A 57,671-nucleotide genomic window follows, 5' to 3' on the forward strand; every position below is an offset into this window, starting at 1 on the left:
ATGGTAGTTGCGACCACGGACAGATCCACATTAAAATATACCACGCTTCAAGAACTCGAAACGAATTATAATCAGATAGGCCCAAATTATCCTCAAAACTATGGTTGGTACCAATGTCGCTGGCATATTGCCGCCGGAGAAATATATGACGCAGGGAGAACTCAGGGCCTTAAAAATTTATGGAGCACATTAAAGAGCCAAAGGGAGATTTTAACCGATCCTGAATTGGCGGGATTACTACATGATAAGATTCATAAAAGTGTCGCAGATGTACAGCTGAATTGGGATAAAACGTATTCGAAGCCTTAGATCAATTAAATAACAGACTTGTTTTGTTATCCTTACTGCTGATTGACCATCAGCAGTACATAGAAGTGGGGGACACTTGACATTCCCTCGAAGCAGGCACTTGCACCGTACAGACTAACTCCTCATTATAATTTCTGATATGAGATATTGCCGGATGGTTTCTTTCTAAGTTGCTTACTAGCCGCAGTTCATAATTTCAACCGTTCCTGCGTGTTTACACGTACACATAGGTCAGCTAGTTAGCTGCGGCTCGGTCCCAGAATTTATTATAAAGTTGAGTTTTGTAACTGCTTCGAAATGTATAAAAATTTGGTCGTTAAAATGAAATATTTAGAGGTTTACCGTTTTGTGGTGTTATGTGTGTCTGTAAGCTTCACGCTACACTTACGGTTCAATTAACTGCTCGAAAGACCTGTTAAACTGTACTTTCAGTATCTATTATTTTCCAATTTTCATGATATTTTTTGAACAGTGTTCAAAAAATATCATGAAAAAGTTTTTTTATTGAACACTGTTTAATAGATTTGCATATCGAATAAGATTATTATGTCAATTGCAAAGAGAAAAGAGCAGGAAAAAATAGAAATGCACAAACGCATACTGGATAGTGCCCGCAAGATTTTTCTTGAAAAGGGCTACGAGCAGACCAGTATTCGCAACATTGCCAGTGCGATCAATTACAGTCCGGGTTCAATCTATTTTTATTTTAAAGATAAAAGTGAGATTTTTCATGAGCTTCATAAGGAAGGGTTCCTGTTATTTTTAAGCCAGATGAAAGCTTTGGATAGCATTAACGATCCTTATGAGCGCTATAAAGCGCTGGGTTTAGTGTTTATCCGCTTCGCACAAAAACACACCGACTATTACAATCTGATGTTTCTAGTGAGTGAGACGGGTAAAGCCGAAGGGGAGGGGTTTCAGATTGCACAGGAAGCGATTGAGCATTTATCAGGTGTTATTCAGCAATGCCAGGACCGGGGAAGATTCCAGGGACTGCATAATAAGCATTTCACTTTTATGACATTATCTTTGGTACATGGGATTTGCTCACTTTACTGTAAAGACCGGATGTCTGGTTTTTTTGAGAAATCGAGTGAAGAGCTGATGCTGCATGGATATGAAACCTTTATCGCATTGATAGAGCAAAAGTAAGGTTAGGAGTATTTAAATTTTAGTCAAAAAGAGTACGCGTTATTTAAGGCCGGTCGTGACAGGATATTTTATATCCTGAGAGCATTGGCCTAGTCTTTTAATTCTCAATTAAACAGTGTTTAAAATTATTACAGTGAACAAGTTGCTAGAAAAATCAGGTGCTTGGAAGGCGGCGCTGTCGTTTCCATTGCTGGCCATGCTAGCTCACCCATCTCAGGGTCAGGACAGGCTTCATGATTACATCACCGAAGGGCTCAGCTCAAATCAGAGCATCAAACAGCAGAACTTCCTTTTGGAAAGGAACGTGCTGGCCCTGGCCGAAGCCAAAACCATATTTCTGCCCAGCGTGTCATTTTCTGCTACCTACAACAAGGCAAGCGGCGGACGAACGATCGATTTTCCGACCGGAGATCTGTTAAATGGTGTTTACTCTACGCTAAACCAGCTGACGAGCACCAACGCATTTCCTAATTTGCAAAACCAGAGTATCCAGCTTTTCCCCGACAATTTTTATGATGCAAAATTTCGGACCACGATGCCTTTGATCAATGCGGAACTGGTCTATAACAAGCGTATCAAAGGTCAGCAGGTATATCTGCAAAAAGCGGAAGTGCTGGTGTATAAGCGCGAACTGGTCAAAGAGATCAAAACTGCTTACTATCAGTATGCCAAGGCAACCAATGCCGTGCAGATTTATGAATCCTCACTAAGCTTGGTACAGGAGGGCAAGCGGATCAACCAGGTGCTTTTTGATAATGAGAAGGTGAACCGCACCGGGGTGATTCGAAGCGCCAATGAAGTAACCAAGATCAATGCATCGCTGACAGCGTCCAGAAAAGCGAAAGAGTCAGCGGGCTATTATTTTAATTTTCTGCTTAACCGGCCGCTGACCGATAGCGTCCAGGTTGACTCCATTACCAGTCTGCCCGAATTTAGTGCGCTGCTGGCTGGCGATGTCGCAGGAAGGGAGGAGCTTGAGAAACTAAGAATTTCACAAGTTATCAATAGCAATCTGACAAGCCTTGCTAAATCCTATATCATCCCAAGAGTTGGGACGTATATAGACCTGGGTTCGCAGGCATTCGAGTGGGAATTCAATAAAAAGAGCCGCTACTATTTCTGGGGCGTCTCGCTGGACTGGGACCTTTTTGCCTTTGGGAAGAATAATTATAAGATCAAAAAAGCGGCCGCTGAAGAAAAAAGCATTTCAGTACAGACTGACTACATTGCAAAGCAGCTGGAAACGGAGCTGAAAGTACGGCAGAACCAGATGCGGAGCGCGGTAGCCCAGTACCAATCTGCGCAGTCGCAGCTTAAAACTGCCCAAACCTACTACAACGATGAGCTGAAATTATACCGGGAAGGCGTGGCGATTTACATCGAGCTTCTAGATGCGCAAAACCAGCTGATCAATGCCCGTCTGGATGCCAATATTGCGCTGTTCGACATCTGGATTACCAAGGCTTCGATCGAGCGGGCCAATGCCAGTTTTACTTTTCAATAATTCAAAAAAACATAATATATGAAAACGATACCATTACTGATTTTGGGTGCTGCGGTCTTTCTGGGCTGCAAACAGAAACCCAAAGAAGAAGTTCATTTCAATGACAGGGAAGCTATTCCTGTGAAAGTCTCCGTGGTCAGCGCCCTTGATGTTTCAGGAAATATCACTGCCACAGGACTTGTAAGCACCGAACACGAAGCCAAGTATGGCTTTAAAATAGGCGGGGTGATCAGCCGCATTCTGGTCGAAGAAGGACAATCTTTCAAAAAAGGGCAATTGCTGGCCGTTTTAAATGCAACAGAAATTGCAGCGGGGTTGAGCCAGTCGAATCTGAATGTAGAAAAGGCGCAGCGCGACTATGACCGGGCGGTGAACCTTTACCGCGACAGTGTGTATACCAAAGAACAGTTACAGAATACCAAAACGCTGCTCGACATCGCCAAAAAAGGGGGTGAAACCGTTTCCTTCAACGAGCAGTATTCCAGGATTTACGCTGCCTCCGATGGTTTTGTAGCCCAGCGGGTGGCCTCCGAAGGAGAGGTGATCGCGCCGGGAAGCCCTGTGCTGGTTATCAATGAGACCAAACAGGATGAAAGCTTTCTTCTCAGGGTAGGGCTTACCGATAAGGAGTGGGCCGCTGTTGCTGCCGGACAAAAGGCAACGGTTATTCTGGACGGATATCCGGACAGACCGATTGATGCCTACGTACTGCGCAAGTCTCAAACCGCTGATGCGGCCGCAGCCTCTTTTCAGGTGGAATTAAAATTGAAATTAACTGACATTACACCTGCTGTGGGCATGTTTGGGAAGGCACAAATCGCTACTGGAAAAGCGCAGCACGTGATGAGCATTCCCTATGATGCGTTGGTGGAAGCGGACGGGCATACGGCTTATGCATTCATTTTAAACGGCCCTGGAAAAGTAAAGAAGGTACCAATTGATATTGCCAGTTTCGACAATAAAACAGTGTATCTGAAAAAGGGGGTGAAACCGACCGATCAGGTGGTCATTTCCAATAGCGCCTACTTGAACGAAGAATCTACAATTAAAGTAATACAGTAATCTCAAAGCAATGAAAATTACCAGTTTCGCTGTTAAAAATTATCAGTTTACCCTGATCATTTTCCTTCTGGTTGCTGTTGTGGGCGTGTTGACGCTGCTGACAATGCCACGCTCAGAAGACCCCACTACGCATCCGCCTCAATATCTGGTGACGGTAATCTACCCTGGCACAAGTCCGAAAGACATGGAAGAACAGGTTGTAAAACCCATAGAAAATAAAATTTACGGTCTGGAGAACATCGACAAGATTCTGACCACAGTGGAAGATGGCGTAGCTGCCATTCAGATCAAGTTTAAATATGGTGTCGACGTGGACAATAAGTATCAGGAAATTTCTACGGAAATAAACGCTTTGAAAAACAGCGAGCTTCCCAAAGAAATTTATCAGATCAAGACCGAAAAAATCGCATCCTCTGATGTGAAAATTATTCAGGTTGCGCTCATATCAACTACCGCATCGTCGAAAACACTTAGGGACAATGCCGACATCTTAAAAACCAAGCTGGAAAAGATAACCAACCTGCGGGAGGTGAAATATACTGGCATGCCAGAGCAGGAGATACGGATTGATTTGCAGCTGGACAAGCTCGCGCAGCTGAAAATACCGATGAACCTGGTCGCAGGCAGTCTGCAAAGTGAAGCGGCTGACATTCCCGGAGGAAGTATCCATATGGACAGCAAGGTTTTTAATGTCAAAACCAGCGGCAAGTTCAAAAATGCAGAAGATGTAGCAAATACGGTCATCTACAATGCCAACGGAAAAATCGTATACCTGAAAGATGTTGCCCGGGTGAGCTATAAAGACGGCACGGTTAGCCACATCACCCGCATCAACGGACAGCGCTGTATTTTGGTTACCGCTGCGATGAAAAACGATGTAGACATCAGTCAGGTGAAAACACAGTACACACCTGTCCTGGAAGAATTCAGCGGAACGTTGCCTGCAAATATCAAAATGGTCAAAAACTTTGATCAGGCCGATATGGTTTCCAAGCGGCTGGGTCACCTTGGCTTTGATTTCGGACTGGCCATCCTGCTTGTGATCGTTACACTGCTGCCTTTGGGTTTCAGGCCTTCGCTGATCGTGATGATATCGATACCGCTTTCTCTGGCCCTCGGCCTGATTGCAATGAATCTTCTAGGCTATTCGCTTAATCAGCTTAGTATCGTGGGGCTGGTGGTAGCGCTAGGCCTTTTGGTTGACGATAGCATTGTAGTGGTGGAAAATATTGAAAGGTGGCTTAGGGAAGGACATTCCAGAAAAGATGCCGTCTTAAAAGGTACCAGACAGATTGGGGCAGCCGTAGTAGGTTGTACCGCCACACTTGTCATTGCATTTTTACCACTGGCCTTTTTGCCTGATATGGCAGGAGAATTCATTCGCAGTCTTCCGATGGCGATCATTACCAGTGTACTCGCATCAATGATCGTCGCGCTGACGCTGGTACCTTTTATCGGAAGCAAGATCCTTAAAACCCACGAGCATGGAGAGGGCAATTATTTCCTTAGGAAATTGCAGGGATTTCTGAATTTTTCTTACCGGGGAATCATGCCCGTTGCCTTAAAGTGGCCTAAGGTAACGATTGGCATCTCGCTTGCATTGAGCGTACTGGCGTTTCTGCTTTTCCCGCTGGCAGGATTCAAGCTTTTCCCTACCTCAGAAAAACCGATGTTTCTGATCAATATCAAAATGCCCCTGCAAGCCAATATCCCCGAAAGCGACAGGGCGGCAAGGTTGGTGGAAACGGAGCTGAAAAAGCATGAAGAAATCGTTTATTACACCTCCAATGTAGGAAAAGGCAATCCGCAAATCTACTACAATGTCCACCAGCAGGATATTAAACCGGATTTTGCACAGATTTTTGTGCAGTTGGAAGAAGAAACAAGTCCGGACGCGAAAACAGAGTTGATCAAAAAACTAAGAGGTAAGTTCAGTGATTTTCCTTATGCGAAAATTGAGGTAAAAGATTTTGACCAGGGTACCCCAATTGAAGCCAATATCGTGGTGCGGATTTTTGGAGATAACCAGGATACGCTGCGCTCGCTAACCTTCAAAGTGGAAGAGATACTAAAAAAGCACCCGGGCACCTTTTTTATCAATAACGAGCTAAATACCTATAAGTCGGATGTAAAGATCAGCATCGACAAAGAAAAAGCCAGGACACTGGGCGTGATGACCAGCGACATCGACAAGGTGATCAGACTGGCGGTTGCAGGGCTCAATGTCGGAGATTACATTGATGACAGGGGCGATGCCAGGAATGTGGTCATTACCATCCCACGCGAAAAGTTTTCAAATCTGGATGCCTTAAAAAACCTTTATGTAAGTAACATCCAGGGGCAGCCTGTGCAGGTAGATCAGATTGCGACCATCGGCTTTGAGACCTCGCCAACGGCCATCAACCATTTCAACAAATCGCGGTTTGCAAAAGTTACTTCGCTGACAAAGGACAACATGCTGGCCAACGATATTTTGAAAGATGTTGTGCCGCAGCTTAACAAATTGAAAATGCCGAAGGGTAATTATTACAAATTGTCAGGAGAAGCCGAATCAGAAGGTGATGCGCTGGGCGGAAATTTTCTTTCGGTCATCATTTTAAGCACCTTTCTCTTTATTGGCGTGCTGCTTTTACAATTTAAAACCTTTAAGGGGATCATCATCGTTTTATCAATCATTCCGCTGGGCGTTTTGGGTGGGGTGGTATTCCTGCTAATGACGGGCAATCCGATGTCGCTTGTTTCGATTATTGGTTTTATCGGACTCTCAGGAATACAGGTCAAAAATTCGCTGCTGCTCGTCGATTTTACCAACCAGCTCAGAGCAGAGGGTAAAAGTATCGAGGAAGCGATCAGTATTGCCGGGGAGACAAGGTTTTTGCCTGTTGTGCTTACTTCGATAACGGCCATTTGCGGTCTGATCCCGATTGCAATGAACCCAAATCCACAGATCGCGCCGCTTGCCATAGTACTTATCGGAGGACTGATCAGCTCCACGATTCTATCTCGGATCGTTACCCCGGTGATGTACAAGCTGATTCCGCCAAGCATTGATAATGACATGGATAACGACTGACATAAAACGGTGCAACACCAGATGAATGCAAATGCAACAGTCTGTATTTCAAAACTTTGAAAGTTTCGATTAACGAATCTGATTAAGAAATATTTTAAATTTATAAAGATGAAAATTAAAAACGTCACCCTATTTGGATCAGGAGTGCTGGGTGCCCAGATTGCTTTTCATACTGCATATCACGGTTATGATGTTACATTATTCGATATCAGTGAAGCATTGCTGGAAAATGCGAAGCTGAAATTTGAGCAGTTTAAAGTGCTTTACCAGCAAGATATCAATGCGGACCCTGCCGATCTGGACGCTGCTGTATCACGAGTAAGTTTTACAACCGATCTGGCGGTATCGGTAAAAGATGCAGATCTGACCATTGAAGCAATTCCTGAAAACATTCAGATAAAAAGGATTTTTATACCAGGCTGGCTCTGCTGGCTCCGACAAAAACCATTTTCTGCACCAACTCATCCACGATGCTGCCAAGTCAGTTCGCTGAGCAGACCGGCAGGCCGGATCGGTTTCTGGCGCTGCACTTTGCTAATTATCTGTGGAAGAATAATGTGGCTGAAATTATGAGAAATGCCACAACAGCTCCTGAAATTTTTGAGCAGGTGGTTGCGTTCGCCAAAACAATTGGCATGCTGATTATACCGATCTATAAAGAACAGCCTGGTTATGTAATGAACTCACTTTTAGTGCCCTGGCTGATGGCAGGTCTGGATCTGTACCGGAACGGGTTGCGGGTGCCGCATCCATTGACAAAACCTGGATGAAAACAGTAGGAGCGGATCTTGGGCCTATGGCCATGGCAGACCTTGTAGGAATGAACACCGCCTATAATGTCACGACGTCCTATGCAGAATTGACCGGCGAGCAGGTGTGGAAAGACAGGAGGGATTTTCTGAGGGAAAACTTTATTGCTAAAAACGAGCTCGGTATTTCTACGGGGGAAGGTTTTTACTCGTACCCAAACCCGGGATATCAGAATGCGGATTTTTTGAAATAGTGCATAATTTGAAATGTATCCAATAGGATGAAATTCAATATTCAAATATTACTAACTTAAATTTTATTCAAAATGAAAGAATACATACTCCTTACCGGGGCATCATCTGGTATTGGCTATGAGATGGCCAATTTATTGGCTGCGAAAAAGTTGAACCTGATATTGGTCGCCCGTACCGAATCCAAATTGCAGAAGTTGCAAGCTGAGCTGACAGATGAATATGGCATTCAAGTTGAGTATTTTGCCGCGGACCTATCTGATGTAAATGCTGCGATAAGCCTGCATAAAGCGGTGAAGAAGGAAAATTTTATAGTAACCCACCTGGTCAACAATGCAGGTGTAGGCAACTACGGGCATTTTACAGATACCTCGCTGGAAGAAGAATTAAGCATGATTCATTTAAACATTTCCAGTCTGGTGGTACTGACCAAGCTTTTTGCACAAGATATGGTTAGCCGTAAATCTGGCAGAATTATGAACGTAGGCTCAGTGGTCTCATTTTTACCAATGCCTTATTTTTCTGTTTATTCTGCTACCAAAGCTTTTGTAAAGGCATTTAGTGAAACACTTGATGCCGAATTAGACAGCACTGGTGTTACCGTTATCTCTCTATATCCAGGCACGGTAAAAACTGGCTTTACGACATCCGAAATGCAATCTACAAATCTGCACAAAACCAAACCGATGCATCCTAAAGAAGTGGCAATACAAGGTGTAGACCATCTATTAAAAGGAACCGGAAATAAAGTAGTGGGTTTTCAAAACTGGTTTAATTCTAAACTCCCAAACTTTGTGCCTGATAGTATCATGATGAAGATTAAGAAAGGTTTGGCAAGTCAACGGTAAAATTAGTTTATAAAAATAGCCGGGCTGCAACTTTGGGGCTGGTGATTTTCCACATTAGGATCATCGTCAGCATTCTCTCCGCTTGCGATGACACTGGCGAGCGGACCGAGGTTTTTCCCGATACAGAATGTTCCGGATGTTCAATAGCAAGATTGCAGAACATGGGAGATTATTTGACCATACTCACCTATTACACTCAAAGAGGATTAACAGTGCAGAAAAACTGTCGTGCTGATAATTTGCTGGTTAAGCTCTCTTTCAAAAGGTCGCATGCATCCGTCATAATTAATATTCAGAATGGAAGTAACAGAACGTAAAGTAAGAAAGCATACCGCAACAAGAAAGTTGATTCTTGACACTGCCCTGGATTTATATTTACAGGAAGGCTAGGAGAACACAACGATTCGTAAAATTGCCCAAAAGATAGAATAAAGTCCCACTGCGATCTATCTTCATTATCAAAATAAAAATGCAATTCTCTATGACATGTAAAAAATCGCATTTGATATACTGTTTAAATATCTGAGCGAGAACCAGGCAGATGAAACTCAATATCTGAGGCTAAAAAATCTTGGGAAAGCATATTTTGATTTTGGTGTAAAGTATCCAAAATATTATGATCTGATGTTTATACTTCGTTCACCAATGGAAGCGGTTCAACGAGAGCAGCCTTTTAAGAATTTTCGAGAAACTTATCCGTTCATGCTGGGCATAATGACTGATTGTATATCAACAGATAAATTTAAATATACCGATCCGCAGACGGTCCTATTACAATACTAGGCCATTCTGCATGGTCTGACATCACTATATCTTAATAAACGGTTATCGATGATGGCTACTGATGAACGGCAGACCATTGATTTAATGCTCCAGGCATGGGAGGTTTATATAGGCAGTGTGCAAGTTTAACTATTTGGACATAAAGGACCTAGGCAGCTAATGCTTCCTAATTGGTAACCCGTTGATATCACGATAAATATCTACAACATGGTCGACAAACTCTTCCGGATAATTACCTGAGATAAGAATATCCAAACATTCATCACCATACGCAAGCATTTTGCTGACATTAACGCGTAGCTTGCGTTATTAATAACAATTAGAATATATATTAACGTCGGAATGCCCGTCAAGCCATGGGTGAAATGAATTTCTTCAACAGGAGAAGTCTTGCCTTTCAGCCGGCTTTCTGTTGCAAACTGGGTTTCCTTCCAACGCGTATTGAAAAGATTTTGTATCGACAGTCCAATCGCATATCGGGATTTGTTGTAATTGAGATGCAAATCGTTCACAAATTAGCCTTTGGCCACGGTGCTGTTATCCTCATTAGCGGGCATTGATCCCATGTAACGGTACCGCAGTAAATCGCTCCAGCGACCCGCATTCCGGCAGCTCAGACCTTTACAGTGTGTTACACTAGCTTCATCTATTGACAATAAATTGCTTAATTTTTTATTTTTTCGAGTAGTGCATTTTAGCTTTTTACAAAATAAAAAAATGCACCTATATAGGAGACGAAAGGCCTTTTGTCAAAGGTTATACCAGCCTTTCTTTAATCGCCAGGCTGACAGCCTCAGTTGCGCTATTTACGTATAGCTTGTCATAAATGTTCCGAATGTGATTGTTAACAGTGTTATAAGTGATACCACACGCTGATGCAATCAGCTTGTAGCTATAACCTTTTACCAGAAAGCCAAGGATATGCTTTTCGCGTTCGGTAAGATGATAGTCTTTTTTTGCCTGACTTTCAGCAGAGAAGTGCTTCAGAACCTTCGCTGCAATACTACCTGTTATTGGGGCACCGCCATCGAGCACCTCCCTTAAACTTTCGAGAAATCTTTCAGGGCTTGTTTTTTTTAGAATGTAGCCGTTTGCACCGGCTCTCAGGCTGCCAAAGATGCGCTCATCTTCTTCAAAGTTGGTCTGGATCAATACCGGCAAAGCGTCAAAATGTTTTCGTACAAGCTTGGTTGCGTCAATGCCGTTTAAACCGGGCATGTCAATGTCCATGAGCACAAGGTCCGGTTTAGAACTGCTGATATCAGCTACCAGGTTATTGGCATTGGGAAAAGTACCGTTACAGGTAAATCCAGCAGAAAGATTCAGCAACATTGCTACGCTGTTAAGCCTTTCCTGATTGTCGTCGAAAATTATAATCCTTGATCTCATCCCGTAAATTTAATTACTCTTACACAGGAATTAAATAGCAAATATTTGTTAGATCAGTTCTATCTTAAAAACCAGCGAAATGGTGGTGCCTCTGTCTTTTTCGGGCTGTATCATGAGCTTGCCTTTCATCTGGGCTGCGCGCTGCAGCATGTTTGTGATGCCGTTTCCCCGTTTGGCATTCGCAAGGTCAAATCCTTTACCATTGTCTATGATGATCATGTTGACTCCGCCATTTACGTAGTTAATATTGACCTGCAAAGTATTGCATTCGGCATACTTGGCGGCATTGTTGATCGCCTCCTTAAAGATCAGGTAAAGATTTTTGCGGGTCTGCATGTCGATCTTCCTATTTTCAAGCCTTGGGTCGGTTTTGAAACGGAATGAAATACCTTTGGACTCTGCAATACCGCTTCCGAAACGAAACATGCGGGCAAACACATCCTGTATATCGTCGCTGCCTGTTTTTACACTCCATACAATGTCACTGAGTCCTTCCTGGACCTGCTGGGCATTTTCTTTTATTTTTTGTACAACCTGCTTATGTTCGGCTTTATCCATTTGCATCAACAGTGCCTGGCTATAAAAAGTAATACTGCTCAGCGTGCTGCCAATTTCGTCGTGCATATCTGCACTGATGCCATTCCGTATTTGCTGGATATGCAAAACCTGAGCGAGCTGGTACCGGTAAAAAAGGTATATTAAAAAACCAATGGCCAGCGTGCTGAGTATAAAAAACCAGATAGATCTATACCACGGTGTAACTACTTTGATAAGGGCCTGCCATTCTTGTACTCCCCATTCCGCTCCTGCCACAGACACTTGTACCCGCAGCTTGTAATTGCCCGGCGGCAGACTGCTTAAAAGTAACTTGTTTCCATTTTCGAATATGTGCCAGCGGTCATCGTCCCATCCTTCCAGTTGATAGCGAAAACGGTTGAGTGAAGTATCGTGATAATCAGGACTCATAAAGGAAAAAGCAAAAAGTCGATCGTCCGGATAAAAAATGATCTGGTGATTCGACTGGTGGTTTGTGACTGTATCTATTCTATTTTGGGCCGCATCGTATTTGGAATAGGATATCAGTTGTAATCCGTGCTCTTTTTTTACGGTGGTATCAATCTGGGCAGGATCAAATGCAACTATTCCGTTCAAGCCGCCAAAATAAAGTGTGCCGTCCTGTGATTTGAGATAAGATCCATGGTTGAACTCCATATGCGGCAAACCGTCCAAAATACCATAGTTGTAAAATTTTTGAGTAAGGGTGTTGAAGCGGGATAAACCTTTGTTGGTGCTTAACCAAAGGTTTCCACGTTTATCAGGCAGGGAAGCATAAATGTTATTATCTGGCAGGCCATCCTCGGTGGTAAAAAGTTGAGCTTTTTTCAATGTAGTATCAATGCGTATCAATCCCTGCGCCGATCCGGCCCACAATGCATTGTTATGCCAGACACTATGAAATATTTGCAATGCAGGCAGCTTGATCTTATCTGTGGTACCCTGCCCGTAATGTTCTTTAATGGTTGCATCCTGATTCAGGATATACAAACCGTTTGTTGTGCTTACCAAAATTCGGTTATTCGGCCAGGGCATGAAGTGATTTACCCGTTCATTTTTTATATAACTGCCTGCTTTGTCGTTCAGCAAAACCGGCTTCAGGTTCCGGATATCAATCATGGCCATTCCGCCCCAGGTGCCCATCCAGAAGGTGTGATCATTCAACTTATAAAATGAAGTAAAGCCGCGACCACTGACAAAAGGAAATTCCACCGGGTAGTACTCTTCGGTCTCCGTTTTGATTCTAATAAATTGGGTACCATCCGTAATGGCATAAACCTGTTTTCCTGAAAACAATACCTTGTAAGGAATCACATGGTCACCCGGAATATTCTTTGGACGATGTAGTACCATATGCCTGTCTCTATTTTGCAACGGATCAATTTGGTGGAACATGTAGGCCATACTATCAGCGTGATAGCCATATGAGCACACCCAAATTCTTCCAGTGCTGTCCTCAGTAATGCCCCTGATGCTGCTGCCGATATCGCCGGGCTTTTCCAACGGAACACTCAGATATTTTCTAAAAACTTCTTGCGTCAGAGTGATTTTAAAGAGGCCGTCGACGCATGATATCCAAAAACTATTATCAGAACTCAGAAAGGTGGTAAAGAAAAAAATACTAGCGCCTGATTTTTGCTGCAACCGGTTCGTCAATGTGGTGAACTCGCCCGTTTTTTGATTTAAAAAGCCCACTTCTTCTTTCTCTTTATACCATGCATACCCTTTTGAATCCTGGTGAATAATGTCAGGAATGATCGGCGTGTCAACTTCCAGCAAAGGGCCAAAAGTCTGCTTTGCAAAGAAGTATTTACGCATCCGGCTTTTTGTGCTTTCCGGTTGTTTGTAATAAATGATTATACCTTCCGGGCCTGATTGTACAATGTTGGCAACCCTCCAATGCATACCAGGGTGCACCGCTTCCATCAAGTTGATCCGTCGAACCAGCGTTGCCTTTTCATTGATCACATCCAGGAAATTACTTTCATTATACGCAAACACGTTATTTTGGTCATCACAAAAAAGCTTGGTGACTACACTTTTTATTGTATTCCCGGAGTAGGCTGGGGGTGTATACAGGGCAATGGGAGCAGCATTTTTATCGATCTTCACCAGTCTGCCAGCGGATATAGATACCCAGGCATTTTGCTTTTTGTCAAAAAAAATATTAAGGTTTTGTTTGGTAACGACTTCTTTAATGTAACGCGAAGGGTCAACGGTTTTGCAGGTAAAATTGACTGGGTCGATAATGCTGACGCCATTGTTATGCGCCACCCAAAGATTGCCTCCGGCTCCGGTCCGTATCTGATTAATCAAAGTGCGGCTGCCAATCGAACTTGTTAGTATGCCCGTGAAGTTCTGAAATGTATATCCATCATACCGCCACAGGTCCAGGCCGGTACCAACCCACATAAATCCACGGCCATCCTGCGACAGACTGCGTGTATTTCGTGTGGGCAGTCCTTGTTCAGGCCCTAACAGCTGAATGTTTATACGAGTTTTGGGTGCTTGCGCGCTGCATGGAAATACATAAGTCTGGAATACAACAAGAAGAAATCCAAAGCTGTACAGTTTTATTGGTTGTCCTAAGTGCCGGAACCCTGGAAGTTTGCTTTGCATGCAATAATATATATCGTTGAAAGGGAACTCAAATATATACGCGTAAACTTGATAACTGCGGTAAAAATCAGATACTACTTATTAACCGGTAGGCACAAAAAGGTGTTTCGATTCAATATACTACGTGTATAGCAAGAATTTGCTATTGTGGTTTGTAACCTCGTTAGTTTCCTTTGTCACAAGAAAAATCTGCGTCTGTATATTTCCGGCAACTACACTGATTACTTCTGAAATATGTAGTTTTTAACATCTATCGATTTACTCAACATTCTTAAACTTTACTCGCAATGAAGAAGTTATACCTTTCCTACTTCAGTCCTCTCTCGGTTATCCTGCTGCTGTTTTTTACGACTCATTCACAGCTTTTCGGAGCGTTCTGCCGTGTTCAGCAAACTGTTAAGCCAACTATCCTAAAATCAATACTACGAAATTGCACCCATGCATTTTATGCGTGGCTGTTCCTGATCATCCGGCAGGGATTCAACAAATGTTCTTTTTTTCTCCTTTGCATTCAATTATTACCAAAACATAATATTCAAAGAAATGAAAACAATATTCTTTTTATTGTTCGTGCTTGTTCTTTCTGTTCCAAGTTGCATTGACCACATGGAACCGATTCCGGAAGCGAAATCATTCTCCTCTTCAACAATTGTAAGCGGATTAAAAGCACCAGTCGGAATCGCGGTTGACGACAAGGGAAATTTGTGGGTGACCGAAGCTGGGACGGGAAATAACAATGATGATGCAAGTCTGTCGATGATTACCCCGTCCGGTACTAAAACAACATATGTGGCAGGTCTTAAATCGGTTACCAACCAGGGTTCGATCGAAGGAATTAGTCATTTACTCTACCGTGAGGGGAAATTGTATTTTCTGCATGGTCTGAATGGCACGCTTTATACGGCCGATGTCTCGTCGTTCAAAACAGGCGATGCTGCTGTGAAACTTGTTGATATTCCATCTGAGGATGTGGGAAACTATGTTAGGAGCCTCGCATTGACAAATCCGTTGAATTCCAATGCATATGATCTTACGTTTGGACCAGATGGCCACTTGTTCATTGTGGACGCCGGTAGCAATGCAATGATTAAAAGAGATAAGGCTACGGGGAAATTAAGCCTCTTCGCCCACTTCCCCGACGTAGCACCGGGAGTAGATGCTGTACCAACCGGTATTGTTTACGACGGCAGTAGATTTCTTTTAAGTTCATTGACAGGTTTCCCTTTTACACCAGGAAGTGCAAAAATTTTCCAAGTTGACAATGATGGAATTGTTAGCATACACAAAGATAAGTTCACGACGCTGACCGGTATTGCACTTTCGGTCAATGGCAAACCTATTGTCATTCAGCATGGCATTTTCGGTGCAATGGGATTTGGAGCAAAGTCGGGCAAGGTGTTGGATGGGGAGGGGAATACACTCCTTGATAACATATCGAGGCCAACCGGCATCGTTCGTGCGGGTGACAGGGTTTTCTATCTGCTAAGCTACCTGGACGGCACAATAAGTAAGCTCACTTATTAATAAAATAAGGTTATAACTTCATTCCTTCTGAACATCAAAGTGAAAGCACTCAAAATCATCGGCAAAATACTAGCCGGACTCGCTGTTATCATTGGATTAGGCATCATTTATGTTAAAGCCGCCTTGCCCAAAACTGGGCCGGCACCGGATATAAAAATAGTTCGGACCGCGGCCCGTATCGAACGTGGTAAGTATCTGGCAAATCATGTAACAGTATGTATGGATTGCCACAGCACCCGCGATTGGTCGCAATATGCAGGACCATTAACCGGAGCGTTGGGCGTTGGAGGAGAGGAGTTTAACCAGAAAATGGGCTTTCCTGGAAGATTTTATGCACCCAATATCACGCCCTACACATTAGCCGGATGGACGGACGGAGAAATTTTCCGTGCCGTCACAACCGGTGTCAGCAAAAGCGGAAAAGCTTTGTTTCCAGTAATGGCTTATCACCGTTTCGGTCAACTTGATAAGGAAGATATTTATTCTGTGATTGCCTACATCCGCGAGTTACCGCCAGTGAAAAAAGATATTCCTAAGTCTGAACCGGATTTCCCTGTCAACATCCTTATCAATACAATGCCTCAAAAAGCTTCTTTTGCAACCCGGCCTGCGGAAGAGGATCAGTTGGCTTACGGAAAGTATCTTATCACTGCGACGGGATGTGTCGATTGCCATAGCCAGACAGATAAGGGCAAAATAATTCCAGGAACAGAATTTGGAGGAGGTATGGAATTCGCCAGCGCGAATGGTATTATTCGCTCGCCTAACATCACGATGCACAAAGAAAATGGCATAGGAAACTGGACAAAAGAAGCTTTTGTTGCCCGTTTCAAAGCCTACATTGATAGTGGCTATGTTTCCCCCAAGCTACTGCCTGGTGAAATCAACACACCTATGCCGTGGACAATGTACGCGGGTATGAAGGAGCAGGATCTGGGCGCTATTTATGCTTACCTAAATACAATTCAACCTATCAATCATCAGGTTGCAAGAATTGAAAAGAAGTAGCGAAAATATCAGATAACTAAGCCTGTAAATCCTATCTAATTTTTAGAAATCCTGATTATAGAGCCTAAAAATATGTGCTGTTGACCAATTAAGGTATCAAGCGATTGTGTGTATCGGTCATTTGTTATTTAACCAACTACTACTCCATTATGAAAAAATTACTTCAAACGCTTGCAGAATCTGTTTTTATCAAAAGACTGGTGTGTACCATGGCATTCGCCGGTATTGTATCGTTTTTTAATGTTCAGGGACAGGGAACTATCGTTGTTTCTAAAAAAGTAGAGCTGGACTTTTCTCCTGGTGCAAACTTTGGCTTTACCTCCAATATTCCGTCCAGTTCATCCTTCACGTTGAATGACGATCCCGCATTTATCTCAGTACAGGATTTGGGTATAGGGAACAACAACACGATGTGGGTTGTCGCTGCTCCTGCATCAGGAACCGGTAATGGAAACGTTTATTATAGGACGGCAGGTTCGGCCGACTGGATACAAACGGGTGGCTCGGGAACCCGGATAGATGTAAACACCTTAGGTACAGCAGTCCTTATCAATCAACAAGGATCCCAGTTTCTGTGGACCGAAAGTTCAGGATTCGTTCAGCAAACAGCTTCAACATTCAACGCTGTTGATGTCGGTGTTTTCTCAGGTAGTGGCCAGAACGTTTTTTTTCTGGCAAATAATAGTACTGCCGGTTGCAACGTACTCGTGCGCCGTTCAGGACCAGCAAATTATATCAACTACACAAACATTTGTGGCAGCCGCCTCGATGTAGCTCAGGATGGCTCTGTTTATGTACTTAATGAAACAGCAGGACAGGTATATCACGTGGTGTTCTCGGCAGATAATCTTACTGCTACTATTTCCCAAACATATAATACATCTGCTTTATCATTCAACGATATTGCGGTTGCAGTGGATGGCAGTGTTTGGGCTGTCAACGCTACACGTTGTTATCGTTTGACCAGTGGGAATTGGGTAGTTGATCCAAGCTCAAGTGGCGTCGGGTCCGGCAGCAATGCGGCTGGTATATCGGTCGGAAGTGAGGGGGATACTCCCATCATTACATCCAATGCTAAAAGTAATGTGGCTAACATGCTTCGGGGAAGGATTTTTCAGCGCAGGCAAGATGGCAGCTGGATGAATGATCATGCTGTCCGTTCCTCGACAGCAAGTAACAGTATCATTTTCACTGTTCCTGCCGGAAGCTATACGGTAGTAGAGAATGCTTCTGCCTGGCAACTTACCAGCATAAATACAGCAGGAGGTTCTGTGACTAAAAACCTCGCGTCCCGCAGTGCAACCCTCACGATTGCGGGAGGGGAAACAGTGCATTTGGAGTTTGTTAATGAAGGGCATGATTATGGAGATGCTCCTGATACTTACGGCACGCAGACAGCCAGTATTGGGGCATCACACAAAATAACAAACTTATTAACACTGGGCAGCAAGATCGATCCTGAGTTAGGCGCTGATCCGGGCTCGACTGCAAAGGGTGATAATGAGACCGGTATCAATGATGAAGATGGAGTTTCGGCATTCCCCGCAATTACTGGCGGAGCGAGCAGCACAATTACGAATTACACTGTCAATGTTTCTGCCGTAAATGCCACAACATCTACTGCTAACCTATGCGGTTGGATTGACTGGAACAATAATGGAACCTTTGAGGCAGGAGAAGGAATTTGTAAGACATTGGCACCAGCCAGCACCGGAACAACTTTGGTATGGCCGGCGGCATCACTCGTCTACGCAACGGGTATGTCCGGGGTATATGCAAGATTCAGGTTGACGACAGGTACACTAACGGCTGGAAATTTCAAAGGCGCTGCCGCTGATGGTGAAGTGGAGGATTACTTTCTAGCATTTGCGGATCCACTTCCAGTGAAACTGAAAACTTTCGAAGCTTCGGTGCATGAGCAAAATGTATCACTTGATTGGATAACGACGGAGGAATTGAATGCTGATCGCTTCGAGGTTGAACATAGTTTGAATGGTAAAACATGGAGTTTTGTTGGAACTGTTGCGGCAAGAGGTGAAAGTAGTGTTCAGATAAATTATACATTTGAGCATAAGACTCCTTCGGATGGTCTAAACTTATACCGCCTGAAAATGATAGATGCTGACAACACCTTCGCATTCAGCAGAATTGTTAGTATATCTCTGGATAAAAATCTGACACTCACTGCCTATCCCAACCCAACGAGTAGCAGGGTGATGATAAGTAATTACGATCAGGTGAAGCAATTTACAATGTTTAATGCTTCAGGTGTAAAAATCGTCGAAACCCCAAAGATTTCAGCAGAGGGAATTGACGTTACAAAGTTGCAACAAGGTTTTTACATAATTACTTTAATCCGATTTGATGGTTCTGTCAGCACACAGAAGGTACTGCTTGTTAAATAGAAGTTTGATAAAACAGGCAGAAGCCACCAAATGGGGATAAGATCGATTAAATTTTATAATCTACGTTACATGTAAATTCAGAACATTCTAACTTGCCCGATAGCCGGATTGGATGTTCACTTTTCTGGAGAAAATGCCCCTGCCAGAGTTAGATGCATGTCATTGATAAAATTTCATTGCCAAAATGAGCATTTAGGCGGTGCGATCGTAATATAACTGTTTTAATTATCGTGCGTTATGTCTTCGGCTGCTCTTGTCTCTTTTACATTGGTGCAAGTCTGTGGCAATGTAAAGCTTCTAGCTGAATCAGTTTCTCTGCAGCCCCTGGTCTGGTTCAAGGCAGATAAACAGGCATATCTAGATCCCTTTTTGTTGTATTCAAGGTTTCTATATATTTTCCCTCTTTTCATGATAATACCATTGCCAGCCCATTTGTAGGCCGACAATCATCTGGTCGTTTTCTTTCATAACGATCCATTTAATTTTAGAAATTGTTCCTGAAGGATTTCTGGATTTTGACTGAGAATATGTTTGCTGAGCAGACTCTATAAATGATTTTCGTTTTGATCCATAAGCTTTCCGAGCGTTTCGGTAAGATCATGCAGGACAGGACAAGCTTTTATATTAATCGAAGGATACCTCGGTTAGCAAATCCAAGCAGCTCGATTCAGCTATTCCACATTCGAAGATTTCTTCTCTGTCCCCGGGGAAGTTTGTCGGTCTGGTTGCTGATAATCCAGAGCAAAAGATTGATTTAAAAGCGTTCCATTGTGAGATTTTGGATGGTCACAAGGCGCTCAAAGTAGAGCAGGATAGTTACCAACCGATACCGGAAATCAGAAAAATCGATCCGTCCCTGATAATCCGGAATTATATGCAGGTTAAGTAGGATATTCTTGATATCGTTGAATCTAAAATGGAAAACATAATGGAAGATCCTGCCAGTTGAAATCCTATTGTAAAAAAGTGATGACGTGAATTGGTTTGGCTAACCGCCTGACTCGGAAGATAGAACACACAAAAATTTCCCATGGCGAGGTGTCATTAGATCTTTCTAAAATATTGGTTTGCTTTTGGGAGCCAACTCTGGTAGCGCGTTGGCGATTCTTTAAATTTTACTGTCTTATACTCGAAAAAAGTGGTTTATTGGGACGAATTGTTGAGAGATATGCTATTAAAAAACGACCATTAATTAGATTCGATCAAGTAAATCCGGTTTTAAACTAGAATCTTCAAATAGCTTATTTTAAATGCTTGTTCCCATGTTATTTTAACTTGCATGGATTGTGGATATTGAGGAAAATTTAATTGTACTGAAATTTCTGCGACCCTCTTGGCTTCTTAAATTTAGTCCTAAAATTTAGAGCGACTGTACTGAAATAAACTAATGTTTAAATCAGTACACTTTTTGAATTTTTAAATCATGAAGGAAACCGGCAGAGGCGCTGTTTTGATGTTGATACTTTAAATCGGTACAGTTTCACTATTTTTTTATCTAATAACTAATTTAGGAATGTTTTAGTTTTGACCTAACTCCATCTTCTCACCCTGCTGCAATGTTTGCCGAAAAAACAATAAATGATCTGCTTGATCAGTATTTCATTCATTTCGGGATTAAAAATCAAAAGCAAGATCGTGTCGATCTACGATTGACTCGCTATTTTAATTTTCGTCTGAAGTATATTTTAGCGAAGAAGCGACAGGTTTTGGTTTCAAAGGAGCTTGCCCCAAAGATAACGTGCTCACCATACAACGAAGGTATCATAGAAATTCTATATCGGGCAGCTGTTGGCTATGACCTTAATCCATTCCAAAGCAAGGAGTCTTTCAATTCGGATTACCATGACCTGCTATTCAACGACTGGGGAATTCATCATTTACATTTGAGTAAAGACAAGAAGAATCCTAAGGATTTCTTCAATTCGAGGACTGGGTCGTTACTATTTGTCAGATTCACGGATTCAATTGCTTATTTTATTGATGTCAAGCACCACAAAGATCCTAACGTCTGGAGTGACCGCGATTTGCTACGCATTTTCCAACGGAATTGGGAGAGCTCGATTGCAGACAGGCAATCAAGATCGGCAGTGGGTTGGTTTGAGGAGCTAAGTGACGAGGATCTGGGAGTGTTAAGAAAAATGGGATATACTACGGGTGTTGAGGTGGACGGTGAGTTCTACATGCTTCTCGGTCATGGACAAGCGTCGACTGGCGATAACATGATGGCTGGGCGTATGGCAGATAAGGTCATTTGCTGGATCGGCGAGAATGAAAATCTATTCCGTTTGGATCATCAGCGGTTCGTAACAATTTTAATGGATCGCTTATCTATGTGAATTGCAATAAAAAACCGTCGTTAAAGCGTAATTTGGACGATAACCTGAATCTTAGCTTGTAAACTTTAGGACTCTTTTGCACGAAAATTTCAGAATTAAATTGCCGTGATATAGGTACCAATATTTAGGACTGGTCACATTCCAAATAGTATAATTTAACGTACCATTTTGCACTATACAGTAATTTGTTTCGGTGTACCACTAAATCGTAATTTCGAAGTATAGTGATTGGGCATTTTAGGAATCAAAAGTGAGAAAAATAGAAGGGTCAAAGAGTACGGAAAAACCACGGTTTGAATGAACCAGGCTGTGCAAAATAATCCTGTTAAAATAGTGCAAGACAATTTTGAAGTTTACACTTAGCTTTCAAGTTGATAGACCGTATATTTCAGTTCGCTAAACAGAAGGAGTACACCTTAATGCGTAATTCAACCTTCGAATCGCTGCATAGCCGTCTCACTTAAAGCTTGCAATATCATTTTGAACCGATAGTTACTCGCTCAAAACAAATATCCAAGGGCTGCCAGTCTCATTAAACTCTGAGATAGTTGGGTTTATAAAAAAATACTGGCCAGGCTTTTTAAAGTATGTGTAAGTTTTAATCCTTGGGCATGGATGTGCCCTCTTTTGACGGTCAAAGCCAAATCATTTTGTTTTCGTGTATTCAGCAGTGGTCACGGGTTGTAGCCACCGGACCCTTCCGTTAGCATGATTAGGCGTGACAGCCATTTGAACAAAGCCGGTTTCGGGAGAAGCGCCGTGCCAATGCGGCGTGTCAGGCGGACATTTCACCGCATCGCCTTTTCGAAGTACTTGGATCGGCTTACCTCTGAAAAGGGGGCATTCATAACTGGTGCCGACTTTCTCATTGATGGCGGTGCCACCGCATCGTTCTTTTACGGCCCGCTACAACCTGAAAAGAATTAAACATGCCAAGCAAACCCAAATTTCACTACGGCTACGTGATCGTAGTCTGCTGCTGCCTGATTATGGGCATTGACATTGGACTGGTCATGAGCTGTGCAGGTGTTTTCTACAAACCTGTAAGTTTGGACCTTGGCGTTTCTGTCGGGGACTTCGGACTTTATATGAGCTTCATTTATGCTTTATCCTTTTTGATGCTCTCTCTTGCAGGGAGGATGATGGAAAAATTCAGCGCAAGGTGGCTACTCACGATTAGTTCCGGGATTCTAGGATTGGTATATATCAGTATGTCAACATTCTGGGCAGTGTGGCAGTTTTATGCTGCGGGGACGTTGATCGGTGTGGCGCTTGCTTTTATTCTATATCTGAGCTATCCGGTTTTAATCAATCGATGGTTTAAGGTCAGGGTCGGTTTTTTCATCGGCCTGTGTAGTGCTGCATCGGGTGTGGGTGGGGTATTATTCAATCCACTCGCTGGTCGTTTAATCGCGGAATATGGTTGGAGAAACACCTACCTGATCTTTGGGATTGTCATTTTATTAATAGTAACTCCACTGCTTGCATTATTGCTTCGCAGTCATCTCCAGGACATGGGTTTAGCTCCTTTTGGAAGTGATCACCAACAAAACAGCGGAATGCCTACGGGGATCACCTTTCAGCAGGCTACCAAGAGCCCCGCTTTCTATTTGTTACTTGTGTTTGCTTTTTTTATGATTTCAGTCTCAACATTGAATTTGTTCTTACCCACTTACATTACCAGCTCCGGATATTCGGTGCAGCAGTCGGCCCTGGTAGCTTCCTTGGTCATGTTGCGGGTCACCATTGGTAAGGTAGCACTGGGTTGGATAAATGACACAAGCTCCTTGAGGGGTGTTTTAACTTCCACAGGACTTGGAATTCTAGGATTTGTGTTTTTGCTAACGGGGCAAAGTAACATTGTATTTATGCTTGTTGGCGCATTCCTGTTTGGATGGGCATATGCAGGTGTAACTGTGGAAACAGCTCTGCTGGTCCGTTCCGTTTTTGGCACCAAAGACTATGCTCGTATTTTTTCCATCATATCCATAGCGCTTGCGGCAGGTGGGGCGGTTATGGCTGGTGGGTGGGGTTACCTTGCTGATTTTATTGATTTCAAATTTATCCTCATAGCTGGCATCGGCTGTTTGGTGATTTCAGCTTCAATCGGCCTTTACGCATTATTTAATAGAAAGATGTATTAAAGAAGAAATAAGATTATTTGAAATTCCTTTTCGCAGGGGCTCAGTCGTCATCTCTTAAATCTTTTATTGTAGAAGCTGTATCTCCAATATGTAACCGATAGAAGGTGCATAAAAAATCGGTGGTGGAAATGAACTGTAATAAATGTCCTGTTTTACAAATGCATACCATCTATGATACCAATATAGTAAAGTTAAAAGGTTCAGGTATTCGCTAAATCGTATTCTAACTGAAAGCCAAATCCTTAAAAGTGGTAATAAACCAGTAATCTGTAAAAATAGAAGTTACCTAAGATCGACCTTTTGCTATATAAAACGACGGACAAACATACGAACATGAAAACTATACTTTGCCTACTGATTTTTAGCGCGACGATGACTAATGCACAAACGATGATGGTGCGGATCTCTGAAATTGAAATCCTGCCGGAATACTTGACCCAATATAATGTCATTCTGAATGAAGAAGCTGCGGCTTCTGTCAAAAAGGAGAAAGGTGTGGTTGCCATTTTTCCAATGAGTATAAAGAACCAGCCAAACCAGATCAGGATCGTAGAGATCTACGCCGATAGCTCAGCATATCGGGTGCATTTAAAGACACCGCATTTTCAGCATTATAAAACAACGACACTGAAAATGGTAAAGACCTTAAAGCTTGTGGACATGGATGCGCTTAACCCAAATACAATGTCGTTAATATTTAAAAAGCTGAAATAAGAGATGCAAATAAAAGACTTAATAATCCATTAGTGAATTCGGTCACCTCAGAGCAAGGTGTAAAGTCAGTAGGCAACATACCACCTTGGTTGATTAGCTTGTTGATCGGTGGTCCTTTGATTAAATCACTTAGCAGCTTTTTCGGGTTAGTAATTAGAAGGCCAAACTAGACTTAGGATAGCAACCGCAGTACCCCAACTTCAAGAGGGGATCAAGCCTGTTTTACAAACTCTCAATGATAAACCATAGCAGTTCTATAACCCCTTGTTAGCTGGATAGATAATTTTTAATCTACTTCGTTTAAGCAACAGGACACCCATATTTGTTGATTTTCTGGAGGCTTTTTAGTGTACTACAACCTTGTTAAAGAGCAGCAATGTATCCTGGTATATAGTCGGTAGGGTAGGGCTCTGTTTCCAGAATTTTCCGATAAAGAGGCCCTTACGACCTATCTCTCATGCTAATTTGCGGGTTGTTCAAATTATTTATATAATATCAGACAGGTGATGCGGTCAGTTTTGGGCAGCTCACGCATAATCCAATCCATAATACTAGATTAAGGGCTTAAAGATTTCCCAATGGTGACCAAAAGGATCTACCAGATGGCCCAATCTATACCCATAGTCTTGGTCTGCGACAGGATAGATAACCACTGCGCCAACTTCTACGGCAAATTCAAATAACTGGTCCGGATCTTCGACCTGTAATCCGATGCGGACAGGTGTGCCATGCAATTTTTCCGGACTGAAATGCTTGTGCTCTTCCGACTCGTCTGCAACAACAAATCTTGCGCCCATAATTGCCATTTCAGCAACCACCGATCCATCCGTATCAGTGTTGGACATGAGAACAGTGGCACCAAATGCCTTCTGATAAAATTCAATGGCATCTGGACAATTTCTTACGGTGAGTGTAGGGACAATGACTGCCGTATAGGGGCTATGTTGATAAGTGTTCATAAAGTCTTTTAATACAATAATATGTTAAAAAGTTTGAAAACGGTGACCCTCACATTGGTTAGCATAGTTGGATATCGGCTCAATACCCAAGACCAAACAATGTAATTTTGTAACCGCTAGAAGCTGTCTAACTATTCGGTGGTTAAAAAGGAATATAGTTTATTATAACTGAGCAGCTATTTTATTGAAAATTACTCTGTAAACACGTTACATTTTTCATTTAATTATTTGAAGGGTACGTTTAAGTGTAATTTTTGACATTTGACCTAGCTACGAAAGGCATTTGTTTATTATAGTATAATCGTTTGTAAAAATGATAATATAATTTAGAAAAATAGATATTAATTACATCACTATTCTTATAAAAAATTGAGCTGATAAGGTTTTCATAAAAGTACTGCAAAGTGCCTCGGAATGCCACCTATTTATGTGTCTCTTCATTGGAATAGGGCTAAAATTTGTTCAGGAAAATTGGTCCAATCCTGGGACAAGGTCAAAAAGAGGATATTATTTTACTAAGTGAATTTTCCAATCCAAGCAGATACATGCTTGAAGTGATGGAGATAATATCAATAGCCATGCAAAAAGGAATTCAGTTATATATGCGAATTAAGGGTCAAAACTATCGACAAATGGCGATAAAATGCGCTCGAAAATTAGAATAATAGACTGATTGTCAGTATATTAGTATAGTCACCAAGCACTAAAATTATACATGATTAACCAAGCTATTACAACCAGATTAGTGAAAATTTTTTTTCTAGGTATGCGATAAATATGAGAATGAGCTCAAATATTGTTGCCAACGATTCACCAACAATAACTCACTCGTATTTACTGATCAAGAAATCATTACGATTTATTTGTTTTGTGTTAACCTTGAGAAAAGATTCAAGCAAATGTATGAGTTTATTGAAAATTACTTTTTTGATTGGTTTCCAAAGTTGCCATCTTATACGGCTTTTGTTACTCGATTAAATAGGCTTAGTGAAGCTTTTAAAGGACTGGCTTGTAGTTAAGATAGAAGAATACAGGCCGAAGGACACAAATGAGAGCATTAGTCTGCTAGACTCCATGCCAATAATAACCTGTTCCGGTAAGCGAAAAGGCGCAGTGGCCCGGGATATAGCCGACAAGGGGTATTGCTCCACGAAGGGTATTTATTACTATGGTGTCAAACTACATTGTTTATCTTTTGGTATGGGGGGCGTCAAAATACTTCCCTATCCTGAAAGTATTGTTTTTATCAAAGCCTCAGAAAATGATCTGACTGTATTTAATGAAAATTGGGCTTCTGTACCCAATATAGTCTTTTATGGCGATAAAATATATGTTGATAAACCATTTTTTGAAAATTTAACCTTGAGAAAGGTAGCTAAATGTTAACGCCAATAAAACTCAAAAAAGGGGAACCGGAAATCTGAGACAGTTCGAAAAAACTTTTAATGACCTATATTCCAGAGCTGTATCCGCTATCAGACAACCAATTGAGGCATTTTTCAATGCTATCATTGAGAGAACCGATATCCAAAGAGCAAGCAAGGTCGGTTCGTCCAAAGGGCTACTTGTGCATTTGTTCGGTAAAATTCCTACTGTATTCCTCACTCCAATTTTCAACTCTTTATTCGCATTATATACTAAAAAAGGAAAGTAATAACTTGACAACTCCATCAAAAACAAAGTGATGGCGATGGCTTACGAATTAATCTCATCCCCGAACCGAAGAGACCTGATCAGCAATCGGACGAAAGAGTCACAAGCTGAAATGAAACTATCCGGAATAAAATTAAGTAAACCTACTGACCCGAATAAAGTAAATCGATCAGTTCAGAACAAAGATCAATGCTTTGTGAATGTTTCGAGTCAGAAATACATTGCTCATCTTTACTTATCACGGAAGCAAATGGATTAAAATGAATAGCATAAAAAGATATTAAAAGCTGCGTGAATTTTTTAGCCATCCCATTTGATGAATTTTCTTATAATGGATATAATTTAATGCAATATAATTCTGAGATTCGCGCAGATCGTCTTACAAACTCCTTTTATATAAAAAATAAGTATTGACGACAAGAATATATTCGGCCTTGTATTTGTTAATGACAATTTTTAATTCAAAAAATATAGTATTAAAGGAAAAAAAACTATTTTTACACGTCAAACTCTCAATACGCGTGATAAGAGATTCGCAGCAAGATATAGAAATATGGGATGCCTTTCGTCTGGGTGATAAAAGCGCATATGCTCAAATCTATGAACTTCACTTCGATGCACTCTATTCCTATGGTAAAAAATTTTTGATTGATGAAACAAGGGTAGAAGATGCTATTCAGGATTTATTTATGACCTTGTGGCGTACCCGTGAAAAACTTTCTTCAGTAGATAATATTAAATTTTACCTCTTTCGCAGCCTCCGACGTGACATTCATCGTTTAAGTAAGAAGGGAAAGCCATTTGAGCAGGTAGATTTTGATCTCTTTTTGGATATGGAGAATCATCCAGCTGCAGAATTTGGCACATCTGATAATGATATTGAACTAACGCAAAGGTTGACTATTATCCTTAAGGATCTTCCCAAACGTAAGCTGGAAGCCATTACCCTTCGGTATTATGAAAATTTTAGTATTGAGGAAATCGCTGTTATTATGCAAGTTTCAGATAAAACCGTTCGAAACACATTGCATAATTCACTGATCTTGCTCCGAAAAAACTCAAATCTGTTCTACACGCTTATTAAGGCGACTCTTGTTTATTTGTGGTATTAGATAAATCCTTTATACCTAAAGCGCTATTATTATTTATTTTAAAAAAAATATCAACTTTCTATGGGTCAAATGGGATAAAGCCTCCTTTGTATATATATAATGCAAAGGTTGTTAATATAAACCACTCTGGCTTTGATAAATTACAGGGATTATACCGAAGAAGATTTTCTAAATGACGAGCGTTTCCGTAAGTGGATACTTTCCCGGGGGACGCAGGAATCACCATTCTGGGAAAATTTTCAGAAAGAATTTCCGGAAAAGGTCAATGACCTTTTGCTTGCAAAGGCTCTATTTGTTTCCTTACACCAGCTTCACTTGTCTCCAGACAAAAGTACAAAAGAAAAAATATGGACAAGCCTAGAAGATTCGATCACCGGAATTGATTTGGCAAACAAACCAAATCGTTTGATCTGGCCAAACTATCTGTGGTGGATGGCTGCGGCGGTACTTTTGATTGTTGTTGGATTAACATGGAATTCTAAGTTGACGTATAATAGTGAGCCGTTAGAGTACAGTAAGCAGGTAAGCCAGGCATCAATAAACTTGTACGAAAAGATTAATACAACACAAAAACAGCAAGCAATTTCTTTGAAAGATGGCTCTAAAGTAAAGCTAAATCCAGGAAGCAAGTTGAGTTATTCTGATTTTGATGCGAAACAAAGAATTGTTTATCTTGACGGTGAAGCTTATTTTGACGTAGCAAAAGACCGCTCTAAACCTTTCATCGTTTATGCGGGCCATATTGTAGTACAGGTTGTCGGTACCAGCTTTAAGGTAACGTCCAATACCGGCAAGGCTAAAAGCAATGTATCTGTAACTTCGGGAAAGGTAAAAGTTTATGCTACTATCGCTAAGCCGGGTGTATTGGAAAAAAACAATGATAATCTTGAGGTTTATCTGTCTCCCAATCAGCAAGCCGATTTCGATGCAAATACCAATTTGTTTCATAAGAGCCTTGTAGCACAGCCTGTTCAGCTGGCAGGTAGTGGAGATACAAGGGAGTTTTATTTTACCAATACCTCAATAGATGGAATTCTCAACACACTTGAAACTGCATATGGTGTGCGCATACGCTATGATAATACTGCACTAGAGTCTTGCAAGATTACCGCGCCATTGGGGGATCTGCCATTATTTGGGAAACTGGATATTATTTGCCAGACAATCGGGGCAACTTATGAAGTATTTGGTACTGAAGTCGTAATCTCGGGAGGGAATTGCAATCTTTAAATATTCTTTAACTAAATCTTAATTATATGACAAAAAATTAACTCTAGAGATCAAAAAACTGGAAGCGCGGCCACGCTCCCAGTCTAAAAAAAATTCCCACAACAATCTAGTGATGATATTCCTGCTAAACAGGAAGAGGGAAAAGTATGTCTTATTTTAAAATCAATTAAAACAAAACAAGAGTAAAAATATGGAAAAGTTTTTCAATACTGGTCCTAAACTGACACTAATAATGAAAATACTAGGCGTTCCTATAATATTCATTTTAATGCTTGCAACACTAAGTTTTGCCAAAAACGGAAACGCGCAGGATTTGATGAACAGGAAGGTTACAGTTCAGATTAACAATAAGGAAATTGTTAAAGTACTGACTACAATTGGCCATAAGGCTAATGTAAAATTCACCTATTTACCAGGCATATTTCCAGCTGAAACAAAAATTTCATTGACATCTAAAAACGAACCGTTGGAAAATATTCTCCGACAGCTTTTGGCGCCTTACAATATCAATTATCAAACAAGCGGTGAATTTATCATTCTTAAAAAAATCAGCTCCGGACCAAAATCATCCATGTCTGAATTGAAAGACGTGCAGCGGATGAATCAGGAAATAGAAGTAACCGGGAAAGTTACCGACGAAAAAGGGGAGGTTTTGCCCGGTGTAAGTATCATTCTTAAAGGAACGCAGCGGGGTACCGTCACAGATATAGATGGTAAATTTTCATTAAATATTCCTGATAAGTCTGCGGTGCTGGTTTTTAGCTACGTTGGGTATTTACAGAAAGAAGTTGAAGTTGGCAGCCAGACTATTGTTAATGTTCAGCTTTTGTCGGACAATAAAGTTTTGGAGGAAGTTGTTGTCGTGGGATACGGCACCCAGAAGAAATCAGATGTTACAGGTGCTATCGCTTCGCTGGATGGTACCAAGATTGCCAGAGCTGCTACACCTGATGCTTCCGGAGCACTGCAAGGGCAAATGCCGGGGGTAGTTGTTGTAAAAAATGTTGGAAAACCTGGAAGCGGATACAGTATTAATATTCGCGGAGTGAGTTCGATAGGTGGTTCAAATTCACCCTTGTTTGTGATCGATGGAATTCCAACTACAACGGGTATCAATGAATTGAACCCGGCTGATATAGAAAAGATTGACGTTTTGAAAGATGCATCTGCCACTGCGATATATGGATCCCGGGGAGCCAAAGGCGTTGTGATCGTCACAACAAAAAGGGGGAAATCAGGGAAAACGACAATTTCTTATGATGCTTATGCCGGCGTAAGAACACCAACCCATTTACCTGAAATGTTTAACGGTCCGGAATACGTTTCTTACCGTACAGATCAATTCAAAGCTCAGGGAAAAGATGTTTCCAGGAACAACGCTGCTTTTTTTACTCCTGAACAATGGAAAAATATTGACGAAGGCAAATTCACGGACTGGCCGTCGCTGCTACTTAGAAATGGTTTGCAAATGAACCATAATATCACTGCCAGCGGTGGAGACGATAAAACCCGGTTCGCTATCAGCGCAGGATTACTTCAGGAAAACGGAAATGTAAAACCGGAACAATTTAAAAGATATACACTGAGAGGAAACGTAGACCGTCAGATAACCGCAAAATGGAAGGCGGGCTTAAATATCTATTTTTCACAAAATCTTCAGGATTTAGGAAGCTCAGAAGCACTACGGTCTGCGTACCGTTTGCCTCCAATGACTAATCCTTATGATGCGTCGGGCACAAGGGTTTTTCGTGTTTATGGAACAAATTCGGTGAGCAACCCTATGTTTGATCAGGAAAATGAGATTCGTCAGAATCGTAATGCAAGAACTTTCGGCAATATTTATGTACAGTTTCAACCCACCGCTCATCTTACTTTAAAGTCTAGCATTTCGCCCAACTATTCAACAAATAGAAGCGGAACCTACTTCGGGCCTCTTGCAAAACAGACTCTTGGGGGAGCGCTTCCTACGTCAGCGTCAAATGCGACAAACGATCAACTTACCTGGGTTTTAGATAATCAGGCAACTTACGAAAAACAGTTTGGCGTGCACAAACTTACTGCCACTGTGGTACAAAGCATGCAGAAAGATCGGTTTGAAAGTAACACAATATCGGTCGAAGGTTTGCCATACAGATCCCTCTGGTATAATTTGGCAACGGCAGGAAAAGTGACGGCCTACGGTTCTGCTTACACCAAAACTACTTTGTCTTCTGCAATGGGTAGGATTAATTACAGCTACAAAGATAAGTACCTGTTGACGGCGACCGGACGGTGGGATGGCTCTTCACGTCTTGCCGAAGGAAATCAGTGGGGCTTTTTCCCATCTGCTTCCTTGGCATGGAGAATTTCTGAAGAGCAATTCATAAAGTCGGTTTCTGCGATAAACGATCTTAAATTAAGAGTTAGCTATGGTGTAACCGGAAATGACAGGGTAAATCCATATTCAACACAAGCAACCCTTGGTCAGACATTCTATGATTTTGGAGGTGTTTTTGCACAGGGATACGCTCCAAGTCAGTTAGCTAATAAGGCGCTAACCTGGGAAACGACCAACGAAATAAATGCCGGATTAGACTTTGGCTTTTTCAATAACCGTATTTCAGGAAGCGTGGATGTATATAATCGTTTGATAGACAATATTCTATTGAACCGTCAATTGCCTGCGCCTTCCGGATATAGCTCAATCACTGACAATGTAGGTAAACTTAAAAACAGTGGGATTGAGCTGGGAGTAAGCACGATCAATATTCATGCAGGTAAATTCATGTGGAAAAGTGATTTCGTTTTTGATAAAAATAAAAATGAGATACTTCAATTAAACGGCGGCAAGAAAGACGATGTGGGTAACAAGCTGTTTATCGGGCAGCCTGCGCAAGTCAATTACAATTATGTATTTGATGGGATCTGGCAGCAAGCTCAAATTGACGAAGCTAAAAAATACAACCAAACCCCCGGACAGGTCCGTGTCAAAGATATAGACGGTAATGGCGTTATTAATGCCAGTGACAGGCAAATTATCGGGAAACAGGTGCCTAGCTGGACTGGTTCGTTTTCAAATACATTCAAGTATGGTAATTTTGATTTGTTTATCATGGTTTATACCCGTCGCGGTGAGCAATTTGAAAGTTCTTTCGACGCAACTTTATTGAATTACAATCAAGATTATAATCAGGTAAAGGTTGATTACTGGACCCCAGCTAATGCTTCTCAGGTTCATTTTCAACCTGGAAACCCAGGGCCATATTCTGTTATCCCTACTTTCCGAAAGGTTGACTTTACCAGGGTTGGAAATATTACGCTTGGTTATAATCTGCCCTCAGACCTGATTAAGAAAATCAGGATCAGTAACCTTAGAATCTATGCCACGGCAACAAACCCAATTCTATTTACCAAGTATGACGGATTTGACCCTGAATGGCCAGCTGTAAACACCTACGGAACAGCAGTGAGTACATCTTCATACCTTTTTGGAATTAATCTTGCATTTTAATTATCGCAATAAATGAAAAAGATATTTTATATTCTTACGATGGCCATAGGTGCAACTCTTGCATCTTGTCAGGAATTTTTGAAAGAAGAAAACATAAGTGGCGTAACGGCTGAAAATTTTTACGTAGATGCTGCGGGCTATGAAAAACTGGTTAATTCCTGTTATGCATCCATGCGTGATATTTACGAAACTGACCCTAAACTGTTTTCCTGGGGAACTGACATTTTTACACGGGGTGAAATTGAATCGGTGAGTGGTACGCTAGGCGACAGACTGGTACGTGCAACGCAGTTAAATGAGTATAAGACATTGTCTTCGGATAACTCTGGGGTGGAAGAGCTTTTTACAGTGCTTTACGTGGGTATTCAACGATGTAATACGGCAATTAATAAAGCCGCCACCATTCCAGGTCTTGCGGAGGCTACAAAAAATAAGCGGATTGCCGAAGTACGTTTTATCCGTGCTTACCTGTATTACCTGCTTGTCGAAAACTTTGGAGGTATTCCAATTGTAAAGGATGAGATCAACACTGCTATCACGCATTTTGTTCCTAGTTCTGAGAAAGAGGTTTACGATTTAATGATTGAAGATCTGAATGGTTCTGTTGGAGGTGTTGATGCAACCACTCCTGAATTTGGCAGAGTAACACAAGGCGCTGTGAAACATTTGTTGTCGCTGGTACATCTTACCCGTGGTTACAAAGCATTCGCAGAAGGGACAGATTTCGCCAAATCGGCTCAGCATGCTGAGGAAGTGATCACCACCGGAACATATAAGCTGGTGCCTTCTTTTGCCGATCTATTCAAATCCACAAATGAAAAAAACAGTGAAATTATTCTTTCAATTCAATTTGACCCGACATCGCTGAAAAATAAGACAATAGGGCATGGACAAAATATCGTTTTTGGTTGGAGAGTTTTCCGTGAGCCTGGATTTTTCGATGGTGAGTATGCCATTTATAATAGAAGGACAAGCGATTTTATGCCTACCCAGTTTCTTTTTTCACTTTATAACACGGCTAAGGATTCAAGGTATGACGCTACTTTTCTTAGTCAGTTTTCAGCAGTGAGAGATGACAAAATTGGAAATTCGGTGATAAAAAAAGGTGACCTACGCTTCTACTTTCCATATCCGGACCGGCAGTTCACAAGTCAGGATTCAGTTGCTTTAAAATCTGCAAATCCAAATGTAGAGATCATTAGATTTGATCGATGGAAGCAGGATTTTCAAGGAATAGGCGGTGCGCTGAAATTCCCCATGATCAATAAGTTCTATGATCCTTTGGCATTGCAACCAGGTAGTAACGAGCGACTATATACATCTACAAGAGATATTTATCTGTTTAGACTTGCTGATACTTATCTGCTGGCTGCAGAGGCTTATTTTAAAATGGGGCAATTGGATAAAGCAGCAGAAAAAATCAATGTAGTCCGTAAACGTGCGGCAGTTGCCGGACAAAGTCTGGACATTACAGCAGCAGCTGTAACCATCGATTTTATTTTGGACGAACGTGCCAGAGAACTAGCTGGGGAATACAAACGCTGGTTGGATCTTAAACGCACCCGCAGATTGGGCAGAGCTTTTGAACATAATATTCTGACTAAAATGGCCAATCCGGCTGGCGTAATAGATAAATATTATTTGAGACCTATCCCACAGGCGGTCATCGACAGGGATACGGAAGGTTACCCGCAGAACCCTAGCTATTAATTCTAAAAAGAACAGCCAGGCAGAGATTGTCTGGTTGTTCTTAATCATTTCGTGGCAACGATTTTTAAACTGCGATCTGATGAGATTCTTTAAATATTGTTTAAAGTCCGTCGCTCATTATGTTAATGTGCCACGTGACTTCGCTTGCTCAAACACAAGGTTTATCGTTCGAATTTACTTGTGATAACTTCATATCGGTTGCATATGGACGGGAGTATGATGCATTAAAATGTCGACTAAATAATCAAAATTATTATATGGAATCCAACAATCGCCGGGATTTTCTGAAAGGCTCACTGCTATCCGCAGGCGGCATACTTTTAGGTAATTCCAATGTGATTGCCGCTGGCAATAACATAGTCAAAGGTGCAAATGAAAGAATTAATGTTGCTGTAATTGGGATAAATGGGAAGGGCAAACACCATTACAAACGGTTCTGCGAGATACCCAATGTGAGGGTCACTACTTTATGTGACGTTGATGAGCGGCTATTCCCCGAAGGCATTGCAGCCGTTGAAAAACTAAGTGGTTTCAAGCCGAAAACTGAAGTGGACATTCGTAAAGTACTAGAAGATAAAAATATAGATGCGATTTCAATTGCAACTCCTGATCATTGGCATGCCTTGATGACCATCTGGGCCTGTCAGGCTGGGAAAGATGTGTATGTTGAAAAGCCAGTTTCCTTTACCATTCAGGAAGGTCGCAAAATGGTTGAGGCTTCAAGAAAGTATAATAGGATTGTTCAGGCGGGAACCAACATGCGTTCAGAACCAGCAGTGCGAGCAGCGATGCAGTTTCTGAATCAGGGCAAATTAGGAGAAATCTATATGTCCAAAGGCGTTTGTTTTAAACCCAGAAACAGCATTGGTTTTCAAAAAGATTCACCCATCCCTAAAGGGGTTCACTGGGATTTACATCTTGGTCCGGCGCCGGAAAGACCATTTAATGAAAACAGGTTTCATTACAACTGGCACTATTTCTGGGATTATGCCACCGCAGAAATGGGAAACATTGTTCATCAGATGGATTTGGCAAGATGGGGACTTAATAAACATGAACATCCTCTCAAAGTTCATTCATCAGGAGGGACATTTGTCTGGAAATCGGATATGGAAACACCGAACATACAGCATGCAACTTTCGAATATGCTGATGGGAAAATCTTACAATACGAAGTCAGAGGATTGTATACCAATGAAGAGGGCGGCATGAAGGTTGGTAATTTATATTTTGGCTCAGAAGGCTGGATGAATTCAGAAGGTGGATGGAAATCCTATTATGGCGGAAGCGAAGCGGATACAGATCCTGGATTTCCCAAGCGAACAGAGAAAGCAGGTCCCATTATGTCTCAATCAGATTTGTCAATGTTTTCGAAGGACGATCATTATCAAAATTTCATTAATTGCGTAAGGTCACGAAAAAGAGAGGAGCAGTATGCAGACATTCTGGAAGGGCACCGTTCAACAACCCTTAGCCACCTAGCAAACATCTCTTACAGAACAGGGAGGAAACTGATATTTAATCCTGATGCTGAAACATTTAATGATGATGTTGAAGCAAATTCCTATTTAACAAGAAATTACCGTTACCCATTTGTGGTACCAAATGAAGTTTAGTAATCACCGTGCCACAAGTCATGTTTTAATAAGTCGAAGCTCAAGAAATGAAAAAGATAAGAATTTATAATGAAATATTACTTCTTGCGATATTGATCGCATCCTTGGTTTCTGCCAATGTAGTTGCGCAATTGAAAGAAACTTCTGCAAATACATTAACTAAGCAGGAAATCAGGGAAGGATGGAAGTTACTGTTTGACGGGAAAACAACCAAAGGCTGGCGTGGTGCGAACAAAGACAAATTTCCCGAAGAGGGCTGGATCGTGGAGAATGGCATGCTGACGATTTTACCAGCAGGGAAAGGCGGAGACATCATTAGCAATGATATGTATTCGAATTTTGAGCTTTCATTTGACTTTAAATCTCCTGTTAATTCAAACAGTGGTTTCAAATATTTTGTGCTTGAAGATAGCTATAAAGTAGGTACCGCACTGGGCCTGGAATACCAAACGCATGATACCGGTAAAAGGCCATTTGATGATCAGGATAAACATTCCCTGGGATGTCTCTACGAACTTTTACAGGCTACAAACAGAAAGGCAAATGCTCCCGGCGAATGGAACAATGCACGGATTATATCCAAAGGAATGCATGTCGAGCACTGGCTGAACGGCATTATGGTGTTAGCCTATGAACGTGGTAGTGAGCAATTCCGAAATGCAGTAGCAAAAAGCAAGTTTAGTGTTTACCCCAATTTTGGAGAAACAAAAAAAGGGTATCTGCTTATACAGGATCATAATGATAGAACGGATTTCAGAAACATTAAAATAAAGGAGTTGCTTTAACAGAACTCAATCTTATCTGTCACTTTATCATAGTTTAGAAAATGGAATCTAATGAAATATATCCTAATTCTTACCTTGTTTGTTCTGGTGCGATCTGTACGAGCACAAAGTCCTGCATTACCCTATTTGAAAAAACATGGTGATGCAACACAACTCATCGTGGATGGTAAACCATACCTGGTTCTGGGTGGAGAGCTCCGCAATTCCAGTAATTCAAATCTAACCAATTTAAGGCCTATCTGGCCAAGATTGGTTAAGGCAAATATCAATACGGTTTTAGCCACCGTATCCTGGGAGCAAATGGAGCCACAAGAAGGCGTATTCGATTTTACCCTGATAGATGGGCTTATAGACCAGGCGAGGGAAAATAAAATGAAGGTGATCTTGCTTTGGTTTGGAAGCTGGAAAAATACTGTATCTACGTATGTGCCTGGCTGGGTTAAAGATGATTTTAAACGTTTTCCCCGTATACAAAATGCAGACGGATCCGGGCAAGAAAGGCTTTCAACGATTAGTGAGACCAATAAAAATGCTGACAAACTTGCATTTAAAGCGTTAATGAGACATTTGCGGAAGATAGATGGTACTGCCCATACTGTTATCATGGTTCAGGTTGAGAATGAGGTCGGGATGTATCCCAACCGCCGTGATCTTTCAGCCGATGCAAACGCTCTTTTTGACAAACCTGTACCTGGTGAATTAATGAATTATCTGGTGAAAAATATGGATGCTCTTTCCCCTGTTTTAAAAAGAGCATGGACAGAAGCGGGATCAAAAAAATCTGGCAACTGGGAAGAGGTTTTTGGGAAAGGCAGATTGACCGAAGATTTTTTCCAATCCTGGACTTTCGCTACTTACATCAACGGTATTGCAGAAGCAGGTAAAAAGGAATACCCACTACCATTATTTGTAAACACGGCTCTTAATGAAGTGAGTGGTGGGCCGCAGGATAAAGTTATGGATATTTGGAAAGCAGTTGCGCCTAGTATTGATTTGCTAACTCCTGACGTATATTACCCGCAGTTTGCTGAATATGCAGCCAGATACCACAGAAGTGACAATGCCTTATTTATTCCCGAAGCCCGTTTTGACAGTAGTGTGGGAGGTAAGGCCATGTACGCGATTGGCCAGCATGACGCAATCGGTTTTTCTCCCTTTGCCATCGACGGCAATGACAGTATTCATGCCCATCCCCTTGCGAAATCATATAAGATATTATCGCAGCTAAGCCCTTATATATTAGAGAATCAGGGTAGTAAAAACATAGGAGGTATTTTGCTTGATACTATAAATCCAACTCAGGAGCTCCAGGTAGGCAATTATATGATTACTGCTACAATTGTGAAAAAGAAGCAGAGGTTGTCACCACAAAGTGCTTATGGTATTGTTTTAGCAACAGGGGAAAACAGCTTCATTATCTCGGGATGCAATTTGTTTCTGACTTTTAAACCGCTCACACCAGGACCGGCTCAGGCAGGTTTCAAAAATGTATCAGAAGGCTCGTTTGTGAATGGAATGTGGCGCGAGACCAGGCGTCTGAATGGTGATGAAATTGATGATGGCAGACATTTGCTTTTTCCAGGTGATGATAGGGAACTTAGCATCCAAAATGTTGAAATCTACAGATATGAGTAATCGTTATTTAAACATTTTAGTAAGCTGGATTTTAATGGAATAATTTTCTGAACATGAACAAGGTGTATCAGAATATTAAGGAAAAAGCTGCTATCGGTGAGAAAGGTATGAATGAAGATAATCAAAACCATTCTGATTGAAAAAAAATGATTCCTCAAGCCATGCTCAACTTTCAGAATTAGAGTATCGAATAAAAAACTGAATATATGGAAAAGAAGATATTAATGTTTGTTGCGGCCTGGATCTTAAATGCATTTGTTGTGCCCTATACGGTAAAGGCTTCTAAATTTGAATTGGTAACACAACAAAATAAAGTTTCAATTTATTATCCGAAAGGGGAGTCCAGACTTGATTCAATTGCGGCTCATTTATTGGCGTCGGACATTAAGCTTGTTAGCGGGTATTTGCCAATGGTTAGCAGTGATCTATCCTACGCAAGAGGCAATATAATTGTCATAGGACGCGCTGATTCAAAGCTGATTGCCAGTTTCGGAAATAAAGCTGTGGATGCTAATATGAAAGGTAAGTGGGAATGCTACTCATTGAGATTACTGTCCAAACCAACAAATAATATCTCTAATGCGCTGATTATTTCAGGAAGTGACATTAGGGGAACAGCCTACGGCATTTTTTCTATTTCTGAGAAAATTGGTGTAACGCCCTGGTATTGGTGGGCGGATGCAACTCCGAAAATGCAGAAAAGTCTTTCTATAAATATTGAAAACTTCACTTCCAAAATACCTTCGGTAAAGTTCAGGGGTATATTTATCAATGATGAAGATTGGGGATTACAACCTTGGGCAGCTAAAACTTTTGAACCTGAAACAAAGGATATCGGGCCAAAAACATACGCCAAAGTTTTTGAATTGCTATTGCGCCTTAAAGCTAATTTGATATGGCCCGCCATGCACCCAAGTACCAAGGCGTTTTATCATTATCCGGGTAACATTAAAGCTGCGGAAGATTATCAGATTGTGGTTGGTTCATCGCATGCAGAACCAATGCTTCGTAACAATGTCAGCGAATGGAATGAAAAGAGTATGGGTCCTTTCAACTATTTGACAAACAGGCAAAAAGTGAATGATTATTGGGAATCACGTATCAAAGAAAGCAGTAAGGTTAACGGTATTTACACTACCGGAATGCGCGGGATACATGATGGTGAAATTCAGGGTGTAAAAACGATGAAAGAGACAGTTCCACTTCTGGATACTATTATTGGTGAACAACGTAGCATGTTAAAAAAGTATGTGAATAAGGATATTACAAAGGTTGCACAGGTATTTACGCCTTACAAAGAAGTACTCGAAATATATGATGCCGGCCTTAAAGTACCTGATGACATTACTCTGGTTTGGCCGGATGATAATTATGGCTATATTCAAAGATTGAGTAATAGGGATGAAAATAAACGTTCCGGAGGTTCCGGTGTTTATTACCATGCATCTTACTGGGGCCGTCCGCATGATTATTTATGGCTAGGAACCTCCCATCCCGCGCATATACGGGAAGAGATGACCAAAGCTTATGAGATGAATGCCAGGCAGCTATGGATGTTGAACGTCGGTGATATTAAGCCGGGTGAATATACGACGCAGCTGTTTTTGGATATGGCTTACGACATAAAACCATTTGAGAAATCTTCCTTTTCAATTACTCATTTACAGAATTGGTTTGCAACAATTTTTGGTAGTAAACAATCAGCTCCCCTGGCTGGTATCTTATGGAAGTATTATGATCTGGCTTTTGAGCGTAAACCCGAATACATGGGTTGGAGCAGGACTGAGCCTACAACGGCAATTGATTTCACTGAATACAATCACACATATTACAATGATCAGGCGCAGCTTAGAATTGATGCTTACAATAAGTTGGTTGCCAAAGTGGAAGCGATTAATGCAAATATTGACACAAGAAATAAGGCTGCTTTTTACGAGTTGGTAGAATATCCTGTTAAAGGGGCTGCGCTGATAAATAAAAAATTCCTTTACCGGGATAAAGCTTATTTGTATGCAAGACAGGGTCGTTTGAGTGCCCAAACTTACGCGTTGTTGTCAAATGAAGTGTACGATAAAATAGCGAAAGAAACCCACTATTACAACACAGAACTTGCAGCAGGAAAATGGAAGGGTATGATGAATATGTTCCCAAGAAAGCTTCCCGTTTTTAACCTTACTATTTTTGATATGCCAAAAACAAATAATCTACCTGCTTTTCGAGCGCTTCCGGAAGGAAACAAAAATTCGGATTCCGCTTCCAATTTACATCAGTTCACTCTTCCCGAATACGATAAGTGGAATAAACAGAAGTATTTCATTGATATTTTTCTATGTCAAGATGTCACAATGAATTTTGCGATTAGCACTTCCGAAAGCTGGATTACTGTAAGTGCTGTAAAAGGCGAATTGGTTCCGGAGGGGCTCCTAAGCCAACAGCGCATCTGGGTGGAAATTGACTGGGAAAGGGCACCTGTACAGAAGAAATTAAAGGGAAATCTTGTTATCAAAGCTGATAACGATCAATATACTTTTGGTATTTCTGCAAACAATTCCCAACCGGATGAGCTTAAAAGTTTCGCCGGATACATTGAAGCAAACCGCTACTTGTCTATTAACGCTACCGAGTATTCAGCAGTGAACAATACGAAGTTACGCTATTGGAGCACGGTAGATGGATTAGGTTTGCAAGGAAAATCACTCGAATCATTCCCCTTGAATGAAAGGCCGGCTAATGGTGATTTGAATACACTAAACCTGAAAGATAATCCTGCCTTGGTGTATGATTTTTACACGTTTACTCAATCGCCCGCAGACATCATAATTACTTCTTTGCCAACTTATCCGCTTAACAAAAATTTTGAAGTGCGTTACGGTGTGAGTATTGATGATGGGCCTGTGAGCATTTTTAATTTCAGAACCTTTGGCCGTAGCGACGAGTGGAAAAGCAATGTGCTGAGTAATTCAGCCAAACGCACCTTCAAGGTATCAGATCTTAAAGCTGGCAAACACAAGCTCAAAATCTATATGATAGATCCGGGCGTGATTCTAAATCATATTTTTATTGATCTGGGCAGTTCGCAGCCATTTTATGGTGCTATAACACCAACCCATTATAATACCATTATCAAAGACAAATAAATTTGTTATGAAACTTTTAACTATACTTCTTTTTTTTCTGGTGCTGACTGATCTTGATTGTTTGGCTCAAAAGCATAAACAATATGATGCAATCTATTCCGGCGTCCCGTGGTATGACGATAACGGGAATATTGTCAGTGCTCATGGAGCTAATATTGTAAAGGAAAAAGATCGTTTTTTTTTGTTCGGTGAAGCGCATTCCGATACCAGTAATCAATTTGTTGGTTTCAATTGTTATTCATCCACTGATTTATATAACTGGAAATTCGAAAGCGTTGCCCTCCCAGTCCAGGCCAAAGGAAAGCTCGGCCCGAACCGTGTAGGGGAACGTGTGAAGGTCATGAAGTGTCCTGCGTCAGGCGAATATATCATGTATATGCATGTTGATACGCTAGGCTATAAGGATCAGTTTATTGGGTATGCTACCTCAGAAAAAATTGTAGGCCCGTACGTTTTTCAAGGACCTATACTCTACGATGGTAAGCCAATCCGAAAATGGGATATGGGTACTTTTCAGGATCAGGACGGATCAGGTTATGTACTTATTCATGGTGGTGAGATTTACAAATTAAGAAACGACTACAAAAGCGTAGCAGAACAAGTTAACAAGAACATGACACCCGGGTTTGAATCGCCGACACTATTTAGAAAGGATAGCATTTATTACTTTTTAGGTTCATACCTTACGAGCTGGGAGAAAAATGAAAACTATTATTATACGGCAACTTCACTGAAAGGGCCCTGGAAGAATCAGGGGATTTTCGCTAAGGAAGGCACTTTGACATGGAACTCGCAGACCACATTTGTTTTACCCATTAACGGGTCGAAGGACACGACCTTTCTGTTTATGGGTGATCGGTGGTCTTACCCCAAGCAGGCATCAGCAGCGACTTACGTGTGGCAGCCATTGACCGTATCCGGTTATTCTATTTCAATCCCTGAATTTGAGCAAGCATGGCAAATATATCCCTTGACCGGGGTAAAGTCATTTGCAAAAGTTGATGGGAGAATTCTAGGAGATTCGAGTTTGCAAATCATATATTCTGGAAATTGGCAGAACGACACATCTGGTAGTAGGACAGGGCACTTTTCGCAGGAAAATGGTGCTTCTTTTACCATTGGTTTTAAAGGTATTCAGATTGGCTGGTATGGGTTAGCAAGTCCAAAAGGCGGCTATGCAAAAGTTATAATTCGTAACCGCAAAGGGAAAATTGTGTTGTCTTCCATCGTAGACTTGTATTGTCTTTACGCTGATACCTCGCTCAGATATTTAAGTCCATTGCTTTCAAAAGGTAATTACTCACTAATAGTTTCCGTAATGGGAGAACGTCCAAACTGGTCAGATAAGAAAAAAAATAGTTATGGAAGTACCGGTTATGAAATCTCATTGGATAAAATCGTATTAAAAGAGTAATCACTGTCTGCCATGGTATCATCATACCAACTGTAAAAAAAATTGCATTTAGTTTTAAATTAAATCATTTATATAATGCGAAAATTGCATAGAGTTGACCTTTTAATTTATCTGCTGCTTTTATCCTCTGTGGCATTTTCTCAAACTCAGCCTGCCGTAGTCAAAGTGGATTTTAGTAAAACAGTAGGGCATATGACACCTATTTGGTCGTGGTTTGGCTATGATGAGCCCAATTTTACGTACATGAAAGATGGTAAAAAACTGCTCACAGAAATGGCAGCTCTCAGTCCTGCGCCCGTTTATGTGAGAACTCATAATCTAATGACTTCCGGCGACGGGACACCTTCTCTAAAATGGGGATCGACCAATATGTATACCGAAGATGCAAAAGGAAAACCTGTTTATAATTGGGCCATAGTTGACAGCATTTTTGATGCCTATGTCAGTCGGAAAATGAAACCTTTGGCACAAATCGGTTTTATGCCCGAAGCTTTATCGACGCATCCACAGCCGTATAAACATGACTGGAAGCCAGGTGATAGATTCAAAAAGCTGCAGACAGGCTGGACATATCCGCCAAAGGATTATAATAAATGGAGTGAGCTGGTCTATCATTGGGTGATGCATTGTGTTGCTCGTTATGGCAAAGCCGAAGTAGAAAGCTGGTATTGGGAACTCTGGAATGAACCAAATGGCGTTTATTGGGGAGGAACCTGGCAGGAATTCTTCAAATTATATGATCATACAGCAAATGCAGTGCAGCGGGCATTGCCAAGAGCGCGGATTGGTGGCTGTAATGTAACGGGAAACGGAATGAATTTTTTGGATGCATTTTTAAAGCATTGTGTTTCTGATACCAATTATGTAACGGGTAAAATCGGCTCTCCGTTGGATATGATTCTTTTTCATGCCAAAGGGTTACCTAATGTCATTAATGGAAAGGTGGTGATGGATGTAAGGGAGCAGCTCAAAAATATCACTGACAATTTCGCTGTAATTGCCAAATATCCGCAACTTAAAAATATTCCTGTGATTCTAGGTGAATCAGACCCAGAAGGCTGCGCGGCATGCAGTATGGCAACTAACCCTGAGAATGCTTACAGAAACGGAACCATGTTTTCCAGTTATACAGCCGCTTCTTTTGCACGCATATATGAACTTACAGACCGCCATCAGAAGAATTTACTTGGTGCGGTGAGTTGGTCTTTCGAATTTGAAAATCAGCCCTGGTTTGGAGGATTTCGTGATTTAGCAACAAACGGAGTAGATAAACCTGTTCTAAATGTATTTAGAATGTTTGGAAAAATGTCAGGCAAAAGAGTAGCTGTGCGCTCAAACAGAATGTATGCTTTGGATTCAGTTTTGCAAGGCAGTATAAGAAATCAGTCTGACATTGGTGCATTGGCTGCGATCGATAAAAAAAATGCTTCAGTATTGGTCTGGAACTACCATGATATCGATCAGCCGGGAGCTTTAGATAGTGTTGCTGTACAGTTGCAGGGTTTGCCAACCGGAAAAAAAGTATTTCTAAGTCAATATGTTATTGATAAAAAACACAATAATTCTTATGAGGTCTGGAAAGGTATGGGCTCACCGCAAAATCCATCGAAGGAACAGGTAAATATTCTGGAAAAAGCAGGCACTTTACAAATGACAGAAGAAAAGAAAGAGATAAAACTGGTTGATGGTAAAGCTGTTGTCAATCTTAAACTGGAATCACAATCGACGATGCTATTGGAAATTGATTGGGTGAATTAAATAGCTACTTTTTTAACATATGCTGAGTAAATTGTTCTTGAATTAATAATATAATTAACTTAATAATTACACTTATTAACAGTTTTTTATTGTCTCCCAGAACTCCGGGATTTACCAATGGAGCATGGCCATTTTCTGCCGAAGCGGAAATTTGCACAATAGGGACTAAAACAGTGAACGCCAGATTTCCATCAAACAACTTCGCTGGTGTTAGATATATAAATTGATTCATTTGCAGCAGGGAGTTAACCTTTAAACCTGGGGAAGCAGATTGTCCTTTACCTGCAACTACTTTTCTGGTATGAAAAAGCTGAGCATATCCTTGATAGATAAATCCTGCCTTTCCAGCAAGGCCATTTAGGCTATTTGCCATTCCCAGGTTCGTGGCTGGCAAAGCCGGATGTTGGGCTGCTGATCCAACAAAAGACAACAGCACCATTACGATTGGAAAGAAAAATTGTCTTTCCAGCTTCTCAATCCTGGATTCAAGCTTACGCACGGATTGAGCATACCACTTACCTCCCTTTGGGGTTGGTACCTGCAATTTGGTCAATCTTACAGCAATTGCTTCCAGGGTTGTATCGCCTTCCTCTCTGATTTTCCTAATAATGGGTGCCAGGTGGATGGCAAACTTGTCGGCTGCAACCGTAGTTTTGGGAGATTTGCTACGAATCGATATTTTGGGGTATTCAGTATAACGGGTTAGTGCGCTATCTGGTGTTTTAAAAAGTTGAATGGATCGTTGACCCTCAGAGTACATTTGCTGCAAAGCTTTAAATAAAACACCCTGGCTACAATCTTTAATAGAAATCTGTTGATTGCTATCAATTTGAGCTATTGCCTTTAATTCATCATTTACTTTTTGATTGCGGCCCTCAGAGGCCAAATCTTTTAATACGTTTTCAAACAGATTCTTTAATTTTTTGTCCATTAGTTTTAATAATTATGGGTTGAGTATGCCTGGGATGTGAAACGCTGAATAGATTATTGAAAATTGATAGTATCCAAAGCACAAGTATTTGGATACTATCGGTAACTATGATCTGCACAGTCGGACTAGGAGTGCTTCTTTGCCAATGAATTGATCCAGGCAGCAATCTTTAAAGCGTCCTTTTCAGGGACATTTTTCATCGGGGACATAGGCGGATACCCCGGCCAGTTCGCAGGCTTGGGATTATAGATTAAAGAGACGATCTGCGCGTTGGTGTATTTTTTTTTTGCTACATCCACATAGGCAGGCCCGATTACCTTAGCGTCAGCTTTATGACATGCAAGGCATGCATATTGCGTAAGTAGCTTGGAGATATCTTCGGGAATTTTCACTTGCTGTTGGGCAAGGGCTGGCGTGGCCATAAACCACAGACAGGCCAGCGTTAGAATCATCATGGCTTTCATTTTTTTTAGGATTTTAGATATTTATTAATAGTGAAGCTTTTTATCGGCCATGTGCTATTCCTCCAAAAGCACAGCCATGTCTTCTATGAGCTTTGCAGTACTTTCCTTGGAAGTACCATCATATATACCCCGCACATACCTGTTTTTGTCGACTAGTATGAATGCGCCGCTATGAATAAACCCTCCTGGTTCGTCAGGGTCGGCCATCGCACTGACCATATAGTGCTTTTGACCTATGTCATAGATCTTCTCCCGGTCGCCAGTCACGAATTGCCACATATTGCCTTTCAAACCCAGATCATCAGCATATTTTCCCAGTACATCAGGCGTGTCGTGTTCAGGGTCAATCGTATGCGAAAGAATGCCGACTTGAGAATTGCCCTTAAAGTGTTCCAGAACCGTAAGCATGTTGGATTTCATGACCGGGCAGATCGTGGGGCAGGTTGTGAAAAAGAAATCGGCGACATAGATCTTGCCTTCCATTTGCTTCTGTGTGAATGGCTGGTTTTTATGGTTCACAAAAGTGTAGTCGGGAATCCTTGGATATTCTGTCACCTGGGTTTTCTTGCCGTCAACCATCTTTGTAACGGTATCGGACTCGCCCAGGATTGGCAATTTTTTTGTTTGCATGCAACAATTATTAGCACCAGCAGACATGCGATCAAATTTTTCATTGGATGTTGATTTTAATAAATTGTTTTGACTTTGTTATTACATCCTGCATCTGGATGTTAACCAGGTCCATCTTAGCGGTCTGGCTTGCGATATAAGCTTCCTGTTGATGCTCATCAAGGGTTTCAAGGGTATCGGCCCTATACTGGTGCATCCAATCCATCATGGATTTATCTGCTTTAACCAGCTGCTGAATCAAGTCGCTTGCCTGCTTTTTTTGATTTTGTAGCTGGGAGCTGGGGTTAACCACATTCTGGCTGTCGAGCTGATTTGCAATGTTTGTAAGTTGCTTTTTGATGGTCATTATTTCTTCCATATTTGGCATAGCACTGTCGTGCAGGTCCATAAGCGATTTGGTTTTGGGGTTGGCCCGATGGCTAGTTCCCATATCGTGATGCGCGTCGGCTTTGCCACTTTTCTGAGTGCTGTCACATGCTGATATGCCAAGAGCTGCAAGGATTAAAAACAAATATTTTTTCATAAGACATTGTTTAAATTAATTGGGAAACCATCCCGAAAATAGATATTGCAACCAGTATATATATGCTGGTAAGTATGATCGTAGATGGTTGCGTTTTAAAGCGATCAACTGGCAAGCTTACGCCTGTTCCATTTAGCAGGAACTTAACTTCTGCCCGAAGCAGTAATCTGTTCATTTTTTAATGATTTGCTAGTTTTTGGTGATTTGGATTTTCGGTAAATGAATAGTCGTTCAGCGTATGCAGAAATGCGATGATCTGCTTTTTTTCCAGCTGTGAAAATCCAAATCCTTCTTTGGGAAGATGAGATGAAAGTGTCGTTGAACCCTTTATGTCATTAGAATAATGTCTAACTACTTCGTCCAGCGTATCAAAGCGCCCATCATGCATGTAAGGCGCAGTGAATGCCAGGTTCCTAAGCGATGGCGTCTTGAACTTTCCAAGATCAGCCGGCTCGTAAGTGATCCGATATCGCCCCTGAATAATACCTTCATGCTGCGTATTCGAAAAATCTGAATTGATCCCATTGTTATGGAAACTTTGATCCGTAAAAAGCTCGCCTGCGCGGCAACTCTGGCATTTTTGCCGGACAAGTGCCTGGCCTTTCAGCTCGTCAACTGTCAGCGATTCTCCGTGACTATTCAGCCGGTACCGATCATATTTCGAATCAGCAGAAATTAGTGAGCGCTGGAATTGCGAGAGGGCCTTTGCCACATTTTGCGCGCTAACCGGTTCATTGAATGCCTGCTGAAAACCCGAAACATATGCGGGAGCCGCATTGAGCTCCATAACGAGCTGATCCAGATCCTGCGCCATTTCGTCATGAGCAGTCAGTGGTGCAAATGCCTGAGATTCCAGGTTTGTTGCTCCGCCATCCCAAAAAAGGCCGTTATTGGCCCAGGCCATATTGAAAAGGGCAGGGGAGTTGCGCAGCAATGCAGTTGCCGAAACACCTGCATCGCTGAGCTTTACCCCGTCGCTAAAAGCCAGTTTGGGATCATGACAGCTTGCGCACGAGACTTGGTTATCGGCCGATAGCCTTGTATCATAAAACAGCATCCTGCCCAGCTGCACGCCAGCGCGGCTCGCCGGATTCCCGGTGTCGAAAGCGGGCTTTGGAAAGTGCGCAGGGATCACAAACCGGTAAGGCTCGTTTTTGGGCGCCAGGCCGGGTTTATCGCACGCATTGAGCGCGAGTGCCAGCAGCAGGATCGCTATTTTTCTGATACAAACCATCATTGAACTGTTGAGCCAAATGCGATTGCCTTTGTCGCCTGATTGGTAGCCACAGCTGACATTAATGGAGCTGTGGCTGCATTAATCGTGGAGTTTTTGATCAGATCAATGCCGTTCAGAATTTTTGCCACATCCACTAGCAAGACAACCCCTTTGGCCGTTGCCGAATTAACAGGCGCAGCAAAATCGATGGTCATACTCTTGTAATTTGCATTCAGGCCTGTTTCCGCTTTAAATGTCTTTGTTTCACTGCCCTGCTTTACAGATCCTGCAAGTGAGCTGAAAATATAGCTTGAATGCCACATCCATACAATGCTGCTCATCCCGTTGGCAATCGAAAGCTCGCCTGCACGAAGGCTCAGGTTGTCGTTATGCCTGGCATCCACTCCGATGGAGAATTTAACGGATTTATACTCACCCGCTGGAATGCCCTTTAAAGTGATCATTTCACGCTTATTGGCGGGATAGATCAGTTTGTCATTGATCGTTCCCGAAAGATCCAGCTCGCCGACTTCCTCCATTAGAAAATAGGAGTCCGGCACCATGTATTCAGTTCCCTTTGTATCGACCAAAACCATGTTGCTGACCCAGTAGCGGAGCTTGGTAAAGCTGACGGTCTGGCTGCCAATAGTAAAGTCTTTATCAAGTGCAAAGTCAGTATTGCCAACCCTGGCATCGAAAGTGAGGCTTAGCTCACCGGTAGCCACTGGCTTTACAAGTGGGGCATTTTCATCATCTGAACAAGCGAAAAAAAGAGCGGAAAGCAGTGCGAATATTATAATACGTATCATCTGTTTAGTTTGATTTCTGAATAAAAAAGATAAAATGAACTGGAGCAAAAGATTGCCATCACCAGCAATTCAAGGCTTGCCCATACAGACAGCTTTGGCTGGTTAGCGCTCGATTTGTTAATATTTGAGCTTAATACGATCAGTTAAGATGCAGTACTACTGAGGCGGACGCAGGATACCGCTTGCCGGTGTTGCGTAAACAGAAAGGCAGAAAAAGAAGGGTCCGGATTTTAAACTGTCAAATGGCTTTGCTTCAAAAAAGAAGTGACACGCAGCCATAAAAAACAACTGCACAAAGGGCATGTTTTCAACGCGTTCGGTGGTTTCTATATCTTTTTTATCCTGCTGCTCTTTGAGCTTTTTGGCCAGGAAGCATTTGCCATTGCAATTAAGTAAGGGCTTGTCACGGTTTTCGCAAAGCACACGGGCAATGTAAGTTTTATTAATCTGGTAATAGGCGACTGTTCCCCACGGACTAAGCGTAGGTAGCATGATTGCGGCCAGCAATATATATGCAAGAACAGATCTCATTTACATTCAGTCAATTTGTTACTTAAAATAAAAATCCAACTTGTACCATAAGCCTTTCTTTGGCGACCACGTGGCCGGAGGCGCTTTTCTGAGCGACGGGTTTCTGGGCATTTACACCCAGTGTCCATTTGTTGGAAAAAAAGGTTACCCCGGCTGTGCCATTCAGCAGCCTTCCGCCTTTAATGTCAAGCTCTTTTCCTTGCTGCTTTCCATGATCAGCATGCTCGCCGTAAACGCCGATGCTGGGGGTCAGTGAAATGCTGCCGATGTTAAAAGACCGGTAGAGCTCAACGGTTCCAAAAACTTGGTCACCGAACCGGTAACCCTGTGAATTGGCCGTATTGAACTTGCGGGAAATATTGGTAGCAAGTCCCCACTGGTCTTTGTTAATGGTATAAAAAGCATTGACAATAAGATCGGTGCTGCCGGTTCCCAACTGAAAATTGGCATTAGCGACTTCAAGCGTATTATTCTCATCAAACTTGAAATCACCCGTCGGCAGCTTTACCCCGCCGCCTAGCATCAGTGTGTGGTTGAATGCGCCTGAGGTTTCCTTATCCATAAATGTGTTCAGGATATTGTAGTTGGCCAAAACCGTGATATCGCCCATCCCATTCTGCTTTTTTACATCCGCAGAAGTTACCTGCTTATCGATGCGGTAAGGAAGAAAAGCCATGACCTGTACGCGCTTGATGGGAAATAACCGGGCATAAACTTCGCCGACATTGAAATGCTCTTCCGTTTTCAAAACCTTGCTATCAGCATGCGTCACAAAATGCAGCCGCCGGTAACGCAGCCCGATCACCGACTTATGCGACTTAGGCATTAGCCCAAAGTAGGAGCCGCTATTAGCGCAGCCGCAAATATCGCAGGCCAGCGAAACTTGAGCTGTCAGCAGAAAAATGATAAATACTAAATGTTTTATTTTCATGATGATAGTTTTAAAATGCGGTCCTAATCCCCGGATCGGCTAATTTGGCGTCGCGGATAAACTGCTCGTCGGAAAGTGTTTTCAGGAAAGCTATGAGCAACTGTTTTTCTGTATCGGATAATGCAATGCCCGGCTTACTATTGAACTGAATCAGAAGCGTGTCGAGCGTCGGGGTTTTCTGGACGCTGTCAGTGTAATGATCAAGCACTTCTTCCAGAGTGTGATACCGCCCGTCGTGCATGTAAGGCGCAGTCAGGCCCACATTGCGAAGGCTGGGGACCTTGAACTTGTAGGCATCACGTGGCTTTCCTGTGATTGCAATCCGCCCCTGATCATTATTGCGCATCGGCATCAGCCCATTGTTGCGGAAGGAATTATCGGTAAACAAAACGCCCTGGTGACAGGAGCTGCAATTTTTTTGAAATAATACCAAACCCTGCTTCTCCCGCGCCGTGAGTGCATTCGCATCGCCTGCCCGGTAGTAATCATACTTTGAATTGGCCGAAACCATCGTCATCATAAACTGCGAGAGCGCCTTCATCATCCGTTCCGAATTGATTTCATCGGTCCCGAATGCTGCTTTGAACATTTTGGGATAATCCACCGGGATCTTAGCAGTAGGCGATGGCGTACTGCGTAGCTTATCGAGCACATTGACCACTTTTTGATCCATTTCTACCGGATTTTCTATCGGGTTGAAGGGCACCAGATCCATATCATGCACGCCGCCGTCCCAGAAAAAGGACGTGTTCCAGGCCAAATTCTGAGTGGCAGGAGAATTGCGGACGCCCAGGCGGTCGTCTACGCCATGGCTGAGTTCGTGACCATGGTGCGTGAAAGCAGCCGCCTGCTGGTGGCAAGTGCCGCAGCCTACCAGGTTGGTCCTGGACAAAATGCCATCGTAAAACAGGAACCTGCCCAGCTGCACACCTTCCTCGGTAAGCGGGTTGCGCGACAGGTCATAAACCGGATCCGGAAAACCCGCCGGTTTGGTCCAGGCAATAGGTGTAGGACCTGTCCTGACTGGCAGGGGCGCTTTTTGCTCGGCTGTACTGCAACAGATTAGCGAAAGCATTAATAAAAAAATAAGTCTGTTCATAGCAAAAGCAGATCGTCAGATGACTTAGTGGATATGGTCTAAGCTGAACATCTTGACATAGTTATCTGCAATCTGCTGCGATTTGTCAGGCTGGCCACCCATAATGCTGTTGTAGGCAGCAATGCTGATATTGGCAGCTGGCCCGTCAAAGACTTTTTGTACATCGACCAGGAAATGAACTTCCGGCACAGCGCTTTCTGTGACACTAGCTTTTAGCTGACCGAAATCCATTTTTACGACACGCGTGTTGTTGGCAGTTCGTTCGTTATAGCCGTTAAACAACCCAATATGATAGTAAAACTTACCATTCACAGGGTTGCCTTTGGAAGAAGTGCCTTCTAATTTAACAAAAATATATCCTGAGTTCCAGGCCCAGTACATGCCATCGTCCATCATTGAACCTGATGGGTCCAGCACGCCAGGGCGCTTCTCAATCGGTGCAGTGTTGCGTATGCTGTCCACACCTATCATGAATTCAGCCGCGGTATAATCGCCGAACGGTACATTGTTTAGCGTCACAAACTGGGAGGTTTTTGTGTCCTCCTTCACCAGGAAATAACTCGAATCCTGGGGCACGACAAATACATTTCCGTCAGCTTTGGTGAGTTTGATATTGGAAATGAAGTAATTGAATTTAGTAACAACAAAATCCTCATTCGAAGCATTTTTGTAGGTGACACTGCCAAGAACCAGGTTTTTATCACCAACGACATTATCAAATTCCAGGCGAAGCTTTCCACCGGCGGGGGTGTCAGGCTTAGGGCTGGGACTTGCGGGAGTAGAACAGGAGAATAATAGAAAGACTGCGCATACAGCCATGGCTGTCGCAAAGTATTTATACATACTTTCATGCAATATAGGGTTGTTTCTCAACAACTTAATGTTGAGATAATGGATGTTTTAGTAAACTGTTATTAGAAGAAAATAAAGACAGGTCACTAAACGATTGGCGGGCGGAAAATGCTGCCGATTAACAGGCGGTCAATAAATGAAGATTGAAAAGGATACTGAGCCGTATCCGGTAAAAGGAAAGTAGTCGGGGAATAATCAAATGACTTAACGCTGTTGATATCCATCACCTGATAAATCAGACTAGTGACATAGTCCTGTTCGGCCTGGCGTTCCTGTTGTTGATTGGCAGCAGCGAGCTTATTGGCCAGGTAACATTTCCCATAACACAAAGTGATGGGTTTATTCCTGTTTACGCAGAGTGCTTTGGCAATGTATTCTTTGCGCAATTCATAATCAAGACATACAAGCGGGATCAACCATGCTTTTACAAGCATTAGCGTTAAAAGGCCCAGGCCAATCCACTGTTTGTGTAAACTATTCAATTTGAGGTAAATAAGAAATTATTACTCGGAGCTGCAGTAAAGGTAACCATCAAACATCAGGATATAAAGCCAATGCACACTTTTATCTGCTAATATTAATAATTTCAATTCTCAATATGCAGATCAAACCATTAAAAGAATGCATGCCTGTTTTCGGTTAGGATGACCGAAGCCAAGTTTGTGGTGATCTGCATTAAGTAATACGAACCCGGCTTCTGATTGTATCTGGACCCACTATGAAATTTATTTACTTTCCCCAGAATTCATCATCTACTTGCTGGTCATCTGAAAATGTCCACACGTGCATGATCTTTCCTGATTTCACTTCAAACAAATCCATTCCTCCAAGATCAAAAGTTTTCGACTCTTTCTTTGCTGTAAACCAGACGGGCGCTGCTACGAAACTGCCACTTTCCGTCATTGCTCCATGGGGCCTTACAGTCATGTTTCCCGCTGTATCACCCATGATGCCTTCAAACATTTTAAAAATTTCATCAAGGTTATTTTTCACGCCTGAAAACTTATTGTTTCCCGGCTGGCTCCATTTTGTTTCCGGCGTGAAGAAGGAGAGTGCTTTCTCCACTTCACCATTGGCCAATGCGTCAAAGTACGATGCTACGGTTTCTTTCGCTTCCATATGCTTATAATTTTATTTAATAAAAAATCCTTTATTTTCTTTTGCCCACTGCTCTACAGAAGTCATCTTAACGGGTAGCTTTTCCAAAACTTCATGCATGTTCGGGTTGAATTTGGAAGGGTATTGCGTAGCGTTTTGAAGATCCTGATAATAGGAGGCAACAGCAGCTGCTGCTGCTGCTCCAACAAACGGGGCAAGGATATCCTTGAACTCTGTGGGGGGCTGTGCATAGTAAACTATTTTTTCGCCAATACCTTTGGAAAACCTTTCTGCCAGCTCATCACCTTTCAAGTTCTCTAAGCCACTCACCCTGAATGAATCTGCTGTTAAGTTTGGGGTGTAAATAGCTTCTACTACCAAAGTGCTTACGTCGCGCGATGCTATCCAGCCAATGGGCATTGTTTGCGGTGTAGGATATGCCAGCTTCTTCTCATTGGTCACGAAAGGGGCACAAAATCCTCCCATCATATTCTCCATGTAAATAGTAGGTTCGATGATTACACAATCCAACCCACTTGCTACCAAATAATCTTTGACATCCAATTTTACATCATCGGTAGGCATACCTGTTTTTTGATCTTCAAGCCAGCCGCTGGTGTTCCAGACAATCTTTTTGACACCGTTTTCTTTGGCGGCGTCAATGACATTTTTAGAAAACTCCAGACCATCGAAAGGGTTTGGCAAAGAAACCGGGATCATAAAAGCAATTGCATCAATGCCTTTGGTTATTTCAAGCATTTGTGCAGCATTGCTTATATTTCCTAAAACTGGCACTGCGCCTGCCTGCCTTAGTTTTTCGAAACTTGTTTCAGTACTTGTTGCAGCGATTACTTCTGCGCCTCTTTTCTTTGCTTCTTCAATAATATAGAACTGTTGTGAGCCTGTTGCCCCAAAAACCAATATTCTCATTTTTTATATATTTTATTTAATACTTGCACAAAATTGATACATAACCTACTTTTGTACAAGTACTTACGAGCTGGTAGGGTACCTACTTAATGGTTAGAATTATTGATTATCAATGGAAAAAAAGGAAAAACAAATTTTGCCTTGTGACGAAGGTTGTCCTGTAAAAGCATCATTAAAGATTCTTGGTGGCAAATGGACCATGATGATCATATTTCAGATCAATGACGATGTGATGCGATACGGAGAGCTAAAAAGAGCTATTCCCAGCATCAGCGAGAAGATGCTGATTCAGGAACTGAATATGCTTGTTGAAAATAAACTGGTCACCAAGAAGGCTTATCCTGAAATTCCTCCAAGAGTAGAATACAGGTTGACTGAGCTTGGCCTAAAAACGCTACCAATCATAAATAAGCTGGTGGAATTCGGTTTAGAAAATTTAGTATGATGCTGGTTTATTTATGCTAATCACCTAACCATATTGTTCATTATTCTACTTGTTCACTTAGAATGAAATATTTAATTATCAACTATCAATCAATATGATGTTCATTAAAATACCATGTATCGCAGTGATCTATCTGATGCTGTCTGTGTTAAGCGTAAAAGCGCAGACGCAGCTGAATGCTGATGAATTTGAAAGTAAACTCTCCGGTTCACGCCAAGTGCAATTGCTTGACGTCCGTACTGCTGCTGAGTACCAGGACGGGCACCTGAGGCACTCAAAAAATCTGGACTACAAGTCGCCAAATTTCAAGGAAGAAATAAGGGGGTTGGATAAAAGTAAGCCAGTATTGGTGTACTGCTTGTCAGGCGGCCGTAGTGCTCTGGCTTCAAAAACACTTGTTGAAAATGGTTTTACACAGGTCTATGAGTTGAAAGGGGGATATTTGAAATGGTCTTCTTCCGGAAAAAAAATAGAAGGTGCAGAATCCAAGACAGCCAAAGGTATGTCAATGGCTGATTTTAACAAACTAACAGCTTCTTCCGATGTCGTGCTCATTGATTTTTACGCGAAGTGGTGTGCACCTTGTATCAAAATGCTTCCAACTATTACAAAAATCAAGTCAGATTATCAGGGCCAGGCCAAAGTGGAAACCATTGATTATGATGCCAATAAAGCTCTTGCAAAAGAATTGGGAATTGATGAAATCCCGGCTTTTTTACTTTATAAAGATGGCAAGCTTGTCACGCGCAAGAATGGGATGATGGAAGAGATGGATTTCCGCAATCTGATAGAAGACTCCCTTTAAGATACGCAACAGCGTATTAAACTGCCACCGCCTTAATATTTCTGTGGTGATTGCTTAAAAATTCAGAAATTGTTTCATTGGTAAGCGTCTTGAAGAAACGCATCAAATGATTGGGTTCTGAAAAGCCAAATTCAAAAGCAATTTCACTTGCCGTTTTGTTAGAATAAATAAGCTGTGATTGTATTTCTGAAAGCAGTCGGCGCTTGATAAGCTGTGTAGCAGTCACATTGAAGGCTGCTTTCACACCTTTATTGAGCGATATCCGGCTTATGTCCAGCATTTCAGTATAGTCATTGATCCGTTGTTTTTGATGGATATGTATTTCTAATAATTTTTTGAACTGGTATGCATAATTGTTGCCAGCATCGCCAGGCGCCAGGTTGTTCTGGATGGAATATTGCCGGTTTAGCGTTTGTAGCAAGTAATACAATTGAGACCTAATAATGTGCGCACTGTCGGGCCTGACTGATACTAACTCCGTTTTTATTTCAGTCAGAATCTCACACGACTTTGACATTTGCTGACTTGTCACCGCCATTTTTAAAGGGTTTTGCAGCTGGTAAAAATACAGGAGACGATAGGTAAAAAGCTTGTCTGCAAAAAATTCATTTAGAAAATCCTCCTGAAAGACCAGCGAAGTAAATTCCATGTATTGGTCATTCATTGACCACTGCCTTTTCTGAAATGCAGAAATGAATACAATTGAATTATCGTTGACATCGAACTTATGGTTGTTTAATACAACGCTACCTTCCGCCTTTTTGAAGAAAAGGATTTCAAAGTAGTCAGTATTATAAAAGTCGGTATTGACATAGGATTCTTTAATCTGGTCGCCAGGCAAAACATTCAGAAGAAAATCAACACCGCATTCTGTCTTGTTAAAATTGATAGTCTTCATAAGTACTGTTTTACAGTCTCTTTTTAAATTTACAATACAAAGCCTGATAGTGAATTAGTAATATTGCAGCAAGCAAGCCAATTATTTTGTAAGTAAGTGAACTTAGGCTGAATTATCAAAATGGTAGTAACTAGTTACTTTTTGATAGCTGATCACCGGCTGTCAGATCCGACCTTTGCAGTGAGTTTAAGTTAATTCCAGTGTAGGAATGTCAACCTTAATAAAACAACTTCCATTATGAAAAAAGTACTTTTAGCCGCTGCATTACTTATATCGATCGCTTCGTTTTCGCAGCCTGAAACGGGCAAGAAGCCGACTCTTCAGTTGATCAGAAATGCTACATTAGTTATTGAATATGCGGGTAAAAAAATTTTGGTTGACCCGATGCTATCTTCCAGGGGAGCATTTGAATCTTTTGCCGGAATTGAAAAAAATCCGACAGTAGACTTGAAAATACCTGTAAAAGAGATCATTGATGGAGTAGATCTGGTATTGGTAACGCACACCCACGTTGACCATTTTGATCCGGCGGCCAGTAATGCACTTGTCAAATCTGTCCAGCTGCTGAATCAGCCTGCTGATAA

At 41.8% G+C, this 57,671-nt stretch carries 46 protein-coding genes and 1 pseudogene (2 of these 47 only partly in view); 28 read left to right on the forward strand and 19 right to left on the reverse strand.

Translation table 11 applies throughout. The features are described 5' to 3' along the window. From L0657_RS05080 to L0657_RS05115, 8 genes and pseudogenes are all read left to right on the forward strand, one after another. Positions 1–309, forward strand: the final stretch of a protein-coding gene (locus tag L0657_RS05080; protein WP_235149330.1) for a hypothetical protein. The gene continues 453 nt to the left of window position 1, outside the view; the window shows 309 of its 762 coding nt (coding positions 454–762); its start codon lies beyond the left edge, outside the window; the stop codon is at positions 307–309. 546 nt (positions 310–855) lie between these two features. Then, positions 856–1,461, forward strand: a complete 606-nt coding sequence (locus L0657_RS05085; protein ID WP_235149331.1) for a TetR/AcrR family transcriptional regulator — start codon at positions 856–858, stop codon at positions 1,459–1,461. A 196-nt stretch (positions 1,462–1,657) separates the two neighbouring features. Beyond that, positions 1,658–2,965 carry a TolC family protein gene (locus tag L0657_RS05090; protein WP_235149332.1) on the forward strand — a complete coding sequence of 436 codons (1,308 nt, stop codon included), beginning with the start codon at positions 1,658–1,660 and terminating at the stop codon, positions 2,963–2,965. Between the two features lie 18 nt (positions 2,966–2,983). Continuing rightward, complete coding sequence (locus L0657_RS05095; RefSeq protein ID WP_235149333.1) at positions 2,984–4,027, forward strand: efflux RND transporter periplasmic adaptor subunit; 1,044 nt, start codon at positions 2,984–2,986, stop codon at positions 4,025–4,027. Positions 4,028–4,037: 10 nt separating this feature from the next. After that, positions 4,038–7,100: an efflux RND transporter permease subunit gene (locus L0657_RS05100; RefSeq protein ID WP_235149334.1), complete on the forward strand. Its 3,063-nt coding sequence runs from the start codon at positions 4,038–4,040 to the stop codon at positions 7,098–7,100. Positions 7,101–7,208: 108 nt separating this feature from the next. Next, positions 7,209–7,870: pseudogene (locus L0657_RS05105) on the forward strand (3-hydroxyacyl-CoA dehydrogenase NAD-binding domain-containing protein). Next, positions 7,867–8,103: a 3-hydroxyacyl-CoA dehydrogenase family protein gene (locus L0657_RS05110; RefSeq protein WP_235149335.1), complete on the forward strand. Its 237-nt coding sequence runs from the start codon at positions 7,867–7,869 to the stop codon at positions 8,101–8,103. Before L0657_RS05105 ends, L0657_RS05110 begins: the two are co-directional and overlap by 4 nt. 72 nt (positions 8,104–8,175) lie before the next feature. Then, positions 8,176–8,949: an SDR family oxidoreductase gene (locus tag L0657_RS05115; RefSeq protein WP_235149336.1), complete on the forward strand. Its 774-nt coding sequence runs from the start codon at positions 8,176–8,178 to the stop codon at positions 8,947–8,949. A 983-nt stretch (positions 8,950–9,932) separates the two neighbouring features. On the opposite strand, the gene L0657_RS28025 is transcribed toward L0657_RS05115, so the two are convergent. The 3 genes from L0657_RS28025 to L0657_RS05130 form a co-directional block, all read right to left on the reverse strand. After that, complete coding sequence (locus L0657_RS28025) at positions 9,933–10,244, reverse strand: hypothetical protein (RefSeq protein ID WP_310588260.1); 312 nt, start codon at positions 10,242–10,244, stop codon at positions 9,933–9,935. Between the two features lie 244 nt (positions 10,245–10,488). Further along, positions 10,489–11,121, reverse strand: a complete 633-nt coding sequence (locus tag L0657_RS05125) for a response regulator transcription factor (RefSeq protein WP_235149337.1) — start codon at positions 11,119–11,121, stop codon at positions 10,489–10,491. 48 nt (positions 11,122–11,169) lie between these two features. Next, positions 11,170–14,295: a two-component regulator propeller domain-containing protein gene (locus L0657_RS05130; protein ID WP_235149338.1), complete on the reverse strand. Its 3,126-nt coding sequence runs from the start codon at positions 14,293–14,295 to the stop codon at positions 11,170–11,172. Between the two features lie 543 nt (positions 14,296–14,838). On the opposite strand from L0657_RS05130, the gene L0657_RS05135 reads away from it, so the two are divergent. From L0657_RS05135 to L0657_RS05160, 6 genes are all read left to right on the forward strand, one after another. Then, positions 14,839–15,819, forward strand: a complete 981-nt coding sequence (locus L0657_RS05135) for a ScyD/ScyE family protein (protein WP_235149339.1) — start codon at positions 14,839–14,841, stop codon at positions 15,817–15,819. Positions 15,820–15,858: 39 nt separating this feature from the next. Beyond that, positions 15,859–16,827, forward strand: coding sequence for a c-type cytochrome (locus tag L0657_RS05140; RefSeq protein ID WP_235149340.1), 969 nt, complete (start codon positions 15,859–15,861; stop codon positions 16,825–16,827). A gap of 149 nt (positions 16,828–16,976) precedes the next feature. Continuing rightward, on the forward strand, positions 16,977–19,232 hold the full coding sequence (locus L0657_RS05145) for a T9SS type A sorting domain-containing protein (protein WP_235149341.1): 2,256 nt from the start codon (positions 16,977–16,979) through the stop codon (positions 19,230–19,232). Between the two features lie 1,556 nt (positions 19,233–20,788). Then, positions 20,789–21,568 carry a hypothetical protein gene (locus L0657_RS05150; RefSeq protein WP_235149342.1) on the forward strand — a complete coding sequence of 260 codons (780 nt, stop codon included), beginning with the start codon at positions 20,789–20,791 and terminating at the stop codon, positions 21,566–21,568. Between the two features lie 929 nt (positions 21,569–22,497). Continuing rightward, positions 22,498–23,712 (forward strand): MFS transporter, encoded by a 1,215-nt coding sequence (locus L0657_RS05155; RefSeq protein ID WP_235149343.1) that lies wholly within the window; start codon positions 22,498–22,500, stop codon positions 23,710–23,712. 333 nt (positions 23,713–24,045) lie between these two features. Continuing rightward, positions 24,046–24,426, forward strand: coding sequence for a putative quinol monooxygenase (locus L0657_RS05160; RefSeq protein ID WP_235149344.1), 381 nt, complete (start codon positions 24,046–24,048; stop codon positions 24,424–24,426). A gap of 551 nt (positions 24,427–24,977) precedes the next feature. Here the strand turns inward: L0657_RS05160 and L0657_RS05165 are convergent. Beyond that, on the reverse strand, positions 24,978–25,385 hold the full coding sequence (locus L0657_RS05165) for a VOC family protein (protein ID WP_255717743.1): 408 nt from the start codon (positions 25,383–25,385) through the stop codon (positions 24,978–24,980). 987 nt (positions 25,386–26,372) lie between these two features. On the opposite strand from L0657_RS05165, the gene L0657_RS05170 reads away from it, so the two are divergent. From L0657_RS05170 to L0657_RS05220, 11 genes are all read left to right on the forward strand, one after another. Next, a complete protein-coding gene (locus tag L0657_RS05170; RefSeq protein WP_235149346.1) occupies positions 26,373–26,771 on the forward strand; it encodes a hypothetical protein in 399 nt (132 codons plus the stop codon). Between the two features lie 788 nt (positions 26,772–27,559). Continuing rightward, a complete protein-coding gene (locus tag L0657_RS05175; RefSeq protein WP_235149347.1) occupies positions 27,560–28,150 on the forward strand; it encodes an RNA polymerase sigma factor in 591 nt (196 codons plus the stop codon). Between the two features lie 132 nt (positions 28,151–28,282). Further along, positions 28,283–29,380 carry a FecR family protein gene (locus L0657_RS05180; RefSeq protein WP_235149348.1) on the forward strand — a complete coding sequence of 366 codons (1,098 nt, stop codon included), beginning with the start codon at positions 28,283–28,285 and terminating at the stop codon, positions 29,378–29,380. Positions 29,381–29,612: 232 nt separating this feature from the next. After that, positions 29,613–32,870, forward strand: a complete 3,258-nt coding sequence (locus tag L0657_RS05185; protein WP_235149349.1) for a TonB-dependent receptor — start codon at positions 29,613–29,615, stop codon at positions 32,868–32,870. 12 nt (positions 32,871–32,882) lie between these two features. After that, positions 32,883–34,580, forward strand: a complete 1,698-nt coding sequence (locus L0657_RS05190; protein ID WP_235149350.1) for a RagB/SusD family nutrient uptake outer membrane protein — start codon at positions 32,883–32,885, stop codon at positions 34,578–34,580. Between the two features lie 257 nt (positions 34,581–34,837). Beyond that, the gene (locus tag L0657_RS05195; RefSeq protein ID WP_235149351.1) at positions 34,838–36,196 is read left to right on the forward strand and encodes a Gfo/Idh/MocA family protein; all 1,359 of its coding nucleotides are present in this window, start codon (positions 34,838–34,840) and stop codon (positions 36,194–36,196) included. 47 nt (positions 36,197–36,243) lie between these two features. Further along, positions 36,244–36,981 (forward strand): DUF1080 domain-containing protein, encoded by a 738-nt coding sequence (locus tag L0657_RS05200; RefSeq protein ID WP_235149352.1) that lies wholly within the window; start codon positions 36,244–36,246, stop codon positions 36,979–36,981. 51 nt (positions 36,982–37,032) lie between these two features. Then, positions 37,033–38,616 (forward strand): DUF5597 domain-containing protein, encoded by a 1,584-nt coding sequence (locus tag L0657_RS05205; RefSeq protein WP_235149353.1) that lies wholly within the window; start codon positions 37,033–37,035, stop codon positions 38,614–38,616. A gap of 206 nt (positions 38,617–38,822) precedes the next feature. Next, positions 38,823–41,753, forward strand: a complete 2,931-nt coding sequence (locus tag L0657_RS05210; protein WP_235149354.1) for a glycosyl hydrolase 115 family protein — start codon at positions 38,823–38,825, stop codon at positions 41,751–41,753. A 7-nt stretch (positions 41,754–41,760) separates the two neighbouring features. Beyond that, positions 41,761–43,167 (forward strand): family 43 glycosylhydrolase, encoded by a 1,407-nt coding sequence (locus tag L0657_RS05215; protein WP_235149355.1) that lies wholly within the window; start codon positions 41,761–41,763, stop codon positions 43,165–43,167. Between the two features lie 75 nt (positions 43,168–43,242). Beyond that, positions 43,243–44,925, forward strand: a complete 1,683-nt coding sequence (locus L0657_RS05220; RefSeq protein ID WP_235149356.1) for a GH39 family glycosyl hydrolase — start codon at positions 43,243–43,245, stop codon at positions 44,923–44,925. Between the two features lie 4 nt (positions 44,926–44,929). Here the strand turns inward: L0657_RS05220 and L0657_RS05225 are convergent, their stop codons facing one another. The 14 genes from L0657_RS05225 to L0657_RS05290 form a co-directional block, all read right to left on the reverse strand. Then, positions 44,930–45,856 (reverse strand): hypothetical protein, encoded by a 927-nt coding sequence (locus tag L0657_RS05225; RefSeq protein WP_235149357.1) that lies wholly within the window; start codon positions 45,854–45,856, stop codon positions 44,930–44,932. Positions 45,857–45,981: 125 nt separating this feature from the next. After that, positions 45,982–46,320 carry a c-type cytochrome gene (locus L0657_RS05230; RefSeq protein ID WP_235149358.1) on the reverse strand — a complete coding sequence of 113 codons (339 nt, stop codon included), beginning with the start codon at positions 46,318–46,320 and terminating at the stop codon, positions 45,982–45,984. Positions 46,321–46,374: 54 nt separating this feature from the next. After that, on the reverse strand, positions 46,375–46,950 hold the full coding sequence (locus L0657_RS05235) for an SCO family protein (protein ID WP_235149359.1): 576 nt from the start codon (positions 46,948–46,950) through the stop codon (positions 46,375–46,377). Between the two features lie 40 nt (positions 46,951–46,990). Continuing rightward, positions 46,991–47,473 carry a hypothetical protein gene (locus tag L0657_RS05240; protein ID WP_235149360.1) on the reverse strand — a complete coding sequence of 161 codons (483 nt, stop codon included), beginning with the start codon at positions 47,471–47,473 and terminating at the stop codon, positions 46,991–46,993. A gap of 10 nt (positions 47,474–47,483) precedes the next feature. After that, the gene (locus L0657_RS05245) at positions 47,484–47,648 is read right to left on the reverse strand and encodes a hypothetical protein (RefSeq protein ID WP_235149361.1); all 165 of its coding nucleotides are present in this window, start codon (positions 47,646–47,648) and stop codon (positions 47,484–47,486) included. Positions 47,649–47,651: 3 nt separating this feature from the next. Continuing rightward, positions 47,652–48,710, reverse strand: a complete 1,059-nt coding sequence (locus L0657_RS05250; RefSeq protein WP_235149362.1) for a cytochrome-c peroxidase — start codon at positions 48,708–48,710, stop codon at positions 47,652–47,654. Continuing rightward, positions 48,707–49,498, reverse strand: a complete 792-nt coding sequence (locus tag L0657_RS05255; RefSeq protein WP_235149363.1) for an MbnP family protein — start codon at positions 49,496–49,498, stop codon at positions 48,707–48,709. The genes L0657_RS05250 and L0657_RS05255 overlap by 4 nt, the downstream gene beginning before the upstream one ends. Positions 49,499–49,654: 156 nt before the next feature. Further along, positions 49,655–50,029: a hypothetical protein gene (locus L0657_RS05260; protein ID WP_235149364.1), complete on the reverse strand. Its 375-nt coding sequence runs from the start codon at positions 50,027–50,029 to the stop codon at positions 49,655–49,657. A gap of 22 nt (positions 50,030–50,051) precedes the next feature. After that, entirely contained in the window at positions 50,052–50,960 is a 909-nt protein-coding gene (locus tag L0657_RS05265; protein ID WP_235149365.1) for a transporter, read from the reverse strand. Between the two features lie 10 nt (positions 50,961–50,970). After that, entirely contained in the window at positions 50,971–52,059 is a 1,089-nt protein-coding gene (locus L0657_RS05270) for a cytochrome-c peroxidase (RefSeq protein ID WP_235149366.1), read from the reverse strand. 24 nt (positions 52,060–52,083) lie between these two features. Beyond that, entirely contained in the window at positions 52,084–52,902 is an 819-nt protein-coding gene (locus L0657_RS05275; RefSeq protein WP_235149367.1) for an MbnP family protein, read from the reverse strand. A gap of 95 nt (positions 52,903–52,997) precedes the next feature. Further along, positions 52,998–53,393 (reverse strand): hypothetical protein, encoded by a 396-nt coding sequence (locus L0657_RS05280; RefSeq protein WP_235149368.1) that lies wholly within the window; start codon positions 53,391–53,393, stop codon positions 52,998–53,000. Positions 53,394–53,640: 247 nt separating this feature from the next. Then, entirely contained in the window at positions 53,641–54,030 is a 390-nt protein-coding gene (locus tag L0657_RS05285) for a nuclear transport factor 2 family protein (RefSeq protein ID WP_235149369.1), read from the reverse strand. 12 nt (positions 54,031–54,042) lie between these two features. Next, entirely contained in the window at positions 54,043–54,939 is an 897-nt protein-coding gene (locus L0657_RS05290; protein WP_235149370.1) for an SDR family oxidoreductase, read from the reverse strand. 112 nt (positions 54,940–55,051) lie between these two features. On the opposite strand from L0657_RS05290, the gene L0657_RS05295 reads away from it, so the two are divergent. Continuing rightward, positions 55,052–55,384: a helix-turn-helix domain-containing protein gene (locus L0657_RS05295; RefSeq protein ID WP_235149371.1), complete on the forward strand. Its 333-nt coding sequence runs from the start codon at positions 55,052–55,054 to the stop codon at positions 55,382–55,384. A gap of 94 nt (positions 55,385–55,478) precedes the next feature. Beyond that, positions 55,479–56,189: a thioredoxin domain-containing protein gene (locus L0657_RS05300; RefSeq protein WP_235149372.1), complete on the forward strand. Its 711-nt coding sequence runs from the start codon at positions 55,479–55,481 to the stop codon at positions 56,187–56,189. A 16-nt stretch (positions 56,190–56,205) separates the two neighbouring features. On the opposite strand, the gene L0657_RS05305 is transcribed toward L0657_RS05300, so the two are convergent. Next, positions 56,206–57,087 (reverse strand): AraC family transcriptional regulator, encoded by an 882-nt coding sequence (locus L0657_RS05305; RefSeq protein WP_235149373.1) that lies wholly within the window; start codon positions 57,085–57,087, stop codon positions 56,206–56,208. Positions 57,088–57,324: 237 nt separating this feature from the next. On the opposite strand from L0657_RS05305, the gene L0657_RS05310 reads away from it, so the two are divergent. Continuing rightward, positions 57,325–57,671, forward strand: the 5' end (the start) of a protein-coding gene (locus L0657_RS05310; protein ID WP_235149374.1) for an MBL fold metallo-hydrolase. It continues 490 nt past the right edge of the window; the window shows 347 of its 837 coding nt (coding positions 1–347); its start codon is at positions 57,325–57,327; its stop codon lies beyond the right edge, outside the window.

It is taken from the genome of Dyadobacter sp. CY345 (assembly GCF_021502725.1).
GTDB lineage: Bacteria > Bacteroidota > Bacteroidia > Cytophagales > Spirosomataceae > Dyadobacter.

Coding starts and splice junctions, on each gene's coding strand:
- L0657_RS05085 (WP_235149331.1), top strand. CDS start 856: ATGTCAATTGCAAAGAGAAAAGAGCAGGAAAAAATAGAAATGCACAAA.
- L0657_RS05090 (WP_235149332.1), top strand. CDS start 1,658: ATGCTAGCTCACCCATCTCAGGGTCAGGACAGGCTTCATGATTACATC.
- L0657_RS05095 (WP_235149333.1), top strand. CDS start 2,984: ATGAAAACGATACCATTACTGATTTTGGGTGCTGCGGTCTTTCTGGGC.
- L0657_RS05100 (WP_235149334.1), top strand. CDS start 4,038: ATGAAAATTACCAGTTTCGCTGTTAAAAATTATCAGTTTACCCTGATC.
- L0657_RS05110 (WP_235149335.1), top strand. CDS start 7,867: ATGAAAACAGTAGGAGCGGATCTTGGGCCTATGGCCATGGCAGACCTT.
- L0657_RS05115 (WP_235149336.1), top strand. CDS start 8,176: ATGAAAGAATACATACTCCTTACCGGGGCATCATCTGGTATTGGCTAT.
- L0657_RS05125 (WP_235149337.1), bottom strand. CDS start 11,121: ATGAGATCAAGGATTATAATTTTCGACGACAATCAGGAAAGGCTTAAC.
- L0657_RS05130 (WP_235149338.1), bottom strand. CDS start 14,295: ATGCAAAGCAAACTTCCAGGGTTCCGGCACTTAGGACAACCAATAAAA.
- L0657_RS05135 (WP_235149339.1), top strand. CDS start 14,839: ATGAAAACAATATTCTTTTTATTGTTCGTGCTTGTTCTTTCTGTTCCA.
- L0657_RS05145 (WP_235149341.1), top strand. CDS start 16,977: ATGAAAAAATTACTTCAAACGCTTGCAGAATCTGTTTTTATCAAAAGA.
- L0657_RS05150 (WP_235149342.1), top strand. CDS start 20,789: ATGTTTGCCGAAAAAACAATAAATGATCTGCTTGATCAGTATTTCATT.
- L0657_RS05155 (WP_235149343.1), top strand. CDS start 22,498: ATGCCAAGCAAACCCAAATTTCACTACGGCTACGTGATCGTAGTCTGC.
- L0657_RS05160 (WP_235149344.1), top strand. CDS start 24,046: ATGAAAACTATACTTTGCCTACTGATTTTTAGCGCGACGATGACTAAT.
- L0657_RS05165 (WP_255717743.1), bottom strand. CDS start 25,385: ATGAACACTTATCAACATAGCCCCTATACGGCAGTCATTGTCCCTACA.
- L0657_RS05185 (WP_235149349.1), top strand. CDS start 29,613: ATGAAAATACTAGGCGTTCCTATAATATTCATTTTAATGCTTGCAACA.
- L0657_RS05190 (WP_235149350.1), top strand. CDS start 32,883: ATGAAAAAGATATTTTATATTCTTACGATGGCCATAGGTGCAACTCTT.
- L0657_RS05195 (WP_235149351.1), top strand. CDS start 34,838: ATGGAATCCAACAATCGCCGGGATTTTCTGAAAGGCTCACTGCTATCC.
- L0657_RS05200 (WP_235149352.1), top strand. CDS start 36,244: ATGAAAAAGATAAGAATTTATAATGAAATATTACTTCTTGCGATATTG.
- L0657_RS05205 (WP_235149353.1), top strand. CDS start 37,033: ATGAAATATATCCTAATTCTTACCTTGTTTGTTCTGGTGCGATCTGTA.
- L0657_RS05210 (WP_235149354.1), top strand. CDS start 38,823: ATGGAAAAGAAGATATTAATGTTTGTTGCGGCCTGGATCTTAAATGCA.
- L0657_RS05215 (WP_235149355.1), top strand. CDS start 41,761: ATGAAACTTTTAACTATACTTCTTTTTTTTCTGGTGCTGACTGATCTT.
- L0657_RS05220 (WP_235149356.1), top strand. CDS start 43,243: ATGCGAAAATTGCATAGAGTTGACCTTTTAATTTATCTGCTGCTTTTA.
- L0657_RS05225 (WP_235149357.1), bottom strand. CDS start 45,856: ATGGACAAAAAATTAAAGAATCTGTTTGAAAACGTATTAAAAGATTTG.
- L0657_RS05230 (WP_235149358.1), bottom strand. CDS start 46,320: ATGAAAGCCATGATGATTCTAACGCTGGCCTGTCTGTGGTTTATGGCC.
- L0657_RS05235 (WP_235149359.1), bottom strand. CDS start 46,950: ATGCAAACAAAAAAATTGCCAATCCTGGGCGAGTCCGATACCGTTACA.
- L0657_RS05240 (WP_235149360.1), bottom strand. CDS start 47,473: ATGAAAAAATATTTGTTTTTAATCCTTGCAGCTCTTGGCATATCAGCA.
- L0657_RS05245 (WP_235149361.1), bottom strand. CDS start 47,648: ATGAACAGATTACTGCTTCGGGCAGAAGTTAAGTTCCTGCTAAATGGA.
- L0657_RS05250 (WP_235149362.1), bottom strand. CDS start 48,710: ATGATGGTTTGTATCAGAAAAATAGCGATCCTGCTGCTGGCACTCGCG.
- L0657_RS05255 (WP_235149363.1), bottom strand. CDS start 49,498: ATGATACGTATTATAATATTCGCACTGCTTTCCGCTCTTTTTTTCGCT.
- L0657_RS05260 (WP_235149364.1), bottom strand. CDS start 50,029: ATGAGATCTGTTCTTGCATATATATTGCTGGCCGCAATCATGCTACCT.
- L0657_RS05265 (WP_235149365.1), bottom strand. CDS start 50,960: ATGAAAATAAAACATTTAGTATTTATCATTTTTCTGCTGACAGCTCAA.
- L0657_RS05270 (WP_235149366.1), bottom strand. CDS start 52,059: ATGAACAGACTTATTTTTTTATTAATGCTTTCGCTAATCTGTTGCAGT.
- L0657_RS05275 (WP_235149367.1), bottom strand. CDS start 52,902: ATGTATAAATACTTTGCGACAGCCATGGCTGTATGCGCAGTCTTTCTA.
- L0657_RS05285 (WP_235149369.1), bottom strand. CDS start 54,030: ATGGAAGCGAAAGAAACCGTAGCATCGTACTTTGACGCATTGGCCAAT.
- L0657_RS05290 (WP_235149370.1), bottom strand. CDS start 54,939: ATGAGAATATTGGTTTTTGGGGCAACAGGCTCACAACAGTTCTATATT.
- L0657_RS05295 (WP_235149371.1), top strand. CDS start 55,052: ATGGAAAAAAAGGAAAAACAAATTTTGCCTTGTGACGAAGGTTGTCCT.
- L0657_RS05300 (WP_235149372.1), top strand. CDS start 55,479: ATGATGTTCATTAAAATACCATGTATCGCAGTGATCTATCTGATGCTG.
- L0657_RS05305 (WP_235149373.1), bottom strand. CDS start 57,087: ATGAAGACTATCAATTTTAACAAGACAGAATGCGGTGTTGATTTTCTT.